Source organism: Sphingobacterium sp. SGL-16, assembly GCF_011043515.1.
In the GTDB taxonomy this organism is placed as follows: Bacteria; Bacteroidota; Bacteroidia; order Sphingobacteriales; family Sphingobacteriaceae; genus Sphingobacterium; species Sphingobacterium litopenaei.
Window position 1 is genome coordinate 1 of sequence record NZ_JAAKGQ010000026.1, and the last position, 52,653, is coordinate 52,653.

At 36.5% G+C, this 52,653-nt stretch carries 47 protein-coding genes; 37 read left to right on the top strand and 10 right to left on the bottom strand.

The features are described 5' to 3' along the window. Positions 1–2 precede the first annotated feature (2 nt). From G5B32_RS09980 to polA, 7 genes are all read right to left on the bottom strand, one after another. A complete protein-coding gene (locus G5B32_RS09980; RefSeq protein WP_165291400.1) occupies positions 3–1,013 on the bottom strand; it encodes an inorganic phosphate transporter in 1,011 nt (336 codons plus the stop codon). A gap of 35 nt (positions 1,014–1,048) precedes the next feature. Continuing rightward, on the bottom strand, positions 1,049–1,696 hold the full coding sequence (locus G5B32_RS09985; RefSeq protein ID WP_165291401.1) for a DUF47 domain-containing protein: 648 nt from the start codon (positions 1,694–1,696) through the stop codon (positions 1,049–1,051). Positions 1,697–1,760: 64 nt separating this feature from the next. After that, a complete protein-coding gene (locus G5B32_RS09990) occupies positions 1,761–2,798 on the bottom strand; it encodes a sensor histidine kinase (RefSeq protein ID WP_165291402.1) in 1,038 nt (345 codons plus the stop codon). Positions 2,799–2,851: 53 nt separating this feature from the next. Further along, positions 2,852–3,505 (bottom strand): phosphatidylserine decarboxylase family protein, encoded by a 654-nt coding sequence (locus tag G5B32_RS09995; RefSeq protein ID WP_165291403.1) that lies wholly within the window; start codon positions 3,503–3,505, stop codon positions 2,852–2,854. Between the two features lie 47 nt (positions 3,506–3,552). Continuing rightward, on the bottom strand, positions 3,553–4,668 hold the full coding sequence (locus G5B32_RS10000) for a toxin-antitoxin system YwqK family antitoxin (RefSeq protein ID WP_165291404.1): 1,116 nt from the start codon (positions 4,666–4,668) through the stop codon (positions 3,553–3,555). Between the two features lie 28 nt (positions 4,669–4,696). Further along, the gene (locus G5B32_RS10005) at positions 4,697–5,797 is read right to left on the bottom strand and encodes a toxin-antitoxin system YwqK family antitoxin (RefSeq protein WP_206366870.1); all 1,101 of its coding nucleotides are present in this window, start codon (positions 5,795–5,797) and stop codon (positions 4,697–4,699) included. A gap of 32 nt (positions 5,798–5,829) precedes the next feature. Beyond that, positions 5,830–8,628 carry a DNA polymerase I gene (gene polA / locus G5B32_RS10010; protein ID WP_165291406.1) on the bottom strand — a complete coding sequence of 933 codons (2,799 nt, stop codon included), beginning with the start codon at positions 8,626–8,628 and terminating at the stop codon, positions 5,830–5,832. 118 nt (positions 8,629–8,746) lie between these two features. Here polA and rsgA point away from each other — a divergent pair, with 118 nt between their 5' ends. The 5 genes from rsgA to G5B32_RS10035 all read left to right on the top strand — a co-directional run bounded on the left by rsgA (position 8,747) and on the right by G5B32_RS10035 (position 16,620). Further along, positions 8,747–9,667, top strand: a complete 921-nt coding sequence (rsgA, locus tag G5B32_RS10015; RefSeq protein WP_165291407.1) for a ribosome small subunit-dependent GTPase A — start codon at positions 8,747–8,749, stop codon at positions 9,665–9,667. Positions 9,668–9,738: 71 nt separating this feature from the next. Next, positions 9,739–11,568, top strand: coding sequence for a hypothetical protein (locus G5B32_RS10020; RefSeq protein WP_165291408.1), 1,830 nt, complete (start codon positions 9,739–9,741; stop codon positions 11,566–11,568). A gap of 37 nt (positions 11,569–11,605) precedes the next feature. Beyond that, the gene (locus G5B32_RS10025; protein WP_206366871.1) at positions 11,606–13,393 is read left to right on the top strand and encodes a TrkH family potassium uptake protein; all 1,788 of its coding nucleotides are present in this window, start codon (positions 11,606–11,608) and stop codon (positions 13,391–13,393) included. 20 nt (positions 13,394–13,413) lie between these two features. Then, complete coding sequence (locus G5B32_RS10030; RefSeq protein ID WP_165291409.1) at positions 13,414–14,079, top strand: potassium channel family protein; 666 nt, start codon at positions 13,414–13,416, stop codon at positions 14,077–14,079. A gap of 78 nt (positions 14,080–14,157) precedes the next feature. After that, entirely contained in the window at positions 14,158–16,620 is a 2,463-nt protein-coding gene (locus tag G5B32_RS10035) for a YfhO family protein (RefSeq protein WP_165291410.1), read from the top strand. A gap of 41 nt (positions 16,621–16,661) precedes the next feature. Here the strand turns inward: G5B32_RS10035 and G5B32_RS10040 are convergent, their stop codons facing one another. Then, positions 16,662–17,258 carry a ribonuclease HII gene (locus tag G5B32_RS10040; RefSeq protein ID WP_165291411.1) on the bottom strand — a complete coding sequence of 199 codons (597 nt, stop codon included), beginning with the start codon at positions 17,256–17,258 and terminating at the stop codon, positions 16,662–16,664. 141 nt (positions 17,259–17,399) lie between these two features. On the opposite strand from G5B32_RS10040, the gene G5B32_RS10045 reads away from it, so the two are divergent. The 4 genes from G5B32_RS10045 to fabD all read left to right on the top strand — a co-directional run bounded on the left by G5B32_RS10045 (position 17,400) and on the right by fabD (position 23,276). Beyond that, entirely contained in the window at positions 17,400–18,155 is a 756-nt protein-coding gene (locus G5B32_RS10045; protein ID WP_165291412.1) for a hypothetical protein, read from the top strand. 58 nt (positions 18,156–18,213) lie between these two features. After that, positions 18,214–20,979, top strand: coding sequence for an outer membrane beta-barrel protein (locus G5B32_RS10050; protein ID WP_240899047.1), 2,766 nt, complete (start codon positions 18,214–18,216; stop codon positions 20,977–20,979). Positions 20,980–21,075: 96 nt separating this feature from the next. Beyond that, positions 21,076–22,311 (top strand): M16 family metallopeptidase, encoded by a 1,236-nt coding sequence (locus tag G5B32_RS10055; RefSeq protein WP_165291414.1) that lies wholly within the window; start codon positions 21,076–21,078, stop codon positions 22,309–22,311. 74 nt (positions 22,312–22,385) lie between these two features. Then, positions 22,386–23,276, top strand: a complete 891-nt coding sequence (gene fabD / locus G5B32_RS10060; protein ID WP_165291415.1) for an ACP S-malonyltransferase — start codon at positions 22,386–22,388, stop codon at positions 23,274–23,276. 54 nt (positions 23,277–23,330) lie between these two features. Here the strand turns inward: fabD and G5B32_RS10065 are convergent, their stop codons facing one another. Next, positions 23,331–24,059, bottom strand: coding sequence for an RDD family protein (locus G5B32_RS10065; RefSeq protein ID WP_165291416.1), 729 nt, complete (start codon positions 24,057–24,059; stop codon positions 23,331–23,333). Positions 24,060–24,091: 32 nt separating this feature from the next. Between G5B32_RS10065 and G5B32_RS10070 the strand changes: the two genes are divergently transcribed. The 6 genes from G5B32_RS10070 to G5B32_RS10095 are packed head-to-tail and all read left to right on the top strand — an operon-like array spanning position 24,092 to position 30,277. Next, positions 24,092–25,057, top strand: coding sequence for a stage II sporulation protein M (locus tag G5B32_RS10070; RefSeq protein ID WP_165291417.1), 966 nt, complete (start codon positions 24,092–24,094; stop codon positions 25,055–25,057). Further along, positions 25,045–25,959 (top strand): ABC transporter permease, encoded by a 915-nt coding sequence (locus G5B32_RS10075; protein ID WP_165291418.1) that lies wholly within the window; start codon positions 25,045–25,047, stop codon positions 25,957–25,959. The genes G5B32_RS10070 and G5B32_RS10075 overlap by 13 nt, the downstream gene beginning before the upstream one ends. Next, on the top strand, positions 25,952–26,749 hold the full coding sequence (locus G5B32_RS10080; RefSeq protein WP_165291419.1) for a hypothetical protein: 798 nt from the start codon (positions 25,952–25,954) through the stop codon (positions 26,747–26,749). Before G5B32_RS10075 ends, G5B32_RS10080 begins: the two co-directional genes overlap by 8 nt. Continuing rightward, on the top strand, positions 26,746–27,951 hold the full coding sequence (locus G5B32_RS10085; protein WP_165291420.1) for a DUF4350 domain-containing protein: 1,206 nt from the start codon (positions 26,746–26,748) through the stop codon (positions 27,949–27,951). Before G5B32_RS10080 ends, G5B32_RS10085 begins: the two co-directional genes overlap by 4 nt. Further along, positions 27,948–28,949 carry an AAA family ATPase gene (locus G5B32_RS10090; RefSeq protein WP_223815313.1) on the top strand — a complete coding sequence of 334 codons (1,002 nt, stop codon included), beginning with the start codon at positions 27,948–27,950 and terminating at the stop codon, positions 28,947–28,949. Before G5B32_RS10085 ends, G5B32_RS10090 begins: the two co-directional genes overlap by 4 nt. After that, a complete protein-coding gene (locus tag G5B32_RS10095) occupies positions 28,949–30,277 on the top strand; it encodes a DUF58 domain-containing protein (protein ID WP_165291421.1) in 1,329 nt (442 codons plus the stop codon). The genes G5B32_RS10090 and G5B32_RS10095 overlap by 1 nt, the downstream gene beginning before the upstream one ends. A gap of 38 nt (positions 30,278–30,315) precedes the next feature. Here G5B32_RS10095 and metK read toward each other — a convergent pair whose 3' ends face one another. Further along, the gene (gene metK / locus G5B32_RS10100) at positions 30,316–31,569 is read right to left on the bottom strand and encodes a methionine adenosyltransferase (RefSeq protein WP_165291422.1); all 1,254 of its coding nucleotides are present in this window, start codon (positions 31,567–31,569) and stop codon (positions 30,316–30,318) included. A 272-nt stretch (positions 31,570–31,841) separates the two neighbouring features. Here metK and G5B32_RS10105 point away from each other — a divergent pair, with 272 nt between their 5' ends. The 22 genes from G5B32_RS10105 to G5B32_RS10210 all read left to right on the top strand — a co-directional run bounded on the left by G5B32_RS10105 (position 31,842) and on the right by G5B32_RS10210 (position 52,607). Further along, on the top strand, positions 31,842–32,720 hold the full coding sequence (locus G5B32_RS10105) for a diacylglycerol/lipid kinase family protein (protein ID WP_165291423.1): 879 nt from the start codon (positions 31,842–31,844) through the stop codon (positions 32,718–32,720). 10 nt (positions 32,721–32,730) lie between these two features. Further along, on the top strand, positions 32,731–33,078 hold the full coding sequence (locus G5B32_RS10110; RefSeq protein ID WP_165291424.1) for a translation initiation factor: 348 nt from the start codon (positions 32,731–32,733) through the stop codon (positions 33,076–33,078). A 404-nt stretch (positions 33,079–33,482) separates the two neighbouring features. Next, a complete protein-coding gene (locus G5B32_RS10115) occupies positions 33,483–34,313 on the top strand; it encodes a MotA/TolQ/ExbB proton channel family protein (RefSeq protein ID WP_165291425.1) in 831 nt (276 codons plus the stop codon). 98 nt (positions 34,314–34,411) lie between these two features. After that, positions 34,412–35,068, top strand: a complete 657-nt coding sequence (locus tag G5B32_RS10120) for an ExbD/TolR family protein (RefSeq protein ID WP_165291426.1) — start codon at positions 34,412–34,414, stop codon at positions 35,066–35,068. A 15-nt stretch (positions 35,069–35,083) separates the two neighbouring features. Then, positions 35,084–35,641 (top strand): ExbD/TolR family protein, encoded by a 558-nt coding sequence (locus tag G5B32_RS10125; protein WP_165291427.1) that lies wholly within the window; start codon positions 35,084–35,086, stop codon positions 35,639–35,641. 32 nt (positions 35,642–35,673) lie between these two features. Continuing rightward, positions 35,674–36,555 (top strand): energy transducer TonB, encoded by an 882-nt coding sequence (locus tag G5B32_RS10130; protein ID WP_165291428.1) that lies wholly within the window; start codon positions 35,674–35,676, stop codon positions 36,553–36,555. A gap of 293 nt (positions 36,556–36,848) precedes the next feature. Beyond that, a complete protein-coding gene (locus G5B32_RS10135) occupies positions 36,849–37,760 on the top strand; it encodes a PstS family phosphate ABC transporter substrate-binding protein (RefSeq protein ID WP_165291429.1) in 912 nt (303 codons plus the stop codon). 26 nt (positions 37,761–37,786) lie between these two features. Continuing rightward, positions 37,787–39,526, top strand: coding sequence for a tetratricopeptide repeat protein (locus G5B32_RS10140; RefSeq protein ID WP_240899048.1), 1,740 nt, complete (start codon positions 37,787–37,789; stop codon positions 39,524–39,526). 104 nt (positions 39,527–39,630) lie between these two features. Further along, complete coding sequence (locus G5B32_RS10145) at positions 39,631–40,011, top strand: NADH-quinone oxidoreductase subunit A (RefSeq protein ID WP_165291430.1); 381 nt, start codon at positions 39,631–39,633, stop codon at positions 40,009–40,011. Between the two features lie 90 nt (positions 40,012–40,101). Continuing rightward, on the top strand, positions 40,102–40,656 hold the full coding sequence (locus G5B32_RS10150; RefSeq protein WP_165291431.1) for an NADH-quinone oxidoreductase subunit B: 555 nt from the start codon (positions 40,102–40,104) through the stop codon (positions 40,654–40,656). After that, positions 40,649–41,152, top strand: coding sequence for an NADH-quinone oxidoreductase subunit C (locus tag G5B32_RS10155; protein WP_165291432.1), 504 nt, complete (start codon positions 40,649–40,651; stop codon positions 41,150–41,152). The genes G5B32_RS10150 and G5B32_RS10155 overlap by 8 nt, the downstream gene beginning before the upstream one ends. Positions 41,153–41,167: 15 nt before the next feature. Continuing rightward, the gene (locus G5B32_RS10160) at positions 41,168–42,403 is read left to right on the top strand and encodes an NADH-quinone oxidoreductase subunit D (protein WP_190301857.1); all 1,236 of its coding nucleotides are present in this window, start codon (positions 41,168–41,170) and stop codon (positions 42,401–42,403) included. Continuing rightward, on the top strand, positions 42,396–42,920 hold the full coding sequence (gene nuoE / locus G5B32_RS10165; RefSeq protein ID WP_165291433.1) for a complex I 24 kDa subunit family protein: 525 nt from the start codon (positions 42,396–42,398) through the stop codon (positions 42,918–42,920). The genes G5B32_RS10160 and nuoE overlap by 8 nt, the downstream gene beginning before the upstream one ends. A 65-nt stretch (positions 42,921–42,985) precedes the next feature. Continuing rightward, complete coding sequence (gene nuoF / locus G5B32_RS10170) at positions 42,986–44,341, top strand: NADH-quinone oxidoreductase subunit NuoF (RefSeq protein ID WP_165291434.1); 1,356 nt, start codon at positions 42,986–42,988, stop codon at positions 44,339–44,341. A 16-nt stretch (positions 44,342–44,357) separates the two neighbouring features. Next, positions 44,358–45,377, top strand: coding sequence for a 2Fe-2S iron-sulfur cluster-binding protein (locus tag G5B32_RS10175; protein WP_410528467.1), 1,020 nt, complete (start codon positions 44,358–44,360; stop codon positions 45,375–45,377). Between the two features lie 6 nt (positions 45,378–45,383). After that, complete coding sequence (nuoH, locus tag G5B32_RS10180; protein ID WP_165291435.1) at positions 45,384–46,424, top strand: NADH-quinone oxidoreductase subunit NuoH; 1,041 nt, start codon at positions 45,384–45,386, stop codon at positions 46,422–46,424. Positions 46,425–46,432: 8 nt separating this feature from the next. Then, positions 46,433–46,951 carry a NuoI/complex I 23 kDa subunit family protein gene (locus G5B32_RS10185; protein WP_165291436.1) on the top strand — a complete coding sequence of 173 codons (519 nt, stop codon included), beginning with the start codon at positions 46,433–46,435 and terminating at the stop codon, positions 46,949–46,951. A 5-nt stretch (positions 46,952–46,956) separates the two neighbouring features. Beyond that, positions 46,957–47,454 carry an NADH-quinone oxidoreductase subunit J gene (locus G5B32_RS10190; RefSeq protein ID WP_165291437.1) on the top strand — a complete coding sequence of 166 codons (498 nt, stop codon included), beginning with the start codon at positions 46,957–46,959 and terminating at the stop codon, positions 47,452–47,454. Next, complete coding sequence (nuoK, locus tag G5B32_RS10195) at positions 47,454–47,783, top strand: NADH-quinone oxidoreductase subunit NuoK (RefSeq protein ID WP_149914787.1); 330 nt, start codon at positions 47,454–47,456, stop codon at positions 47,781–47,783. The genes G5B32_RS10190 and nuoK overlap by 1 nt, the downstream gene beginning before the upstream one ends. 19 nt (positions 47,784–47,802) lie before the next feature. After that, a complete protein-coding gene (nuoL, locus tag G5B32_RS10200; RefSeq protein ID WP_165291438.1) occupies positions 47,803–49,722 on the top strand; it encodes an NADH-quinone oxidoreductase subunit L in 1,920 nt (639 codons plus the stop codon). Between the two features lie 25 nt (positions 49,723–49,747). After that, positions 49,748–51,193, top strand: a complete 1,446-nt coding sequence (locus G5B32_RS10205; RefSeq protein ID WP_165291439.1) for a NuoM family protein — start codon at positions 49,748–49,750, stop codon at positions 51,191–51,193. Positions 51,194–51,221: 28 nt separating this feature from the next. Further along, positions 51,222–52,607, top strand: coding sequence for an NADH-quinone oxidoreductase subunit N (locus tag G5B32_RS10210; RefSeq protein ID WP_165291440.1), 1,386 nt, complete (start codon positions 51,222–51,224; stop codon positions 52,605–52,607). Positions 52,608–52,653: the final 46 nt, after the last annotated feature.

Below are 52,653 nucleotides of genomic sequence, written 5' to 3' on the forward strand. Positions count from 1 at the left end.
TCCTATAATATATAATGTATTATAGCCAAAGTTAATCCTCCTAGAAGGGCACTAACGGGAATAGTCAAAATCCATGCCCATAAAAGGCTGATCGTAACTCCCCATCTAACTGCCGAAACTCTTTTTACAACTCCTACACCAATAATAGATCCCGTGATAGTATGTGTTGTAGAGGCAGGAATACCAAAATGTTCAGTAATCCCTAAAGTAACAGCACCAGCAGTTTCGGCACTTACACCTTCTAATGGCGTTACTTTAGTAATTTTGCTACCCATGGTTTTCACGATTTTCCATCCGCCACTCATTGTACCTAATGCAATTGCAGCATAACAAGATATTGGAATCCATTCTGGCATTTGTTCACCTGATGACGCTGATCCTCCCGCAATCATAGCAACAAAAATTATACCCATTACCTTTTGAGCATCATTTCCACCATGAGCGAAACTTAGACCCGCTGATGAGATTAGTTGAAGAATTTTAAACCATTTTTCAGCCACCCTTGGTCGAGTATTTCTAGCTATGTTAATAATAATTAAGGTAATGATTATCGAAATAGTCATACCGATAACTGGGGCTAACACTATAAAAGATATAATTTTCATAGTTGCACTCACATTAATTGCTTCTATGGGGTTGGCACCAAGAAAGAATGCATATGCCATTCCCGATCCTGCAAAACCACCAATTAACGTGTGGGAAGAACTGGATGGAATACCATAATACCAAGTGAATAGATTCCATGAAATGGCTGCTACCAAGCCAGCAAAAATCACTTCGAGAGTAATATATTCCTCTAATACTGTTTTTGCAATAGTATTGGCAACTTTGTGATCGGTAAAATAAAAGTATGCGGCAAAATTGAATAGAGCAGCCCAAAGTACGGCCATGAAGGGTGTAAGAACTTTGGTAGATACAACAGTAGCAATTGAGTTGGCTGCATCATGAAAACCATTAATGTAATCAAATGCGATTGCCAATACAATGACCACAATTAATAATGTTGATATCATAATATTAATTTAGTAAAGTAGATTAAATAAGCTGATTAGGCATTCTTAACAAGAATACTTTCTAATACATTTGCTACATCTTCACATTTGTCTGTAGCATCTTCCATTGCGGATAGCACTTCTTTGTTTTTAATTAAAGAAATTGCATCAGTTTCGTATTCGAATAAATCCGCAACAGCCTTGTCAAATATATAATCTGCTTTATTTTCTACGCTATTTATACGTACACAAGAGTCTGTAATGTTGCGTATGTTTTTTAAGTCTTTTAATTCATACAAAGCTTTAGCGACATGCTCTGTGGCTTCTAGAATTAAGTCCGTCAATTCAACCATAGGTTCAGTAGGTTTTTCTACTTTGTATAATTGAATGCGATTCGATGCGCCGTGAATAAAGTCCGCGACATCGTCTAATGAGCTTGCTAATGCGTGTATATCTTCTCTATCGAATGGAGTAATAAAATTACGACCTAATTCTAGGTGAATTTGATGTGTTATATTATCGCCCACATGTTCAAGATCTTCTAATCTTTTTGACAACGCTTTTCTTTCTTCAATATTTGTGCTATTCACACATTCTTTTAAAAGCTTAGCCATGTCGATCAAGTTTGCACCTGCTTGTTCGAAAAGAGGGAAAAATTTTTTGTCCTTTGGTACAAAGTACTGGAAAATACTGTTTAGTGACATATAATTATATTTTAGCCAAAAGTATAATGTTAATGTTAAGTTAATGTTAATTCGTAGCAAAAACTTATAAAGCAGATTTTGCTTTTTCGAGAGTGAACCCAAAAGTAGTCCCTATTCCTTCTGTGCTACGTGCATGTACGGTTTGCTGATGGGCCTCAATAATATGTTTTACAATGGAAAGGCCAAGGCCTGATCCACCTATTTCACGGGATCTACTTTTATCTGTTCGGAAGAATCGTTCGAACACCCGTGTCAGGTTCTTTTCTTCAATTCCTTGCCCATTATCAGTAACTTCTATAAGGATTTGGTCCAAAAGGGGGTAGATGTTTATTTTAGTTTTTCCTCCTTCTTTGCCGTATTTGATAGAATTATCTATTAAATTGATTATAACTTGTTGAATACGTTGCCTATCTGCTTTCACAAAAACTGGATGCGTGTTCTTTAAGTCAACAATGATTTCGATATTTTGTTTTTTAGCCTTATCAATTAGGTGATCAACAGTTTCTAATATGAGTTCTACTATGTCAAATTTTTCAATATGAATAGAAATTTGACCCGTTTCAAGCTTAGAAATCTCATCCAAATCATTTATGAGATACGTTAGGCGATCAATATTTTTGGATGCTTTGTTTAAAAAATTGGTTGCCATATCAATATCATCTTCCATCATACCATCTTTAAGTGTCTCAATATAACCTTGAATGGCAAATAACGGAGTCTTAAACTCGTGTGATATGTTAGAAAGAAATTCTCTGCGGAATTTTTCTTGGGCTTTGAGTTGATCTATCTCAGAAGATTTTTGAATGGCCCATTCACGTACTTCTTTTTCAGTGCTCAAAATTGGATCTTCACTCGCGTGCTCTGCCAAAACTACTTTCATGTCTTTGCCGAGCTTCAGGCTTCGAATTAATTTATAAATATTGCTTATTCGATTGTGAATATGATGGTGCAGGATATTGGTAAGTAAAATAAAACTTATGACCATCGACACAAATAAGATCAATAAAGCCTGATGCCATTTCTGTACATAGAAATAGCTTAAACTAGCTAGCGAAAGAGCGATAGCAGCTGAAATGTAAAAAACTAGCAGTCTAAAGTTCATAAAAAAGCTTCATGTTAATGAAGCTAAATTACTTATTTAATGTTAAGATAGTATTAAAAACGAGCAATAACTGTTTTACCACCAACAACCTTTTCCCCGATATTTACAGTTATCTTAGTACCTATTGGCAAAAATACATCTACACGTGAGCCGAATTTTATGAAACCAAATTCTTCTCCCTGTTGTACATTATCTCCTTCTTTTACATACCATACGATTCTACGTGCTAAAGCTCCTGCGATCTGACGAAATAACACCTCAACTTCATTAGGTTTTTTGACTACCACAGTTGTTCTTTCATTTTCAGTGGAAGATTTAGGATGCCAAGCCACTAAAAACTTACCTGGATGATATTTAAAATAAGAGACAATTCCCGAAATTGGATTGCGGTTTACGTGTACGTTGGTAGGAGACATAAAGATTGATACCTGCAATCTTTTATCTTTAAAATATTCCGTTTCTTCTGTCTCTTCTATTACTACAACTTTTCCATCTGCAGGACAGAGGACTGCATTTTCGTCCAATGTGATTAATTTTTTAGGGCTACGAAAAAACTGAACGATGGTGATAAATAAGAATGCTGATAAAAGGTATAGAAACCATTTAACAAATTGATTTGCATCAAAATAATCAGCCGTAGCGTTGATAATAAAAATAAATAGAACAACTAATGCTAAGCTTGTGTATCCTTCTTTATGAAATTTCATTCAATACCTGTTTTGTGCAAATATAAGCAACTGTGTCAAATAATATACTATTGACCTTTTTCTCTTTCTATATTTAAGTATTTTAATATTGCTGTACCCTTTATAATTTGAAAATCTCCGCTTAAAGTGATGTTATCTTTTATCGGCTTCCCTTCTAACATAGAAGGAATAAAATACACTACTGATTCGAACACATCCTGAAGTTTATTTTTTTCACTTCTAGGCCAATCATTCAACTCGGATATGGGCTTTATGGCAGTTGGTGCACCTTTATTTGTAACAGAATATTTGACTTGATAATTAAAACTGGTATCTGGAATCGAAAAACTCTCATCTGCTAGGTAATAATTAAACATTTTGGATAAGAACGTGGTGAATCCACTATACTCATCAAACGTGCAAGGATGTACTACAAAATGTTCAGCTCTGCTAAAAAAATCTGAGGGGACAAGCAAAAAATCATCGTATGGAATAAAATAGTCCACATAATCTGTGTTCCGGCTTATAGATATTCTTTCTCCGTTCTCAAAGATTTCTCTAAATATATTTTCCTCCGTATTTTTTTTAGGGTTTGTGATGAAATTAATATACCAAATTCCGTCAGGTTTGCCGTCGGCCACTTTTCCGTGTCGACGATAAGCAGTAAAGCCATGATCTGTAAACCCTTTAACAGGAAATGTCATTTCATACTGCCCATTTCCATTGGCAACTTTCTGATTGCCATTTTTATCCCAAAAGGATAATATTTTAAAGCCATCTTCTGCCAAGGATAATACAAGTAATGGTTTGCCGTCAGGATAATAATATTTCCATTCCCCTGATTCTTTTCCGTCCACATAATTGGTTTCCCATTTTAATTGGCCATTGAGGTGATAAGCTTTATAAATGCCATGCTTGAGCCCATTTTTATAAGCACCATGTAGTATCAGGCGTCCGCTGGGAAGAAAGTCTTTAAATTCCCCATTAAATTTAAATGATATTGTATCGTATTGAGAAACACGTTCAATAGCTTTAAACTCACAGTCTTTATCCACTAAATAATAATTATCATCATAAAAAAATCTGGTATATCCGTTATTTAAAGATTCCCTATATATTATCTCCTGTGCAAAGGATGTAATAACAAGTAAGAAAAAAGTAAAAAGTAAATAGAGCTTTTTCATGATTATATTTTACTATAAAATCCCCCAGCTATTCTCCGTTTTCTCTTAGAATTTTTAAAGATCCTAGGGTGGCTTTACCATCTCGGATCAAAAAATCACTAATCAAAGTGACTTTATCATCAATGGGCACACCTTGAGAAATAGATGGTATAAAGTATTGAATTTTACTAAATATAGAGATTATATTTTCCTGCACATAATTTGGGACATCATCGGGATAGTTTAAAGTTTCAATTTGAAGTGGAGTACCTTTCGAGTTAATAGTATACTGCACTTTGTATTGTAGAGTCTTACTTAAATTTTCAAACCTTATGGTTCGCAGATGGTGGTTGAATATTCTTGTTATAAAGTGATGAAATCCACTGTATTGGTCGAATGTGCAATTGTGGGGAATAAAAAATTCTGCTCTTGCAAAAATATCTGAAGGAACTATATGAAAATCTTCTAGAGGGATATAATAAGATTGAAGATCTGGATTTAGGACCATGGCAGTCCTCTGGCCTTGCGAAAAGGTTTCTGTAAGCACGGGTAACAATTTCTTTTTTTTGCCCTCAAGATTGAAAGAGGTTGTCCATGTACCGCTAGGTTTACCATTCAAAATCGCTCCCTGAGTATTGTAAGTTGTATAGCCGTGATCTGTAAATCCTATTAATGGAAGGTTTATATCGTATATACCTACTCCATTTTGGATTTTATGTTCGCCTAATGTATTCCAAAAATGTAAAAATTTGAAATCATTATCTTCCAGGGAAATTATTAGCATAGGTTTGCCGTCCGGATAATAATATTTCCAAAGACCAATTTCCGCATTATCTACAAAAGTTGATTCCCATTTGATTTGTCCATTTGGGTGATAGGCTGTGAAGTTTCCATGTTTAAGTCCATCTTTGTAAAAGCCATGGAGAATTAATTTTCCCTTCAAATTGAAATCCTTGAATTCCCCACTAAATTTTTGTGTTATAGTGTCAAATTGTGCTACTCGTTCAATGGCTTTGAATTCGCAGTATTTGTCTACTAAATAATAATTATCATCATAAAAAAATCGTGTATATTCTTTGTTTACAGGCTCACTAAACTGCATTTCTTGTGCTGGCACAAAAAAGGTAATTAAGCAAAGTATAAGTGACACACACAATTTTTTAAACATGGTATGGAATAAAATTAGTGAGCTTCAAGCCAATTTGTGCCTTCACCAATTTCTACTTCAATAGGTACGCGCATTGGGATAGCCGATTTCATTCTTTCTAATATAATATTTTTAAATGAATCTATTTCGTGTTTTGGGACGTCAAAAACCAACTCATCATGTACTTGCATAATCATTTTGCCTGTAAGACCTTGGGTAGTGATGTCATTTTGAATGTTAATCATCGCTACTTTGATCATGTCGGCTGCGGAGCCTTGTATTGGTGCATTAATAGCATTTCGCTCTGCAAAACCTCTTACCGTCATGTTTGCCGAATTGATGTCACGCAAATAACGACGACGTTTCATGATCGTTTCGACATAACCTTTTTCCTTCGCGAATTCTACGGCTTTTGACATATATTGTTTAATGCCTTGGTATTGATTAAAATACTGATCAATAATATCTGCAGCTTCACGACGTGGAATACCTAAACTTTGAGAAAGACCAAAAGCAGATTGTCCATAAATAATTCCGAAATTGACTGCTTTGGCGTTACGTCGCTGATCTGAAGTCACTTCATCCAAGGAGACACCATAGACTTTTGCGGCTGTTGCTTTGTGGATATCGTGACCTAAAGTAAATGCTTCCAGCATATTTTCATCTTGACTTAACTCCGCCATGATGCGCAATTCGATTTGTGAATAATCGGCAGAAAGTAAGACATGATCTGGAGAACGTGGTATAAATGCCTTGCGTACTTCGCGTCCTTTTTCGGTACGAATAGGGATGTTCTGCAAATTAGGATTTGTTGAACTTAATCGCCCAGTTGCCGCTACAGCCTGATTGTAGGAAGTATGAATTAGACCTGTATTCGGATTAATCAATGTCGGAAGGGCATCTACGTAAGTTGATTTTAGTTTTTGGTATTGGCGGAAATCTAAAATATCTTGAACAATATCCGATTTGTGCGCTAAGGCTAACAGGACATCTTCACCAGTTTTGTATTGACCAGTTTTAGTCTTCTTAGCTTTTGGGTCGAGCAGAAGTTTGTCGAATAATACTTCTCCTAGTTGTTTTGGGGAGGCAATATTAAATTTTACTCCTGCTTTTTCGTAAATGTTATTTTCTAATGCTGAGATATCTTTTTCCAAAGATTCCGAAAAAGCTTTGAGCGTATCCACATCGATTTTCACTCCATTTTTCTCAATCTCTGCTAAAGTATACACCAGTGGAAATTCTACTTTTTGTGCTAATTCATCCGTTTTGGTTTCGATCAAAAGAGGAGATAAACGTTGGTACAATTGCCATGTAATATCTGCATCCTCTGAAGCGTATTCTTTGATTTTTTCGATTTCGACATCACGCATGTTCCCTTGGTTTTTACCTTTGCCTCCGATCAACTCGGTGATGGAAACAGGTGTGTAACCTAAATAAGTTTCTGCGAGGATATCCATGCCGTGGCGTGTATCTGGATCAATCAGGTAATGCGCAAGCATGGTGTCAAAAATCTCGCCTTGAACTTTTATTCCATATTTTGCCAATAAAAGAATGTCGTATTTTAAGTTTTGACCTACTTTTTTGATCTTAGGATTTTCTAGAATAGGTTTTAAAATATCAACTATAATTTGAGCTTGTACTGAATCTGCAGGTGTGGGTACATAATAAGCTTTTCCTTCTTCATAAGAAAAAGATAAACCAACAATCTCCGCAGTCAATGCATCCAAGCCAGTGGATTCTGTATCGAAACAAAAGATATTTTGTTTTCCTAGGTCCTCTGCTAAAGCTTGAATGGAAGAAGGCTGATCTACTAAAATATATTCGTGTTTTGTATTATGGATGTTGTTTGCCGCTGAAGCAGGTACTTCAGCTTCCTCTTGCAGAATATTTTCTGGTAGTGGATTAGGTGAAGAAAATAAATCCATTTGCGCAGTAGCAGGTTTATTATTGTCTACTACGGTGAAATCCTCACCAAATACGCGTTTGCCTAACGTTCTAAACTCTAATTCAGCAAATAATGGTTCTAAAATTTCTTTATTAGGGTCAATAATTTGAAGTTTTTCTTCTTCTAATTCTACAGGAACGTCTAATAGTATAGTCGCTAATTTTTTAGAAATAAGACCTTGTTCAGCGTATTTAATTACGTTTTCTTGTTGTTTGCCTTTTAATTTATCTGCATTAGCAATTAATCCTTCGACAGACCCAAATTCTTGAACTAATTTTTTTGCTGTTTTTTCACCAATGCCTGGGATCCCAGGGATATTATCTACAGCATCACCCCATAATCCAAGAATATCTATCACCTGCGATACATCGGTGATCTCCCATTTTTCTAAAATTTCGGGTACGCCAAGTACTTCAGCCCCATTGCCCATGCGAGCTGGTTTGTATATAAAAATATTATCTGAGACCAATTGGCCGAAATCTTTGTCTGGAGTCATACAATACACCGTGAAACCTTCTTGCTCCGCTTTTTTTGCCAATGTCCCGATAATATCATCGGCTTCATAGCCATCTTTGGTAATCAATGGAATGTTAAAACCTTCGATCAGTTTGAACACATAAGGAATGGATTTTGCCAAATCTTCAGGCATTTCCTGACGATGCGCTTTGTATGCTTCGAATTCAATATGGCGATTAGTAGGTGCTGCGGTATCAAATACCACGGCAAGATGCGTAGGTTTTTGATTTCTCAACACATCCAATAATGTATTTGTAAAGCCTAAAATTGCACCTGTATTCAGCCCATATGAAGTCAAACGAGGCACTTTGCTCAGCGCAAAGTAAGCTCTATAAATTAGAGCCATTCCGTCTAGTAGAAATAGTTTTTTCACCTAATATATTTTTATGTGTTCTTACAAAGGTAATAAAATCAATAAGGGTGATATTAACAAATTTTTGCCACTTTTGTAAGATGATCGTACAAATCAAGGTAATAGCGCAATATACAGCATGAGAGGACTAGTTATTAAATCTACTGGTAGTTGGTATCAGGTGCAGGATGAACAAGGAAAGCAGTATGATTGCCGTATTAAAGGGAAATTTAGAACGAAAGGCATCAAGACGACGAATCCAATTGCGGTAGGAGACTGGGTGAATATTGAGTTGGAAATGGATCAAGATACGGCTGTTATTACGGATTTGGAACCTAGAAAGAATTACATTATTCGTAAATCAGTTAACCTTTCTAAGCAAACCCAAATTATTGGGGCTAATCTGGATCAGGCCATTCTAGTGGTTACATTGGCGTCTCCTCCGACATCTTTAGGATTTATTGATCGTTTTTTGGTGACAGCAGAAGCTTATGATATTCCTGCAATTTTGGTTTTTAACAAATTAGATTTGTTTAGCGATGAAGGATTAGAAATCCTAGCGGAATATAAGTCTATATACGAAAATATTGGCTACACTTGTTATGAAGTCTCTGCAGCTAAAGGAATTAATATTGATCAGATTATTAATCTTTTGAAAGATAAAGTAACCTTAGTTTCAGGTCATTCAGGCGTAGGGAAATCAACTTTGATTAATAGTATAGTGCCGAATGCATCATTGAAAACGGGTAATATTTCCGATTGGTCCGATAAAGGAAAGCACACCACAACTTTTGCCGAAATGATTGATTTACCTTTCGGGGGAAAATTAATCGATACGCCAGGTATTCGAGAGCTAGGGATCGTCGATATAGAAAAGAAAGAACTTTCGCATTTCTTCCCTGAAATGCGTGCGTTTTTGAATAAATGCAGATTCAATAATTGTGTGCACATAAATGAACCTGGATGTGTAGTTTTAGAAGCTGTTGAAGAAGGTGCAATTGAACCTTCACGTTACGAAAGCTACATCAGTATGTACAATAACGACGACAACCGAAGCTAAACAGCTAGAGCAACGAAACAAAATGCTTTGAATATTGTTTTTATTTTTAATCAATATTCAAAGCATTTTTTATGAGGCCAGTTTGGAAATGGGTTATTGGGGTAATCGTCACTATCATTGTTGTCCTTGTGTCTGTAATCTGGTATTACAGCCGTAATTGGAAGCCAATCGTAGAAACAAAACTTAAAGAAATAGTCCAAAATTCTACCAATGGTCTTTATTCTCTTCATTATAACGATTTGGATTTAAATATAGGTTTGGGAAATGCAACACTCTATAATGCTGAATTGATTCCTGATTCTGCTATTTATCAGCAGCTCATTCGGACCAAAGAAGCTCCAAATAATCGTTTTCATATTAAGCTAAGTAAGCTGAAAATCCGTCGTTTCAATTTGATGGATGTACTTTCGAATAAAAAACTCAACATTAAGTCTATTTCTTTTGAAGATCCTAGCATTCATTTAATGAGTGAGTATCACGAGTTCAATGATACTGTACGTACAGAGCCCAAAAAGACCTTGTACGAAAGTGTAAAAGAAGTATTTACCTCTATTAATGTACGAGAAATCGATATTGATAATGTAAAATTCAAGTATACTAAGTATGAGGAAGGCAACATGAGCAATTTTAATTTTGAAAAAGTGAAAATTAAAGTTCATGATGTCTTGATTGATGAAACGTCGCTGCGTGACACTTCAAGATTGTACTATACGAAGATGGTGGATGTGGAAATTCCCAATTTTGAGTATGATCTGCCTGATGGATTTTATCGAGCTAAATTTAAAGGGTTAAAAATTAATACGCGCGATCAGAACCTCTTAATGACTGGCGTTGATTTTAGGCCAAAAATGAGTAAGGCTAATTTCTACAAGCATAAAAAGCAAAATGTAACAATGGCCGAACTCAAATTTGACACGTTGCGCGTGGAACGTTTGAATTTTCAAGCTTTAATTGATTATCAGCAGACTATAGCTTGGAAAGTACAGTTGAAAAATGGTTCGGTGGATCTGCACGCTGACAAGCGTTATCCTAAATATCCTATCATTAAAATTGGTCAATCTCCGCACCAAAAATTGTTGAAACTCAAAAAACTCTTGCGCTTAGATACGGTGGTGGTTGATAACGTATCCTTAGTTTACCATGAGATGAGTGGGAAGTATTTTAGAGAAGGCTCCATTAGTTTTAATGGCGTAAATGGATTGATTACGAATGTGACCAATGACATAACAGCTCTTAAAAAAGATAAATTTATGCGAGCTGATCTACGGGCTAAGATTATGAATTCGGGCAATATACATGCAAAATTTGGGTTTGACATGTTGAGTAAAACAGGCTATCATACTTATAGTGGTACGGTAGGAAGCATGAAAGCTACTGCCTTTAATCGCATATTGACTCCTTTATTGAATGTGGAAATTGCTTCAGGCAATATCAAAAAAGTGGCTTTCAACATGGAAGGTACCGACCATAAAAACTGGGGTGATTTTCGATTTGATTATGATGACCTAAAGATCAGCCTACTAAATAAGAAGAAGGATGAAAATGGCGAACAATCCTCTAAAAAGGTCGTTTCTTTCTTGATTAATGAGCTTTTAATCAATGATAGTAATCCCGATAAAAAAGGTGTCTATACAGTCGCTAAGGTAAATTATACACGTGTGCCTGAGCATACTTTTTTCAAAACCTTATGGCAAAGCTTATTGGACGGGATAAAACAATGTGCGGGTATTAGTGAAGAAAGAGAAGCCCGATTGATGGGAGCTGCTGACACAGGGAAAAAGGTGGTGGAGAAAGGAAAGGATATAGTCGAAGGAGCTAAAGAGGTTGGCAAAAAAACAGGCAATTTTATCAAAGGACTTTTCAAGAAAAAAGATAAATCCGAAGAGGATTCTGAACAGTAAGTGCTTATAAAGCGAAGTATATTACTATGTTTGTAAGATGGAATCCATTGCAAGTTTTCTAAAATTTGTTTTCCGCTATCGCAAAGGTATAGTCGACAAGATCATGTTCTATGTAAGTATGATCTGTGCGCTTACCGTTATTGTCCATGTGGGCTACATTACCAACCCTGATGTGGCTATATATACCAAAAAATCTATTTTTTGCATGTTTTATGGATTATTTCTGCTGGAATTAATCCGTACGGGCTCGTCTATTTATGCAAGTAGACGTATCAATGTTTCGCAATATTCTGGTGTTGTCGTGGTCGCTTGTTTGACTTTCATTATGTTGGCGAGATTAAGCGGATGGAGTTTTTTAGCTTACTTCGCAAGGGAAGAATGGATGTATTTTGGGATTGGAGTTATTTTTCTCTCCGAACTCTCTAAAAGCAGTTTATTTTTCGACAATTTCTACTTCAATCCTACCATATTATTTGTTATCAGTTTTATTGGGTTAATCTTGATAGGCACTTTGCTTTTGATGTTGCCAAGAACGACTTTGCATGCGCCATTGAGTTTTATGGATGCCTTATTTATGGCAACAAGTGCTGTCTGCATTACAGGTCTTACCGTTTCGGATATTTCTACAAATTTTTCTTTATTTGGTCAAAGTGTCATTATGGTGCTTATTCAAGTTGGTGGTTTGGGAATCATGACTTTTACAGGTTTTTTTGGATATTTCTTCTCGGGAGGGTTTTCTTTCAAAAATCAATTAATGTTTGGAGAGATTTTAGGCGAGAATAAATTGAATTCTGTGATTTCCACCTTGTTGACCATTATTTCTATTACTTTACTATTCGAATTCATAGGCGCGGCCTTTATTTTCTTTTCATTGGATTCGGCTCATTTTGACAATGTCGGACAACAGGTTTTCTTTTCTGTTTTTCATTCGATTTCCTCTTTTTGTAATTCGGGATTTACAATTCTTCAGGATGGTATTGGAAACATAAACTATAGATTTAATTATGGCTTTCAAATCGTCTTAGCATTGATTTTTGTTTTAGGGGGAATGGGATTCGGAACAGTTTATAATTTCTATACCTATGTCAAATCCCAATTAAAAGCTTTGTTTAGTGCTATCGTAGAAAAAAGACCCTTTAAACATAAAGCGCAGCAATTTTCATTCAATACTAAATTCATCGTGTTGTGTAATATGATTGTTCTCTTTTTAGCAACGGTATCTTATTACTTGATGGAACAAAAATTTACTTTATCCGAGGATAAAAGCGCAGTGGGGGAATGGGTGACTTCATTTTTTATGGCGAATGCATCGCGCTCTGCAGGATTCAATAGCGTGAATATTAGTTTTGTCAATATTCCTACGCTCATCATGATTACAACGCTAATGTGGATTGGTGTAGCGCCAGGCTCGACAGGTGGCGGTGTAAAAGTAACGACTATAGCTTTAGCTTTTATGAATATTATTGCCTTGGCAAGAGGAAAAGATTCAATCGAAATTTTTAGAAGAAAAATCGCTTCTGAGTCCATCAATAAAGCCTTTGCTATCATTATTCTATCGGTGTTGACCATTACATTTTCCTTTATTTTATTGAATGTAACCGATCCAGATAAGGAAATGATTCCCTTGTTATTTGAGTCTGTCTCAGCTTATACGACTTGTGGATTAAGTATGGGCGTAACACAATCTCTAAGTGCAGCAGGCAAATTCATTATCATTGTCACCATGTTTGTCGGCCGTGTCGGTATGCTTACCTTATTGGTTGCATTTATTAAGAATACTAAAAACAAAAGTTATATTTATCCTACTGAAAAGCTAATGTTTTAGCTTTCAAAATTGATTTTAAGATGAAATATATCGTATTAGGGTTGGGGCATTTTGGTCGTTCATTAGCTATACATTTGACTGAATTAGGTCACGAAGTAATAGCAGCGGACAAAAGCATTCAAATTGTCGAGCAATTAAAAGATAAAATCACACATACTGTGTGTCTGGATACTACTGATCGCGAAGCTGTTAGTTCTTTGCCGTTAAAGGACTGTGATGCGCTTGTGGTGGCAATTGGAGAAGATGAAGGCTCTTCCTTGATGACTACTGCTTTGGTCAAACAACTTGGCGTAAAACGTATAATCGGTCGTGTCGTTTCTGATTTACAACGTACTGTAATGGAAGCCATGCAAATCGACGAGTATATTATGCCTGAAGAAGAGGCTGCCGAACGATTAGCTATGCGTTTGGACAATATAGATATTGTCGATTCATTCAAAGTTTCAGATCGTTATTCTATTATCGAAACTAAAGTTCCAAATAAATATGTCGGTATGACATTGCAGGAAGCAAATCTGACAAACAAATATAAAGTGATCGTGCTGACTACCGTCAAAGTCTCCGATGGCCTGCACAAAGAAGCTTCGGGTATTGCTAAATCGGATACAGTACTACGTGAAAATGACTTGTTAGTTCTTTTCGGAGAATTGTCCGATATTAAAAAGTTGATTGAAAAAGGAAATTAATATAGAACACAGCGTAATTATTAAAATCAATTCTATATTTTTGGACTTTGACATAAAAAAATAACCGCTAAATTATTCATGAAAAATTGGTTTAAGCAAAATTCCTCACACTTAATCGTTATTGCAATATTTTTTGCATTGGTGTTTTTCTACTTTTCGCCAGTATGGCAAGGAAAGGCACTTTCACAACATGACGTAGTGCAAGCTATGGGAAGCCAGAAAGAGCTTTTTGATTTTAAAGCTCAGGATGGAAAAGCTCCACAATGGACAAATTCTATGTTTGGCGGTATGCCAACATTTCAAATCTGGTATCACCATACTTATAATGTTGCCACATACATCAGCAATGGCATTAAAGCTATATTCCCATTACCTGCGGATATTATTTTAATTTATTTACTAGGCGGCTATTTCTTGTTAAGTGTATTGCGTATCAAACCATGGTTAGCTGCTGTAGGAGCGATTGCTATTACCTTTTCATCTTATAATTTCATTTATATCGAAGCGGGACACGTTAATAAAGCCTATGCAATTGCCTATTTAGCTCCGATTATTGGTGCGGTTATCATGTGTTATCGCGGTAATAAGTTTTGGGGTTCGATATTGCTAGCCTTATTCTTGGCATTAGAAATCCGAACCAATCACGTTCAGATGACCTATTACTTGTTTATTGCATTATTAGTATACGTTGGATTTGAATTTTATTACGCAATTCGCGATAAAAAATTGCCAGAATTTGCAAAAAATACGGCTGTTCAGGTAGGAGCTGTGTTAGTCGCTGTTGCTGTTAATGCAACTGTTTTATTCCCAACTTACGAATACAGTAAATTAACTACACGTGGCAAAGCCAATATTTCTAAAACGGAGGATGGCGGCACTACTGGAGGTTTGGATAAAGAATATGCCTACGCTTGGAGCCAAGGAATTGGAGAGAATTTAACTTTTATTATTCCTAATGCGTACGGTGGTAAATCAAATGGCGTATTGGACGAAAAATCTAATTCGTACAAATACTTGACAAGCATAGGTGTCCCAGCAAATCAAGCTTTACCATTTACACAATATTTACCCACATATTGGGGAGAAAAATCATTTACTTCAGGTCCGTGGTACTTTGGAGTAGGCGTTTTTGCTCTGTTTATTTTAGGGTTATTTATTGTAAAGGATAGACTTAAATGGTGGATTCTGGCGGCTACAGTTTTAACTTTACTATTGTCATTTGGTAAGCATTTTACACTAATCTCTGATTTGTTCTTCGATTATTTCCCGATGTACAACAAGTTCAGAGCTGTGGAGTCCATCTTAATTATTCCATCTATTTTAATTCCATTATTAGCGGTTTTAGCAGTTCATGAGCTTATTACACGGAAGGATGAAATCGTAGATTTGGACAAAAAAGTTCTTTACAGTTTTGGTGCTGTAGCTGCGATTTGTTTGATTGTTGCAGTAATGCCAAGTATTTTGGATTTAAAAAATTCAGAACATCAAAATTTCGTAGCAATGCTTGGTCAGCAAACTGGTGATGCAGGTATGGCGAATCAATTGGCGGATGCCTTAGTAAAAGATAGAGCGGATTTGGCTTCAGCTGATGCATGGCGATCGTTCTTTATTGTGGTTCTTGTCTTTGCTCTTGTCTTTGCTTTCATCAAGAAAAAATTATCTTCTACTGCTTTAATTGTAGTAATTGGTGTAGTTACTTTGGTTGATTTATGGACTGTAGATAAGCGTTATTTAAATAATGATACTTTCGTTGATAAGTCTTCGTTAAATAGACCTATTGAAGAGAGAGAAGTAGATCAATTAGTTAAAATTGATAAAGATCCAAGCTACCGTGTGTTGGATTTAACAACTAATCCTTTCTCAGATGCCAAAGCTTCTTATTTCCACAAAAGTTTAGGTGGTTATCACGCAGCTAAGTTGATGCGTTTCCAAGAAATATTAGAGCACCAGTTTAATGGAGCAATTAATGAAGATGTGTTGGATATGTTTAATGTGCGTTATCTGATTACAAAAGATCCTCAGAATAATGTAGATCGTATTCAAAGACGCTCCACAGCAGCTGGTAATGCTTGGTTTGTAGATAAAGTAACTTTTGTAAAAGATAACAATCAGGAGATGCAAGCGATCAATAGCTTTGATCCTTCGAAAGAAGCTTTTGTACACGAAGAATTCAAAAGCAAAATTGATGAGAAGCGTCTTCGCTTAGCGAATAATGCTACAATCAAATTGACTTCGTATCACCCAGACAAAATGGAATATGAATACTCAGCACCGAATGATGTGTTTGCGGTATTCTCAGAAGTATACTACGATAAAGGTTGGAAAGCATATGTTGATGGGGAAGAAGTTCCAATTTTGAGAGCAGATTATATTCTTCGTGCGTTGCAATTACCAGGAGGAAATCACAAAGTAGAATTTGTATTTGATCCTCCAATAGTGAAAGTAAGCAATATTATTTCCTTAATTGGATCGATTGTTCTCGTATTAGGCTTAGCAGCGGGAATATTCTTAACTTATAGAAAGAAACAAAAAACAGCATAAAAATTAAGGGCTTTTCATTCGAAAAGCCCTTAATTTTTATATTAAAATAATGTGAGTTGTGGTTTGCTTACTGTAAATGTTTTACGGTGATGCGGTGTAAAACCTAATTCCAGGACAGTATTTCGATGTTTTACCGTTGGATAGCCTTTATTTGTTGCCCAATCGTAACGTGGAAATTCCTTTCCTAGTTCTGTCATATAATCATCCCGATAAGTCTTTGCTAAAATAGAAGCAGCAGCAATTGAAAGGTATTTGCCATCTCCTTTGATAATGCACTGATGTGCAACATTTGGATAAGGAATGAACCTATTACCATCGATCAATAATAGTTCAGGTCGTATATGCAGGGCATCTAGTGCTAAATGCATTGCTTTGTAAGAAGCATTATGAATATTGATTTTATCAATTTCTTGAGGACTCACAGGTTTGACAGCAAAAGCCAAAGCATCACGTTCAATAATTGGACGAAGTTCCATTCTTTTTTTCTCCGAAAGCTTCTTGGAATCATTTAAGATAGGATTATAATATCCTTTTGGGAATATAACGGCGGCTGCAAAAACAGGTCCTGCCAAACACCCTCTTCCCGCTTCATCGCAACCGGCTTCGATTAAATCTTCTTGAAAATGTGATAGTAACATGCTTAGATAATATGTAACTTCTCTGTGATATGTGAAAAAATTGTATAGGATACAATAAGTTATTCTTTTTTTTGTATCGCATTTTAAACCATCCCTTTTTGATGGTGTCTAAAGCAAATGTAACAATAAGTAGGAAAATTGATGAACAAACTAACTTTTCTTCTGATATGTTTTTTACTGCCAATTATATCATTTGCACAGAAAAACAAAAAAGTCAACTATTCTTTCGCAAGAACTAACGACCTAACCATTGATGCAAATGTAGAAGATTGGGGCGGCAATTTGAACGCAGTAGCCGATGATTTTTGGTCATTTGGGATAACTGAACAAAACAATGAATTGATTGTTGCTATTGTTGTCAAAGATCTTCAGTTACAAAGAGAAGCTTTTCGTGGCGGGCTTTTTGTAGACATCAGTTACGATGAGAAAAAGAAAGATGGAGCGAGGTTAAATTTTCCTTATTGGGATAGAGAGCGTAAACGCGCTATTGCCAACGATGAGGAAATGGATCAAAAAAAATTTGAACAAGAGCTCTTGAATAATGTTAATGGTTATTATTTAACAGGTTTTGGAAGAGTAAGAGATGGAGTTCTAGCATTAGACAATGACTACGGAATACAAGCAAAAGTACAAGTGGACAGTAATAAATGTTTAGTTTATGAGGCGAAGATTCCGTTGGATTTAGTTGGAGTGAAATCGAATCAAATAGCTGTTCATTTGGGAATTAACACGCAATTTGCTATGCTTAAAAAAGCAGCAGAGAATGCAAGAAAGAGAAATAATAATATGTATTCGCCTTATGGTTATGGGATGATGGGGCGACCGATGATGCAAAATACACTTAAAAATCCGTATAAGGGAGATACTGAAATTTGGGTTATTGATACGATAAAATAGAAATAAGTTACACACATTAAATATGAGGTTTTATAGCGCTTTAATAGCTGTATTTTTTATGAGTTTGAGCCTAAGCTCACAGGCTCAGTCCAACAAAATTGTGCAAGGATTGTTGCGTGATTCATTATCAAGAATTGTATCAGGAGCTACTGTTCAATTCATATCTGCGACAGATACGTTAAGTACAAGTTCTTCGGTTGGAGGTATCTACACTTTCAACAATGTGAAAGCAGATAATTTTAAAATCAAAATCGCAAGTTTAGGATTCGAACCATTCGAAAAAGAGTATACTTTCCCTGCGGGAGAATCTCGTATGTTGGTTCCTACTATCCAATTGACACCAGTAGCGAATATGATCGAAGAAGTCGTAGTAGCGGGTGTGGTTACTGTTCAAGTAAAAGGTGATACAGTAGAATATGCAATGAAGGACCTTAAATTAAGAGAAGGATCTGTTGCTGAAGATGCTTTGAAAAAATTGCAAGGTGTTGATGTCGATAAGGACGGTAATGTGACTGCTCAAGGAGAGCAAGTAACACGTGTTCGTATCAACGGTAAAGATTTCTTTGGTGGTGATGTCAAAACAGCTACTCAAAATTTACCTGCGAACATCATTGAAAAAATGCAAATTGTAGACGACTACGGTGATATGGCTAATATCACAGGTAATAAATCAGGAGAGTCTACAAAAGTTTTGAATATCCAAATTGATCCTCAATATAATAAAGGATATATGTCGACAATACGTGTAGGTGGTGGTACTGAAGAACGTTACCAAGCTACAGGTATGTGGATGGGATTACAAGATAAAACACAAGTTTCTGTTTTGGGTAACCTTAATAATATGAACGCACCATTGTTTGACTTTAATTCTATGGGCGGTGGAGCTCGTGGACGTCAAGGTGGAGGCGGAGGTCGTCAAGGCGGAGGAATGTTTGGCGGTTCTGAAGGTATTACGAATGTTGGTTCTATAGGGGTTAATATACGTCATGATTTCTCTGACAAATTGAAAGCTTATGGTTCTTATTCTTTTGGTAGAGACGATAATAATACATTAAGTAATTCTTATACAAACCGTTTAGCAGAAGCTATTGAAGAAGATTCGGATAAAGAAAACAATAGCATTAGAGCAAATCACCGATTTGAAGGTAATTTAGAATGGAATATTACAGATAGAGATTATATTAAAATTTCCCCTCAATTAGGTTTTGGAAATAATAATATTGACAATCTTGATCAAGTAAGACAATTGATTGGTGGAGATTTTAGTAATTATCAAGTAACTAACGAAATTAATGAATCTACTGCTCCTCGTTATAATTTTTCGGGATTATATAATCGTAAGTTGAACGATAAGGGAAGAAACTTATTCTTCAATTTTAACTATGACAATGCTGTAACAGAAACTGAATATAATCGTGAATTGGAACGTTGGTTGACAGATCCTAATAATTTAAATCTTCCAGCTGCGGACGTTTTTGAAAAAACTTATCGTGAAGTAAGCAATAAGAGTTGGAATGCAGGAGCTTCTGTTTCTTATACAGAGCCCTTAACAGAGAAAAGTAAAATCGAATTAACTTACGATTGGAATAATAATGATTATGACAATCATAATAAGCAAGATTTATTAGCTTCTGAAGGAAGTTCTGCATCAGGAATATTGAATTATAATTATGATTACGATTATGCTTTCACCACGCATCGTGTAGGCGCAAGCTATATGTATGATGGAGAGAAATTTAAATATTCGTTGGGTGCTTCACTTCAACCATCTACTTTGAAAGGTGATGCTTTCAATGGGTCGACAACAGAACTAATAAATCGTAAAAACTTAAACTTTATTCCGATTGCTCGTTTTGAATACAAATTCTCAAGACAATCTAATATTACTTTACAATATTCAGGTAGATCTAACGAGCCTTCAGTGACTCAAATATTACCTTTTGAAGTGTCAACAAGTGAAACTTATACAACGATAGGTAATCCTGAGTTGGATCCAGAGTTCAGACACTCTATGAATTTAAGATACCGTTCGGGAGATTTCCAAAAAGGAACAAATTTCTTTGCGATGGTACGAGCTGAGTTAACAAATGATAAGATTGTTTCTTACAACAAGACCACGACACAAGCGGGATTAGGTGCAATTCAAGAAGTAGGATATCAAAACGAATCAGAACCAGTTTATTCTATCAACTCTTTCTATCACTATGGAAAATCATTGAAAGAAAAAACATATAATTTAATGTATGGTGGAGGTATCTCTTATAATAAGGGTATTGTTTATCAAAATTCTGAATTAACGAATTTTGAGTTCAAGAAAAATATTACCGATAATATTGGAATCAATCAAATGCTATTCTTTAGATATAATCCATCTGAGAATTTAGAGATTAATCCTGGGGTACGTTACAACTATACGATTACAAATTCTTCGTTGATTGATTTAAATAATCGTAATACGTCAAAAATTACACCTAACATAATCGGTTCAGTTAATATTACCCCAACTACTATTTTTGGGTTAGATCTTTCAAAAGAGTTTAATAAGGGATATTCTTCAAATGTAAATCCATTTATTATCAACACCTATATTGAACAACGTTTACTAAAAGGTCAACGTGGTACTATTCGTTTACAAGGTTTTGACTTATTAAATGAGCAAACAAATGTAAACCGTACTGTAGGTGAAATCTTGACAGACAGTCGTACAAATCGTTTGGCTAGATACTTTATGTTGACATTTACGTTCAAGTTGCAAAAATTCTCTGGAGTAAATCCTTTCCAACAGGAGCAAGGTCCAGGTGGCATGCGTCGTCCAAGAATGTAATTTGAAAATACTATAAACGAAACGGCTGTAAGAACTTACAGCCGTTTTTGTTTTTATTGTGTAGTTTTGCAATCAATTTAAATAATAGATAACTAAATGAAAGAATACAATCTTATCCAATTGGATAATGGTATCAGAATATTGTTGCATTACCAAAATTCACCCATCACTCATACATGCATGATCGTCAATGCGGGAGCTCGTGACGAACAGGAAGGGAAATATGGTGTTGCACATTTTATCGAACATTTATTATTTAAACGTACAGAGCGCCGTTCCACCAACCAAATTTTGAATCGTCTAGAGCAAGTAGGTGGGGATTTAAATGCGTACACTACTAAAGAATATACTTGTCTACACGCTTCATTTTTGAATCCACATTTAGAGCGTGCTTTGGATCTTTTTGAAGATGTATTGTTTCATTCTACCTTTCCTGCGAACGAAATCGAGAAAGAAAAAGGTGTTATTTTGGATGAAATGGCATCATACTTGGATAGTCCTGAAGAATCCATTATGGATGATTTTGAGGATTTATTATTCAAAGGAACAGGATTAGGACATAATATTCTAGGTTTGGAAGATGATCTCAAGGCCTTGCAAAAGGAGGATATCTTAGATTTTATGCAGCGCAATTACGATACACATGAAATCGTTATCGCAATTGGAGGTAATTATTCATTAGCTCAAGTAGAACGTATTGGGAATAAGATCTTTGGAAAGATAAAATCCAATAGCCGTACCCGACAAGATAAGGTTACTTTTGAAAATATTGGACAACAAATCGTAATCGATAAACCAATTAATCAAGCGCACTACATGTTAGGTATCAAAACCTTCGGTATTTTTGATGAACGAAAAACAGCTATGCTGTTATTGAATAATATGTTGGGTGGATTTGGAATGAGTTCGATATTAAATCTTGGTATACGTGAAAAATACGGTATTGCATATACGATTGAATCCAATTTCACGATGTATACAGATTGCGGACACTTCAATATTTATTTGGGTACGGATGAAGAAAAATTGAAAAAGGCCGTTTCTTTAGTATTCAAAGAATTAAATAAACTCAAACATGGACCGATTTCAGCTTACCAATTAAAACAAGCAAAGCAAAAATTCAAAGGTCAAATCGCGTTGGCGGAAGAAAATCGTATGAGTATGATTATTGCGGAAGCAAAAAATATCATTGATTACGGTAAAATCATTCCTCTACAAGAGGTTTTTGATAAAATTGAGGAGGTGACTGAAAATGATATTTTAGCACTTTCTACGGAATTCTTTGACGAGTCTAAATTGACTTCCTTGAGCTTTGTGCCAGAGGAAGAATAGCATTTGCACAATATTGTTATATTTGCCCAATATTTTCCATTTGATAATAACCTTTAACAAGAAAATAAGTCGTCATGAAAACAGCTTACATTTTCCCAGGTCAGGGCGCTCAATTCGTAGGAATGGGTCAAGACTTGTACAATCTTAACGAAGAGACGAAAGCTTTATTTGAGAAAGCTAACGATATTTTAGGTTTTCGTATTACAGATATCATGTTCAATGGTACAGACGAAGATCTTAAACAAACAAACGTAACACAACCTGCTATTTTCTTGCACTCCGTGATTTTAGCAAAAGCATTAGGGGATAAATTCCAACCTTCTATGGTGGCAGGTCACTCTCTAGGTGAATTCTCAGCTTTAGTATCAGCAGGAGCTTTATCTTTCGAAGATGGCTTAAAATTAGTTTCTCAACGTGCGAATGCGATGCAAAAAGCATGTGAATTGCAACCATCTACGATGGCAGCGATTTTAGGTTTGGATGATGAAACCGTTGAAAAAGTTTGTGCACAAGTAGAAGATGTAGTGGTAGCAGCGAACTACAATTGTCCTGGTCAGTTGGTGATATCTGGCTCTATCGAAGGTGTAGATAAAGCTTGTGCTTTATTAACGGAAGCTGGCGCAAAACGTGCTTTAAAATTAAATGTAGGTGGTGCTTTTCACTCACCATTAATGGAACCAGCTAAAGTTGAATTGCAAGCAGCGATCGAGGCGACAAACATTCAATCGCCTATTTGTCCAATTTATCAAAATGTGGATGCTAAAGCATACACAGATCCGCAAGAAATCAAGGCTAATTTAATCGCGCAATTAACTGGCGCTGTACGTTGGACTCAAACCGTTCAAAATATGTTAGCTGACGGTGCAGAAGCATTCGTAGAAGTTGGTCCAGGAAATGTGTTGCAAGGTTTAGTGAAAAAAGTAGATAGACAAGCGCAAACATCTTCTGCTTCTATTGCAGAATAATGACATTATATTACTAAAATAGAAAATGCGACTCAAAAGGTCGCATTTTCTATTTTAATTGTCTTTGAAAGAGTAATAATGATCTTGAATTACTTGAGCCACAAATTTCTCGGGCAGTTCTTCACTTTTTTTTCCAATCATTAATTCCACCTGCGCAGCTAATGCTTTGATGATTTCATAATTTTTGCGACGATAGCCGGTATTGTAAATATCTTTTATCTCATTAATCTCCTCGTCGGAAATTTTATACACCTCAGGATATACGATTTGATGTTCGCTCGCGAGTTCCTCAAAAACAGTTTGCTTCAAATTAAGCGTTTCTTTGAGACTTATTACAGTGGTGTCAGCAGCAATATCACCCAATCGCTGGCCTTTTTGTGAAAGAATAATAGAGGTCAATCCAACACCACCCATACTTAAGAATATATCGACTGCATTTGCCACCCAACGGATAAAGTATTGATAGAAAGTAGCGCGTGTGCCATCTATTTTAACCACTTTCAGTTTCATAATTCTTTTTCCCAAAGTCTGACCGTTTAGCAACATCTCACAACCAATAGTGTAAAAAAAGACTGGTAAATAAACCAAGGAATAGATGCCGTATAAAGCCCATTTGTCTAAACCATCTAAAATATTAGTTGACCTTAAGAATAGTACAACCGAAAATATATACAATAGCATTACACCATAGTCTAATGCAAAAGCTATAATACGCGTACCAACAGGAGCTAGCTTGTATTCGAAATTTACGTTTTGCGGTGTGTTTATTAATAGCTTATTCATATATTTGGTTAACGTCAATTTTAACTTAAAGTATGCGAGAGGCTTCCTTTATAGAACGAAATAAAGAAAAATGGTTGTTAATTGAAAATAATTTACTCAATATTGTAAATGTTGACCCTGATATTTTGGCCTCAAATTATATAGAACTGACTAACGATTTAGCTTACGCACAGACTTTCTATCCCCAAAGTAAAACCAAAGATTATTTGAACGAATTGTCCATTCGTGCACATCAATTAATTTATAAAGACCAAAAATCTTCCAGCAACAAATTAAGTCATTTTTTCACTTACGAGATATTTGAATCTATTTGGAAGATTCGAAAGCAATTAGTGTACTCTTTGCTGATTTTTCTGTTGGCAAATGTTATTGGATTTATTTCGGCACATTATGAAGAGAGTTTCTTGAAATTTATCATGGGTTCGCATTATGTGGATATGACAGTACAAAATATCAAAGAAGGAAATCCAGCTGGCGTGTATCAACAAGGGTCGAATTGGGGAGGGGCACTGGCTATCACGATTAATAATGTGCAAGTTGCTTTCTTTGCATTTATTTATGGTATTTTTTTCAGCCTAGGCACAGGGTATATTCTGATGATGAATGGTATTATGGTCGGAACCTTTCATTATCTTTTCTTTAAATATAATGTCCTGAGCGAAGCAATGACAGCTATTTGGATACATGGTACCATTGAGCTTTCTGTGATTGTCATTGCCGGAGGATGTGGGCTGGCAATGGGCAACAGTATTCTTTTTCCAAAATCATATACTAGACTAGAATCTTTCAAACGTACGGTAAAGCATGCAGCGAAAGTACTAATTAGCACTATACCTTTCTTTATAATGGCAGGTACACTCGAAGGATATGTAACTCGATATTATCAAGTGTCTGTATGGATGTGCTTAATTATCATCGCGATTTCTTTGCTATCCATTGTGTATGTATATATCGTAAAACCTAAACAAATGGCTTTAAAATACGGATGGGACAAATAGACTTCGAATTTAAGCGTGAGCGAAAGTTGGGAGAATTTGTTCAGGATTTTATCAACTTATTAAAAGTAATAAATCGACATTTAGTATCGGTCTTGTTTAAATTACTGATTGTGCCGATTTGTATTGTCGTGTTGATAGGGTATTATCTGACGACCCAAATGCGATTCAATGCCAATTTCTCCAACGTAGACTACTTTAATATCGGCGCTAGCTTTGTCAGTTTAGGGCTTTTGGTCCTTTTGATATCCATTTTTGCTTTTGGATTTACAATAGAATATTTTATTCTTCTACGTAATCGTAAGCAAATCGATTTTGGTTCAAAGGAAGTGTGGCTGCAATTTCGCACAAGCATAGCCTATTATCTTCGATTCTTTTTGGCAATGCTTGTGGTAGGGGTGTTGATAGCTTTGCCTGTTGCCATTGCTGCACTTTTATCAGCTTTTATTCCTATTGTAGGAACATTTGCTACAGGGATTTTATTTTCTATGATTGGCATGTGGTTTTTTACTGCTTTTATGCTTTACCGAGAAGATTACTATGACCTTATTGATTGTTTCGGAGGAGCTTTTACGTTGCTCCGTACTAAAATCTTTGAATACGGTACAGCCTCTTATATTGTTTCCTTTATCTTTCAAGCCTTATTAAGTATCATTACAATCATTCCCTTTGTGATTATTTTTGTCATTAGTTATAATGCTATTGGCTTCAACAATGATTTCTTTGAATCCGAATGGGGACGTGGCATAGCGACTTTTGGAAGTCTTGTAGTAGTCCTTTTATTCATTGTGTACTATATGCTCTCTGTGATTAGTTACGGCATTATTTACGAAACGGCAAAGGAGCTTAAGTTTGGGGAAGATGTATTTGCACGTATAGAAAAGTTGGGAGGCAAAGATGTATAAATTCTTGTTTTGTTTATTCTTCGTGTTAATCACTCTTTCGTCTTATTCCATTCAGCAGGATTCTACAACAGCTATTATAGAAGGAGTAGAGCCTGAACAAAATACACCTAAATATGAATATTGGAAAAAAGATTATTATCATAATATTCCCAAAGTTGAGTCATTAAGTGTTGCCAATGGACAGAGTTTTGAGGAGATGATAGGCAGTTATCAAAGCAAAGAGTTCGAATATATAGAAAGCATATCGGACAAGTTGAGTGTATGGTCTTCGATAAAAGAGTGGATTAATAAGTTCTTTAGCGATTTATTCCCAGATGTCAACGTGAGTCCTGCACAATGGTTCTATGACTTATTGGGCGTCTTGGGGGTGGTATTGGTCGTATTTCTGCTGTACAAATTATTCTTCTCGGGAAAGCAGTTTATTATCAATCCCAAAGAAAATCTGCTGGAGGACGAGCAGACTGTTGAATTTGTAGAAAAAAATCTGTTGGAAATTGATATCAATAATTACATAAATAATGCTGTACTATCGAATAATTACGCTTTAGCGATTCGCTATCAGCAGCTTTTGAATATACAGCTTTTGGCAAAGAAAAATATCATAGTTTGGGATCAAAGCAAAACAAATCTGGAACTAACGGATGAAATTGAGCAGAGCGAGTTGAAAAATGATTTCAAAAAATGTTCTGCTTTATTCGACTATGTGTGGTTTGGTGAATTTACCATCACTGCAGCAAAATTTGAGGAGATTACGAACCAATTTAAGGCATTTCAAAGGAGGTGGTCATGAAAAGAAGTTCTTGGTTAGGAATTTTACTTTTGCTGATGGTCTTTTTGGGAATTGCTCTCATAGATTCGAGTGCCAAAAAACCGATTGATTGGAGTGAAACTTATCTATTTAGGGATAAAATTCCTTTTGGGACATATGTGTTTAGAGAAGAGATACCGAACATTTTAGGAACGGATCGTACGTATACCAATTTTGGTGAATCCACATGTGAATTGCTGTCCAATTTTGATTCATTAGCATTCACTCAACGCGCTATTATTGACATTAGTGAGTTTCATAGCATCTATGAGCATGATACAAAGAGTCTTCTCAGCTATGTCGAAAATGGAGGTGAAGTGTTTCTCTCCGGTAAATCTATTACCGATGAATTTTTGGACACGCTTGGATTATATTTTGAACTCCTAGACTATGCAAAGTTTAGACCTACTCCACGGTCAGTGTATTACACCTTAGGTCAAGATACGGCTCGACTGTATCTGGATAAAGTGACTAATATGCCTGTGTTTTCTAAACTTAACCCAGATAATACCACTGTTTTAGGCTATTTGAATGCAAGAGGAAGAGCACTGCCAAATTTTATCAAAGTATCACATGGCAAAGGCTCCATCTATTTACACCTGCTTCCTGCGGTTTTTGGGAACTATTATATGTTGCAAGAGAAAAGCTACAATTATGTGACTAAAGCACTTAACATTATAAAGAGTAAAGAAATATGGTTGTCCGATTACGCCTATAATTGGACGCAACCTAGGACGCCTTTGCGAGTCATACTTCAACAGCCTGGGTTTAGGCAAGCGTGGTATTTATTATTGTTTGGTCTGGTCATGTTAATGATTTTCAAATCCAAAAGAGAACAACGTGCAGTTCCTGTTATTACCCCTGAGCCAAATAAGTCAAAGGAATTTGCACAGACAATAGGTAATTTGTATTACGAAAATGGAGATCCAGGTAATATCATTCAGAAGAAAATTGAATATTTTCTTTTTGATGTTCGGAACAATTATCAATTGGATACTTTAAAGCTAGATGACGAACGTTTTATAAAGCAGTTGTCTTCAAAGTCAACCGTAGATTTGGAAGAAACCAAATCGCTTTTGCAGCTCATTGGGCATTATAAAAATAAAAAGCAGGCATCACTCGCGGATGTTAAATTAGTAAATCAAAAAATTGAAGATTTTAAACAAAAAGCCAATTTCATATGATGGAACAAGAAAATTTGGAAAGATATCAACCTGATTTTGAGAATAGAATAGACCTAAGCGTATTGCAAAGTAAATTTGAAGCGGTACGTGATGAAGTCAAAAAAGTCATCATTGGACAAGATAAAGTAATAAATATGCTTCTGCTGGCGATATTGGCTGGCGGACATTCTCTGATTGAAGGTTTGCCTGGCGTTGCTAAAACTTTGACCGCTAAATTGATTGCAAAATCCATTCGCAGCATTTTCAAGCGGATTCAATTTACACCAGATTTAATGCCTTCGGATGTTACAGGTTCTACGATTTTGGATTTAAAATCTAATGAATTTGAGTTCCGCAAGGGGCCTATTTTTGGTAATGTTATCTTGATTGATGAAATCAACCGTGCTCCCGCGAAGACTCAATCTTCGCTGTTTGAATGTATGAGCGAGCGACAGGTGACGGTGGATGGAAAGACCTATCCGATGGCTAGTCCTTTTATTGTCTTTGCTACGCAAAATCCTATCGAACACGAAGGAACATATCGTTTGCCAGAAGCACAATTGGACCGTTTTTTGTTTAAAATCGATGTCAACTATCCCGATTTTAATCAGGAATTAATAATCTTAAAAGAACATCACGAACAAAAAGCTCAAAACAAAGAGGCCTTAGTTCAAGAAGTGATTTCGGTAGATGAAATTATCCATTTCCAGCATTTGGTTAAATTGGTTTTCGTTCATGAAGATTTATTGAAATATATCGCACAGATAATATTGCAAACACGCACGAATCCCTATTTGTCCTTAGGTGCCTCGCCGCGTGCTTCCATCGCTATCTTAGAAGCTTCGAAAGCTTCGGCTGCCCTGCAAGGTCGTGATTTTGTAACGCCTGAAGATGTTAAATATGTAGCCGATTCTATTCTATCGCATCGTATTCAGTTAACACCAGAGAAGGAAATGGAAGGCTTTACACCTACTTATATCGTACAGCAGATTGTTGAAAGTGTAGAAATTCCAAGATAATGAAGTATTTACGGAGGCTGTATATCAAAAATAGGTTCTTTTATGTGTTGCTAGGTTTGGCGGCGTGTTTTGCGCTTTCTTTCTACCTAGAGCCTCTACGTATAATTACTACTATTTTACTGTGGATTTTTATAGGAGTTTGCTTTTGGGATTTGTTGATGTTAAATCTTCCGAAGCATCAGCTTATGATTAAACGTCAATATCCTGATAAATTATCAAATGGTGACCAAAATCCCTTCGTCATAAGTTTGAGAAGTGCTTTTCCGACGAATATAAAAGCTCGTGTACTGGAAGAAATACCGATTCAGCTTCAGGTCCGAGCGAATGAATTTGAAGTAGAGCTTTTGCCTCGCAAAGAGACACAAATTGAGTACACACTAAATCCCAAAAAGAGAGGTGTTTATGCTTTTGGGAAATGTAATGTGCTGGTCAGTCATTTGGGATTGTTCGAACGAAAGTTTGCCTTGGATGAGCCATTAGAAATTCCATGCTATCCTTCTTTTATTCAGATGCGCAAATATCAGCTTTTGGCAACCACGGATAGATTGGTCGAAATGGGGGTGAAGCGTATTCGTAGAATCGGAAGCACAATGGAATTTGACCATATCCGAGAATATGTGAAAGGAGATGAATATAAACATATGAACTGGAAAGCATCGGCGAAGCACAATCGCCTGATGGTGAATCAATTTCAGGAAGAGAAATCGCAACCTATATATTCCTTTATCGATATAGGTCGCGTCATGCGTATGCCTTTCAATGAAATGACATTATTGGATTATGCGATTAATTCGACCTTAGTATTATCCAATGCCGCCATATTAAAACAGGATAGAGCTGGGATGTTGACGTTTGGTCGTAAAGTAGAAAATCATATTCCTCCTGAAAAAAATAATAAGCAAATGAAGCTCATCTCAGATAAGTTGTATGGAATCACCACCAACTTTGAAGAATCTGAGTTTGGAAATCTATATGCTTTTATGCGACGTCATGTCAATAAGCGTTCGTTGCTATTTTTGTATAGTAATTTCGAAACCTTAGATGCTTTGAATAGACAAATGTCTTATTTGCGCATGATGGCAAAAAGCCACATCGTCGTTGTGGTTGTATTCAAAAATACGGAATTAATTGAAATGGCTAAAGAGAAAGCCCGAACTTCAGTTGAAATCTATAATAAGATTATAGCAGAAAAGTTTGTCTACGACAAGAGCTTGATAATTCAAGAACTAAATCGAAATGGCTTGCAAACGATTTATACAGCACCAGAAGATTTAAGCATAAAATCGATAAATAAGTATCTGGAAATAAAAGCGAGAGGATTGATATAAAAATAAAAAGGCGGAATTCAAAAATTCCGCCTTTGCTATTAAATATAGAAAGCTTCTTTGATTTTATCGACGTAGTCTAATTTTTCCCAAGTGAATAATTCCACGTCAAGAGTTTTAGTTTCGCCATTTGAATTTTCAAAAGTCTTTGTTACGACTTTGTTTGTTCTACCCATGTGACCGTAAGCTGCGGTTTCTGAATAGATCGGGTTGCGAAGACCTAAACGAGTTTCAATGCCGTAAGGTGTCATATCAAACAATTCGGCGATTTTTTGAGCGATTTCACCATCGGTAGCATTTACTTTGCTCGTACCATATGTATTTACATAGATACCCATTGGATCTTTCACGCCGATAGCGTAAGAGATTTGAACCAAAATTTCGTCAGCAACACCAGCAGCTACTAGGTTTTTAGCGATATGACGTGTAGCGTAAGCTGCTGAACGGTCTACTTTCGATGGATCTTTTCCGGAGAAAGCACCACCACCATGCGCACCTTTACCACCATAAGTATCTACGATGATTTTACGACCTGTCAAACCCGTATCACCGTGAGGGCCACCAATTACGAATTTACCTGTAGGGTTGATATGGAATTTGATATTGTCTGTGAATAAAGCTTGCAATTCTGGTTTCAATTGCGCTTTCACACGAGGGATCAAGATATTCTTAATGTCTTCTGTGATTTTTACCAACATATTCGGCTCTGTATCGAACTCATCGTGCTGCGTTGAAATTACGATAGTATCGATACGTTGCGGTTTGTGGTCATCACTATATTCTAATGTTACTTGTGACTTAGCGTCTGGACGTAAATACTTAATTTCATTATTTTCACGTCTCAAAGCGGCTAATTCATATAATAAGCGGTGTGAAAGGTCTAATGCCAATGGCATATAGTTTTCTGTCTCGTTACTTGCATAGCCAAACATAATGCCTTGATCACCCGCACCTTGTTCTTGCTTGCTTTTACGGTCTACACCTTGATTAATATCAGCAGATTGTTCATGGATAGCAGATAATACACCACATGAATTTGCCTCAAACATATATTCTGACTTTGTGTAGCCAATCTTCTCGATTACTGAACGCGTGATTTTCTGTACGTCAAGATAAATTTTTGATTTAACTTCACCAGCTAATACTACTTGTCCTGTTGTAACTAAAGTTTCGATTGCTACACGCGAATCTTCGTCCCAAGCTAAGAAATTGTCAATTAATGCATCTGAAATTTGATCGGCAATTTTGTCAGGATGGCCTTCCGATACGGATTCGGATGTAAATAAGTATGCCATATTTGTTTTTTTGTTTTTAACACTAATAAATAGGAGGTGCTATCGAAAAGATAGAAGTGGAAAAACGTAATGAATGAATGGTTTTTAGCACTTTTTTTTCGTGGTTGCAATCTCCCTTTTTACTTAAGATTTGTAAAATGCAAATCAGTCCACATTTATTATTTGGTCGCAAAGTTACAACACTTTTATTATTATCCCAAAATTTGATCTGGATTATATTAATTTTTACTCCTATTGAAAATTAGGCTATATTTACTCAGTTGATTTTAGTTATGCAAGAACAGAAAAAGATACTTTTCGTTATTAATCCTATATCGGGAGGCAAGAAGAAAACTGCTTTTAACAAAAAGGTTTTGGAGGTGTTGGATATGCAAAAGTTTAAGCCGACTTTTCAGCAAACTACCAGACCAAACCATGCTTATGAATTAGGGAAAATGGCTATCGAAGAGGGTTACGACGCTGTCGTCGCTGTTGGCGGAGATGGAACCATTAATGAATTAGGATCTGCCTTAGTAGGAAGTGGAATTCCGATGGGAATCATACCAGAGGGGTCAGGAAATGGCCTTGCACTTTATTTAGGTGTCCCAATGAATGAAACCTCCGCAATTAATCGTCTTAATCGTTTCGAAACAGTTGATGTGGATTGTGGTATTATTAATGAAAAACCTTTTTTTAATATAGCGGGATTAGGCTTTGATGCTACTGTATCGGATCGATTTGCCAACGACTCCATTCGAGGACCTATAGGTTATTTGCGTTCGGTCATTAATGTAATAAGTAAATACAAACCGTGTAAATATGAATTGACTATAGACGGGAAACTGTATGAACGAGAAGCTTTTATGATTTCTGTGGCTAATTCGCCACAATATGGAAACAATGCTTACATCGCACCAAATGCATCTGTAAATGATGGAGTTTTGGATGTGTGTATCGTTCATAAATTTCCGCTGTATATTCTACCCATGATGGTGTTTCACTTGTTCAATCGTTCGGCAGATCAATCAGAATATGTGGAGATTATTCCAGGAAAGGACATAAATATTAAAAGACTGGATGCTGGACCAATTCATGTGGATGGTGAGCCAGTCAATATGGCGAATGATTTAAACATAATAGTAAAACCAAAAGCATTGAAAATAATTTGCTAAAATTAAAAATATGGCTAAGCAGAAAAAACAAAGATTTGAAGGTATAGTCTTCTCTACGGATTCAAATTTTGAATATGAATTCGATTCGCATGAGACTGTAGAAACTTTACCTCCTAATAGACAGAAACTAAAAGTGTTATTAGATAAAAAATCACGAAAAGGCAAAGTTGTTACAATCGTAGAAGGATTTGTGGGGGATGATGACGATTTGCAAACACTAGCTAAAACATTAAAGCAGAAATGTGGAGTGGGTGGAAGTGCCAAAGATGGAGAGATTTTAATACAGGGAGATTTTAAGCAAAAGATATACGATTTATTAAAAAGTCTTGAATATCAGGTTAAAATAGTAGGTGGGTAATAATAAAATGACTTATTATTCGTTTAGATTAGGATAACTACATTTTCAAAATCTTTTGCTTAGTCTAGAGCTGATGAAATTCAAAAGTAAGTGTTTGGTTACTTATTTTTCAAGGTTAGCCAGTCATTAATTTGGATATGCAAAAAAAAATAGTTTTTATTGCATAATATTCTGTAGATGGATATTGATTTTTTAATCACGCATAAGAATAGGATTGCCGCGATGATCGTTCTTATCGTTATCCATAAAAAAGAATGATAAAAAAGGATTGAAAAATTTGAATTTTATATCAAAATAGTATATTTGTTTTGACAATGGTCAGAATGATGTCAATAATTTTGCATTATTTTAATAGAATTAAACATAATAATTAAACAACAGTAAAAATCTAAAACTTAGTAAAAATGGCAAACGCACCAAAAACTACTAGCCCAGCAAAACAAGAAAGTGGCAATTCAGGTAATTTATTTGCGAGTTTAGCAATCGTTATTTGTTTAGTAATCGGTTACATCGTTTACAAATTTGTAATGGGTAACCCTTCAAACTTCATCGACAACAACCCTGAAAATCAACCACTACCAGGTAATTATTTAGGTATGGTTTACCATGCAGGTGCTATCGTACCAGTCCTTCTTGGCTTATTCTTAATGGTATGGGTTTTCTCAATCGAACGTTTCATCGTAATTGGTAAAGCTTCAGGTACTGGTAATGTTGGTAACTTTGTAAGAAAAGTACAATCTTTATTAAAAACTGGTAGCATCGATACTGCTATCGCGGAATGTGACAAACAAAAAGGTTCTGTTGCAAATGTAATCAAAGCTGGTTTATTGAAATACAAAGATGTAGAAGCTAACCCAGGTTTAGACGCTGAAAAATCAGCTTTAGCTATCCAAAAAGAAATCGAAGAAACTACAGCATTAGAAATGCCAATGTTAGAGAAAAACTTAAACGTATTAGCTACATTAGTTTCTATCGGTACATTAACAGGTCTATTAGGTACAGTAACTGGTATGATCAAGGCCTTCTCAGCATTAGCAACAGGTGGTGCTCCAGATTCAGCTAAATTAGCGAACGGTATCTCTGAGGCCCTTATCAATACAGCTACAGGTATCGCTACTTCAACTTTCGCGATCATCATGTACAATATCTTGACTGCTAAAATTGACAAATTAACTTATTCTATCGACGAGGCTGGTTTCTCAATCGTACAAACTTACGCTGCGAACCACAAATAAGATGTTTTAAAAATTATTTCAACTTTTTTATGGAAAGTGAGATAATAAAGCATCATTAAGTAAACGAATAGAGTTGTTAATTTATAAAAGTAAAAGAAATGGGTAAAGCAAAAGTAAAAAGAGCCAGTACATCGATCGATATGACGGCGATGTGTGACGTATCTTTCTTGCTTCTAACATTCTTCGTTCTTACAGCAACTGCTAGACAGCCAGAGACTTTAACAGTTGATACGGCTCCTTCATACTCTCAAGCTAAATTACCTGATGGTAACTTGGCAATCATTACAGTAGGTGATGAAGGTAAAGTGTTCTTCAAAATGAGTGACCCTAATGTACGTGTAGAAGCACTTCAACGTATGGCAGGTATCTACGGAATCGAATTCACTCCAGAAGAATACGCTAAATTCAAAAACTTGGAAGACTTTGGTGTCTCTATGAAAACAATGAAAACATTGTTAGCAGCAGAGTCAGCTGATAGAACAGCAGAAAAGCAAAAAGGTATCCCTGTAGACTCTACACAAAATACTTCCAACGAATTATTTTCGTGGGTAAAACAGGCACGTTTGGCTTCAGCTAAGATTTTAAAAGATAAAGCAATTGAGGATGGCAAAGATCCTGATGACATCGAATTGATGACAGTTGCTATCAAATCGGACGCTGATGAGAAGTTTCCAAACTTGAATTTAATAATTGAGACATTACGTAATCAGAAACAAAATAAGTTCAGTTTCGTGACTGGTCTTAAAGCTGATTAATAATAAGAAATTTAAATGGCAGAATTAAATCAAGACTCCGGTAAACAAGGTAAAGGAGGAAAGGTAAGATCTAAGAAAAATGGTGGTAAGGTCGATCTTACAGCCATGGTAGACTTGGCATTCTTATTGATTACTTTCTTTATGTTAACAACATCCTTGAATAAACCACAAGCAATGGACGTTGCGATGCCTGACAAAAACGTTGAAACTGATAAACAAACAGATGTTGACGTGGATGAGCACCGTAGTGTTACATTGGTACTAGGATCAAATGATAAACTAGTATGGTACCAAGGTGATGTTAAGAAACCTCTTCAGGGTCCTACAGTAATTGATTATAGCGCAGAAGGATTACGTGCAACATTAATGAAAATGCAGAAACTTGTTCCACAACAAGCAGGTGGCAAAGACATTATCGTAGTAATCCGTCCAAGTGAAAAATCAGTTACACGCAACATTATTGATGCGTTGGATGAAATGAAGATTGTAGACATTAAACGTTACATGATATCTAACCGTATCATGGGCGACGAAATTGAGCTATTGAAAAAAGAAAATCTTTACAACGACTAGTCGTATAGAGAGTTTCATTAAAAAATAATATTATGTTTGAAAAACTAAATATATTTAAAAGTGAGTGGCTTGATGTTGTCTTCGAAAACAGGAATAAAGCTTATGGAGCCTACCAGCTTCGTAAACTTGGCCCTAAAGCAACTAACACTGCGTTAGCTATCGTGGCTGCAGTTGTGGGTGTTTTTAGTGCTACCCAAGTGTTCGATTTGAATCCTTTCAAAGGAAATGATGCTCCAAAAGAGGAAGTAGCATTTACAGAAGAGGTGACATTAGAAGATTTGGCGGAACAACTTCCTGAAGAAGAAGAAAAACCACCAGTACAAGAGGAAGCACCTAAAATTGCTGAATCTAAGCCTGCTCTAGATGTTGTTGCTCTTCCAGAGATTAAGCCAGTTCCTAAAGAAAAGGCGGTTCAAGAAGAAGTAGCGACAGTGGAAGAAGCTACAGATAAGAAAAAACTTATCGGTCCAGTAGCTATGAAAGGTATGAAAGGTGGTAGTATCACAACTGAAGGTAAATGGGGTACAAAAGATGTAGCAGGTGCTGCAACTGGTAGTACTAAAGGTGTAGAAGGAGGAACTGGTGACGGAGAGCAAATCTTCCAATCTGTGGAAATTCAACCTGAGCCACCAGGTGGTTTGAATGCTTTTCGTAAATGGATCGGTGATAATTATCAATATCCACAAGCTGCTATCGATGCGGGTGTGAAAGGTACTGTGCAAGTTACTTTCGTCGTGGAGAAAGATGGTTCTTTGACAGATATCAAAGTAGCACGTGATTTATCATACGGAACAGGACAAGCTGCGATCAACGTATTGAAAAAGGCTAAAAAATGGAGCCCAGGTATCCAAAATGGTCGTCCAGTTCGTGTAGCTTATTCACTGCCTATTCGTTTGGACTTAACAAATATGTAATGAGTTATAATTCAGAAATGAATGATAATAACAAATTTAGACAGAAATCGCCAACAAAGCGATTTCTGTCTATTTTAGGCCTATGCATGTTTTTTTTCTATTTCGTGTTGGGCTTGTTAATTATCTTTTGGAAAGATTTTCCAATTGAGATAGATAAAACGTATAAAAATATGTTTGGTATTTTGCTAATTGTCTATTCATTTATGCGATTTGCGAGATTATGGCAAAACAATTTTATACGTTAAATAATGTTAAGGATTAATCTTTTTATTCTTAAGTAAATCATATTGGTAATGAATTTGTTCAATAAGATTATATATGTGTTTTTAAGTTTTCTTTTCTTTATCTCCTGTAATGAGAAGAGTGGGGAAAAGAAAAATAAAAAGGATGACATATTATCTGGAGAAATAACGGTATTAGTGGATGAAACCTTAATGCCAATTGTCGAAGAACAAAAAGAGGTCTTTGAAAGTTCTTATTACAACGCGAAGATAAATCTAGTGGCTAAACCCGAGATTCAATCTATTAATGAATTGATAAAAGGAGAAGCTGCCATGATAATATTATCTAGAGAATTGAATGAAGAAGAAAAGAAATCCTTTGAGCAACGATCTATCAAGCCTCGAATCTATCAATTTGCATATGATGCTGTAGCTTTAGTAGCTAATGTAAATAGAGATTCTACAATCAAAACGGAGACAATTCTAGATTTGATGAGAGGCAAATCGGTTGATGGGACTAAATTGATTATTGATAATCCGAATTCAAGTCTCGTACGATATTTTCGTGAAGTAGGCAAAATAGATAAAATTGCAAACAATTTTATTGAAGTTAAGGGGGAAGCAAACTCAATTTTGAATGAAGTGGCTGACGGATCTTCAAATATTGGATTAATTAGTTATAATCAATATTTATCTTTAGAAAGACACTTTACAAAAAAAGATAAAATTCGTATCTTGAGCGTGCTAAACGACACATTACAGTCGCCTACGTATGTTAAACCTACTCAAGCCTCACTTTCTACAGGAGAATATCCTTTGAGAAGAGAGGTTAAAGTATTAAACTATCAACCAAATTTAGGGTTGGGAATGGGGTTTTCAGCATTTTTGACAGGAGATCGTGGTCAGCGTATAGTATTAAAATCAGGTTTATTACCTGCTAAAATGCCAGGAAGAGAAATTATAATTAGAGATAACATAAATTAGTTAAATAACTAAGAAACATAAATAGAATGATGACAAAGAGCAAATTGTTTTTGAGTTTATTAGCGGCAGGAGCTATTGTAAGTACTGCTAGTGCTCAAAGTTTAAAAGATGCGCAAGCAGCGATTGATGCAGAGCAATATGATAAAGCGAAAGGCATCTTACAGAATTTGGTAACAAAAAAACCTAAAGATGGTGCTAACTACTTTTATTTAGGTCAAGTATACCTTGCAAATGATAAATTAGATTCAGCGGCTTGGGCTTTTAATAACGGTGTAACTAATGCACCCAAAGAAACGTTAAATACTGTAGGTCTAGGTATTGTAGACTTACAAAAAAATAATATATCAGCTGCTGAACAAAAATTTACACAAGCAACTTCTGCGTTAGGTAAAAAGGATTATTTACCGTTATACTATATTGGTAAAGCTTATGTAGAAGCTCCAAAACCTGATTATGCTAAAGCGGTAGACTATTTATCGCAAGCGAAAGCTAAGAATGCGAAAGATGCATTGGTGCCAGTTTCATTAGGTGATGCTTATTTAGGATTAGGTGAAAATAGCCAATCTTATATCAGTTACCGAGATGCGTTAAATATTGATCCAAACTTGGTGAAAGCAAAGGTACAACAAGCATTGATTACTCGCCGTGCATTTGCATTTGATGCGGCATTAGAGTCTTATAATTCTATCGCTGCTGAGTACCCAACTTATGGACCAGTATACCGTGAAATTGCAGAGACTGAATTGCAAATTGCAAAACGTATGCCTGATAATACAGATGAAGAAAAAGCAGCGTACGAAGCACAAGTTGCAAAAGCAGTAGATAGCTATAAAAAATATTTGGAAGTGACTGGCGATAAATCATCGGATGCATTAGTACGTTACGCTGACTTCTTGGTATATGGTCAAAAATATGATGAATTGAAAACTGTAGCTCAACAATTGGAAAATGTACCAGGAGTGGATGCAAAAGTTTATCGTTACTTAGGTTTGATCGCTATTAACCAAGATAAAGATGCAGCTAAAGCGGTAGGTTACTTTGATAAGTTATTCGCAAATGCTGAAGAAAGTCGTTTAATCGCAATCGACTACTTATTTAGTGGTTTTGCAAATATTGAAGCTGGTGATAAAAATAAAGGTTTACAGTACTTAGGGAAAGCTTTAGAATTAGATAAGGAATTAATCAACGAAGTTGATGGTTATGGTAGAAATGCTTTCAACGCTGAAAAATTTGATGCTGCTGCAGCTATCTTCAACGTTCCTGCTTCTCAAAAAGGTGAACCTTGGTACTATGAAGCAAATTATTTAGTAGGTGATGCAAACTTCCGTGCGGGTAATCAGAAAAAAGAAGCAGGCGAAGATGCAACTCAAGAATTTAATGATGCTATTAAATCTTTAAATATTGTTATCCAATCAACAGATTCTGCTGCTGCGGATTTCAAAATTCCAGCATTATACATCAAAGGTTACAGTAATTATAATTTAGATGTAATTGATCCAGAGCAACCAGAATTACATAAAGGTTTATACTTAGCAGATTTCAATGAGTTAGCAAAAATTCTTACAGACAAACAAGCTGCGGGAACACAGTTAACAGAAGATGAAGTTGTTAAATTAACGGACGTGTATAATGTAATTGGTTACTACTACATCTTAAAAGAGGATTACAAAAAAGCAGCTGACTTATTTAAGAAAGCTTCTACTTTGACTCCTGGTGATGAAGTATCTACTCAATACTTGGAAGCATTAAAAGATTATATTAAATAGATTTTTTAAAAATCTTTTCAAAAGGGGAAACTGAATTCAGTTTCCCCTTTTATTTTTTGATAAAAGTTATATATTTGCTATCAACTGAGAACTAAACTTATATTATGGAAAATTTACAAGGTCAGAATTTGCCAGTAGATTATTTGCCCATTCTAATTCAACTTTTTGTTGCGGCGGGCTTTGGCGTAACTACTATTATCGGAACTCACCTTTTAGGACCAAAAGTTAGAACTGAAAATAAGCTTACAGCATTTGAATCGGGAGTAGAGGTAATAGGTAATGCTAGACAACCTTTTTCCATTAAATATTTCTTAGTAGCGATACTATTTGTAATCTTCGACGTGGAGGTTATTTTTATGTATCCATGGGCAGTAAATTTTAGAGAATTTGGATTTGATGGTCTTATTGAGATGTTTATTTTCATGGGATTATTGCTTTTAGGTTTCATCTATGTGATTAAGAAAAAAGCACTTAACTGGGATTAAGAACCATTCTAAATAACATTCCTTTATTCAATTTAAGGAATAAAAACATTAAATTGAACCTGTATAAACCGAGAAAGAATAAACTGTATTATGAGCAAGGTCACCTTAGCTGAGGCGCCTCCAGGTGTGGAAGGAGCCGGTTTTTTTGCCACTACTTTGGATAAAGCGATTGGATTAGCTCGAGCTAACTCATTATGGCCCTTACCTTTTGCCACTTCATGCTGTGGTATCGAATTTATGGCTACGATGGGTTCTACATATGATTTAGCACGTTTTGGAGCAGAACGCCCAAGTTTTTCTCCTCGTCAAGCAGATATGCTTTTGGTGATGGGTACTATAGCAAAAAAGATGGCGCCCGTATTAAAACAGGTTTATATTCAAATGGCGGAACCACGTTGGGTGATAGCGGTAGGTGCTTGTGCCTCGAGTGGAGGAATTTTCGACACATATTCCGTGTTGCAAGGAATAGATGAGATCATACCGGTAGATGTATATGTGCCAGGTTGCCCTCCGAGACCAGAAGCGATATTGGATGGGGTGCTGAAGTTGCAGGACATCGTGAAAAATGAATCGCTAAATAGACGCAACACACCAGAATACAAAGCATTGTTGGAGAAATACGGAATCGAGACGAACAATGGATAAGTTAACTAATCAATATATAATAGAAAGTTTAAGTGAGAAATTTGGTGAAGCAGTACAGATAATAGGAGAGCCTCACGGTCTTTTAACATTATCGACTTCGGCAGATCAGATTATTGAAGTTCTTACCTATCTCAAAAATAGTGAATCATTACGATTTAATTATCTGACAGATATTACTGGCGTGCATTATCCAAATCAGGAGAAGGAATTTGCTGTAGTTTACCATCTTCACAATCTTTTTCAGAATTTCCGCGTACGTATCAAGGTGTTTTTGGATGGCACAAATCCGACAATTCCTACGACGACAAATTTATGGAAGGGAGCAAATTGGATGGAGCGTGAGACTTATGATTTCTATGGGATTATATTCGAAGGTCATCCTGACTTACGTCGTATTTTGAATATGGACGCTTTGGAAGTGTTCCCGATGCGTAAGGAACATCCCTTGGAGGACCCAAACCGTGTAGATAAGAAAGATTTTTATTTTGGCCGATAACTTGAATTTACGTAGATGAGCAATCCTATAACCAAAATAACACACAATAAACCTGTCTTTGAAGACAACGATCCACAAGACGAATTAATTACCCTCAATATTGGACCAACGCACCCTGCAACGCATGGTGTATTTCAAAATGTGGTACAGATTGACGGAGAGCGAATCGTCAGCGGTGTTTCAACAATAGGTTATATACACCGCGCATTTGAAAAAATTGCGGAACGTCGTCCTTTTTATCAAATTACCCCTTTAACTGATCGTCTTAACTATTGTTCATCGCCTATCAATAATATGGGCTGGCACATGACGGTAGAAAAGCTTTTAGGAATTGAAATACCTAAAAGGGTTCAATATATGCGCGTAATTGTGATGGAATTGGCACGTATAGCAGATCATATTATTTGTAACGGTATTTTGGGTGTGGATACAGGGGCCTTCTCGGGTTTCTTGTATGTGATGCAGGAGCGTGAATTCATCTACGAAATCTATGAGGAAATCTGTGGTGCTCGTTTGACAACAAATATCGGTCGTATTGGCGGATTTGAGCGTGATTTCAACGAGATTACCTTTAAGAAAATAGAAGAATTTTTAGAACGATATCCTCCAGTATTGAGAGAATTTGAAGAGTTATTTGTTCGTAATAGAATATTTATAGAGCGTACTGCGGGAGTAGCAGCCGTTACACCTGAAGAAGCTTTGGAGTATAGTTGGTCTGGTCCGATTCTTCGTGCAACTGGTGTAGACTATGATGTACGTGTAGTTTCTCCTTATTGTTCTTATGAAGAATTTGATTTTGAAGTTCCGGTAGGAACAAATGGCGATGTATATGATCGTTTTATGGTGCGAAATGCTGAAATGTGGCAATCATTAAGCATTATTCGTCAGGCTTTGGATAAAATTAAGAAAGAACCAGCTGGCGTATTCCATGCGGATGTGCCGGAATTTTATCTGCCACCAAAAGAACAGGTTTACAATAATATGGAGGCACTTATTTACCATTTCAAAATTGTAATGGGCGAATGGGAAACTCCTCAATCCGAAGTGTATCATTCCGTAGAAGGTGCAAATGGGGAATTGGGTTTTTACTTGATTCACGATGGCGGTCGTACGCCGTACAGACTTCATTTTAGAAGGCCTTCATTTATCAATTATCAAATGTTTGCTCCTATGAGTGCGGGCATGTTGATTTCGGATGCAATTATAAACATGAGTAGTTTAAACGTAATAGCAGGAGAATTAGATGCTTAGTGTACAAGAGAACCTTCCCGTTGAATTTTCTGAACAACTCTTAGCCAAATTTGCTGAGGTTGTGAGTCGCTATCCTGCAGGTAAACAAAAGTCGGCTTTGTTGCCTATTCTACACTTAGTGCAGGCTGAGTATGGGTGGTTGAGCACGGATGCTATGGACAAAGTAGCGGCTTATTTGCAAATCAAGCCTATTGAGGTGTACGAAGTAGCGACTTTCTATACCATGTATTTCTTGAAACCTCAAGGAAAGTATGCTTTAGAGGTTTGTCGCACAGGACCTTGTTGTTTGGTAGGGGCTGAACGTATAATGAGGCATATTGAACAACGATTGGGAGTGAAAGAAGGTGAAGTTACTCCTGATGGCTTGTTTTCTTGGCGAGGCGTAGAATGTTTGGCTGCTTGTGGTTTTGGTCCAGTGTTGCAAATTGGTCCAGAATATACTTTTTATGAGAATTTAACGGAAGAAAGTGTCGATGCTTTGATTGATACTTTAAAAAATAAGGGTTTGGGACAATAGATTTGAGTAGGGAGCATTGAGGCTGAAGTCTAATCTCTCATATCTCATATCTCATATCTAAAACAATGGGACGTAAACTATTATTAGAACATATCAATGAACCGGGAATAAACACTTTTGCCGTATATCGTCAAAAGGGGGGATACCGTGCTGTAGAAAAGGCTTTGAAAACGATGTCTCCTGATGATGTAGTCGAGGAAGTGAAAAAGTCGGGCTTACGTGGTCGTGGTGGAGCAGGTTTCCCTACGGGAATGAAATGGAGCTTTTTGGCGAAGCCAGAAGGTGTGCCACGTTATTTGGTGTGTAATGGTGACGAATCGGAGCCAGGCACATTCAAAGACCGTTATTTGATGACGCATATTCCGCACGCTTTGGTCGAAGGAATGATTGTGTCGAGTTATGCTCTAGGCGCGAATACCTCGTATATCTATGTACGTGGGGAGATGATGCCACAAATTCGCATTCTAGAAAACGCTATTGCGGAAGCAAAAGCGGCGGGTTTTTTGGGCAATAATATTTTAGGTACAGGATATAATCTTGAAATATATGTACAACCAGGTGGTGGCGCTTATATCTGTGGTGAAGAAACAGCCTTGTTGGAATCACTAGAAGGAAAGCGTGGTAATCCACGTATTAAGCCTCCATTCCCCGCGATCGCGGGTTTGTATGGTTGTCCTACAGTCGTAAACAATGTAGAATCTATTGCTGCGACAGTTCCGATTATTAATGATGGCGGTGAAGAATATGCTAAAATCGGTATTGAGCGCAGTACAGGCACGAAATTGATTTCGGCTTCGGGTAATATCAATAAGCCTGGTGTGTATGAAATTGAATTGGGAGTTCCTGTAGAAGAATTTATCTATTCGGATGAATACTGTGGCGGTATTGCTAATGGCAAAAAACTGAAAGCTTTAGTCGCAGGAGGTTCTTCGGTACCTATTTTACCAGCAAATTTAATTACAAAAACAGCCACTGGAAATCCTCGCTTGATGACTTACGAGTCCTTAGCTGATGGAGGATTTCAGACTGGTTCAATGATGGGTTCTGGCGGTTTTATAGTTTTTGATGAAGACCAATGTATCGTTCGCAATACTTGGAATTTTGCCCGATTCTATCATCATGAAAGTTGTGGACAATGTTCGCCTTGTCGTGAAGGAACGGGCTGGATGGAAAAAGTATTGCACAAAATAGAGCTTGGTCATGGCTCCATGGAAGATATAGACCTTTTATGGGATATTCAACGCAAAATTGAAGGAAATACAATTTGTCCTTTGGGTGATGCGGCAGCATGGCCTGTTGCGGCAGCGATTCGTCACTTTCGGGATGAATTTGAATGGCATGTGTTGAATCCTCAAGAGTCACAAACTAGAAATTATGGTTTGGCACATTATGCTGACCCTTTAGAACCTGTAGTTCAATAGATATTTAGAAGCAGATATGATGGCAGACGAAGTAGTAAATTTTAAAGTCACGATAGATGGTATTCCGGTGGAAGTAGCTCCGGGAACAACGATATTAAATGCTGCGCGTCAGATTGGTGGGGATATTGTGCCACCAGCGATGTGTTATTATTCTAAGCTGGAAGGTTCGGGCGGAAAATGCCGTACTTGTCTGGTAAAGGTTTCTAAAGGTTCGGAGAAAGACCCTCGTCCCATGCCAAAGCTTGTGGCTTCGTGCCGAACGACGGTGATGGATGGTATGGAGGTGCAAAATATTACTTCTCCAGAAGTGGTAGAAGCTCGCAAAGGCGTGGTGGAGATTTTGTTGATCAACCATCCGTTAGATTGCCCGATTTGTGACCAAGCTGGTGAATGTAAATTGCAGGATTTAGGCTACGAACATGGTTCGGAAAGTACACGTTATGAATTCGAGCGTCGTACATTCGAGCGTATAGACTTAGGCGATAAGATTCAGTTGCATATGAATCGTTGTATTCTATGTTACCGTTGTGTCTATGTTGCTAACCAATTGACGGAAGAGCGTGAGCATGGTATCTTGTATAGAGGTGACCATTCTGAGATTTCTACGCATATCGAAAAAGCATTGGATCATGATTTCATCGGAAATGTTATTGACGTATGTCCTGTAGGAGCTTTAACAGATAAAACTTTCCGTTTCAAAAATCGTGTTTGGTTTACAAAACCTATAGATGCGCACCGTGATTGCCCGACATGTTCGGGTAAAGTGACGCTATGGTACAAAGGAGAAGAAGTGTTGCGTGTTACGGGTCGTAAGGATGATTTTGGCGAGGTAGAAGATTTCATATGTAATACGTGTCGTTTTGATACCAAAAAAACATCAGATTGGGTGTTGGAACATCCGACAGATGTGGAGAAAGAATCCGTTATTGGTGCAAACCATTACGAATCCTTTAATCTCCCTCCTGTGATTAAAGAGAATGAGAAATTACAACTTGCGAATGCGGAGCAATTGCAAAGAGCAGAACGTTTAAAATAATATTCGATGGAAGTCGCTTTTATATTAGAGAAATTTATACTTGTGGTGATTGTCTTCACTGTTACTTTGGTGATAGCGATGTACTCTACACTGGCCGAGCGCAAGATTGCGGGTTTTATGCAAGACCGTTATGGTCCGGATAGAGCGGGTCTTTTCGGGATTTTACAACCTCTTTGTGATGGTGGTAAATTCTTTTTCAAAGAAGAAATTATTCCGGCAGGAGCGCATAAGACTTTGTTTATTTTAGGGCCTGTAATTGCGATTATCACAGCTTGTATCAGTTCGGCGGTGATTCCATGGGGACAAAATCTAGTTATTGATGGCAAAATCATCACGTTGCAAGTTGCTGATGTGAACATTGGTGTATTATACGTTTTTGGTGTAATAGCATTAGGCGTTTACGGTATTATGCTTGGTGGTTGGGCTTCAAACAACAAATTCTCCTTAATGGGAGCGATTCGTGCTGCCTCACAAAGTATTTCGTACGAAATCGGAATGGGTTTGTCTTTAATCGCTCTATTGATGGTGACAGGTTCGTTGCAATTAGGCGAAATTGTGGCGCAACAATCAGGTTTTGTAAACTGGAATATTTGGGTTCAGCCTTTAGGATTTTTGATTTTCATTACTTGTGCTTTTGCAGAATGTAATCGTGTGCCTTTTGACTTGCCCGAATGTGAAACCGAATTAGTAGGTGGATATCATACCGAATATTCTTCGATGAAATTGGGATTATACATGTTCTCGGAATACATCAATATGTTTGTTTCATCAGCTCTGATGTCGGCATTGTATTTCGGCGGGTATAATTTTCCATTCATGTATGATTTGGGCTTGTCCGAAAACTGGATAACTATTATAGGCGTACTTGTCTTTTTCTTAAAAATATTTGGTTTCATTTTCTTCTTCATGTGGATTCGTTGGACATTGCCACGCTTCCGTTATGACCAATTGATGAACTTGGGCTGGAAAATTTTGATTCCATTGGCTATAGCCAATATTGTATTGACAGGTGTAATAACATTAATTAAGGATACTTACTTTCAATAAGTCGGGATATGCAATCATTAACTAACCGAAAAAAAGTCATCGAGCAAAAGCCAATGAACATATGGGAACGTATGTACCTGCCGGCTATTGTGAAAGGGCTTTCTATTACTATACGACATTTTTTCAAGAAAATTCCTACTGTAAAATATCCTGAGGAAATTAGACCTTATTCAAAAAATTTCAGAGGACAACACTCGTTAAAACGTGATGAACAAGGAAGAGAGCGTTGTACGGCTTGTGGTCTTTGTGCGTTATCTTGTCCTGCTGAGGCGATTACGATGACAGCTGCGGAGCGTAAAAATGATGAAAAGCATTTGTACAGAGAGGAAAAGTACGCAGCGGTATACGAAATCAATATGTTGCGTTGTATTTTCTGTGGATTGTGCGAAGAAGCTTGTCCGAAGGAAGCCATTTATTTGGATGGTCCACACGTGACAGCAGAGTATTTGCGCAAGGATTTTATCTATGGTAAAGATAAATTGGTGGAGCCGAAATTTGATATTACGAAACTTAATGTAAACGGATAAGCATAATGGGTATATTTTATTTTGTAGCATTTTTGTCCATTTTCTTTGCGTTGATGACCATCTTCACAAAGAATCCAGTACATAGCGTGCTGTATCTAGTCATTACGTTTTTTACGTTTACAGTTCATTACATTTTGTTGAATGCACAGTTTTTGGCTGTTGTGAATTTCATCGTGTACATGGGTGCGATTATGGTTTTATTCCTGTTCGTTCTGATGCTTTTGAATCTTAATAAGGATACGGAACCAATGAAATCCACCTTGGTGAAAACTATAGGTGCTATTGCGGGGATGTGTTTGTTAGCGACTTTCTTAGGTGCTTTCCGTGTATTAGACGGGCAAGAAGAAAACGTGACAGGTAATACGGACGTAGGTTTAGTAAAAAATCTAGGTAAAGTTTTGTTTGATGAATTTTTATTGCCATTCGAATTGTCTTCAATCCTGTTGTTGACAGCAATGGTAGGAGCCATTTTATTAGCTAAAAAAGAAACAAAAGAAGGATAATGGGAGATATTATTCAAAATATACAAGGCATTCCATTAAATCATTATTTGATTTTCTGTAGTGTGATATTTGCCATCGGCGTTATAGGTGTGTTGATCCGTCGTAATGTGATTATCATTATGATGTCTATAGAGCTGATGCTAAATTCTGTAAACCTATTGTTGGCGGCATTTTCGGCTTATTATGGCGATGCGAGTGGACAGGTTTTTGTGTTTTTCGTTATGGCTTTGGCAGCAGCGGAAGTTGCGGTAGGTTTAGCCATTGTGATTATGGTCTACAGAAATACGAAATCTGTGGATATTGAGTCGTTGAGTAAATTACGTTGGTAAACGAGTAAAACCTAAATATATGATGGAACTAATCTGGCTGATACCGTTGATACCTTTGTTAGGTTTTATAATTAATGGACTAGGACAGTATAATTTTTCGAAATTCGTAATAGGATTGATAGGATGCGGTACCGTTTTGTGTTCTTTCTTGTTAAGTTGTTCGTTATTTGGCCAAGTGTTAAATGCGCGAAATGCAGGAGAAGATGCTGCAACGGTTTACCATTTATTTGATTGGTTGACCGTTGGAGATTTCAATTTGAAATTTTCATTTCTATTAGACCCTCTAAGCTCTATTATGTTGCTTATTGTTACAGGAATTGGATTTTTGATTCATTTGTATTCGTATTGTTATATGCACTCTGATGAATCCTTTGGAAGATTCTTTGCCTATCTAAATCTATTTATCTTCTTCATGTTGTTGTTGGTCTTAGGATCCAACTATTTAATCATGTTCATTGGATGGGAAGGAGTAGGATTATGTTCGTATTTGTTGATCGGGTTTTGGTACAAAAACTCTTCCTACGCAAGTGCAGCTAAAAAGGCTTTTGTGATGAACAGAATAGGAGATTTAGGATTTTTAATTGCTGTCTTTGCTATTATCGCAACTTTTGGAACGGTAGAATATGCAGAGGTATTTAGTAAGGCTTCAGAATTTCCTCTAGGCGATGCAACTTTATTGTTAATTACATTATTGTTATTTATCGCAGCTACTGGTAAATCTGCACAAATTCCATTATTCACGTGGTTGCCAGATGCGATGGCAGGTCCAACTCCTGTGTCCGCATTGATTCACGCGGCTACAATGGTAACAGCAGGAATTTATATGATTATTCGTTCGAATATTTTGTTTACACTATCTCCTCTTACTTTACAAATTATTGCGGTTATTGGCGTTGCAACAGCATTGGTAGCTGCATTTATTGCGGTAACGCAAAACGATATAAAGAAAGTATTGGCTTATTCAACAGTTTCCCAATTAGGTTATATGTTTTTAGGGCTAGGAGTAGGGGCTTATACAGCTGCTTTCTTCCATGTATTGACCCACGCTTTTTTTAAAGCATTACTGTTTTTAGGAGCAGGTTCAGTTATTCATGGTATGCATCATGAGCAGGACATGCGTAAAATGGGCGGATTGAAAAAATACATGCCTATTACATATGCAACGATGTTAATAGGTACAATCGCGATAGCAGGTATTCCTCCATTCTCAGGCTTTTTCTCTAAAGATGAAATTTTGGCCTTTTCATTTGAATCCAATCCAATTCTTTGGGGCTTAGGCTTTGTTGGAGCAATATTCACGGCTTACTATATGTTTAGAATGTTGTTTTTAACGTTCTTCGGTAAATTTAGAGGAACGGAAGAGCAAGCACATCATTTGCATGAGTCACCTGTACAAATGACTTTGCCGTTGATTGTTTTGGCTGTTCTTTCAGTAGTAGGTGGTGTTATCAATTTGCCTTCGGCATTAGGTGGGGGACATTGGTTGGCAAACTTCTTAAGTCCAATTTTTACTTATACGAATGCTAGACTTCCAGAGGTTCATTTGGAACATTCTACAGAATATATTTTGATGGCGGTTTCGGCTTTAGCGGCTATTATTATGGCTGTCGTTGCCTATCAAAAATATGTGAAGAAATCAGATGTTCCTCAAGAGGATGGTATGGAGCAGGGTGCCTTATACAATCTTTCATATAACAAATTGTATTTCGATGAACTGTATAATGCTTTGTTTGTAAAACCGCTTAATAGCTTATCTAAAATCTTATATAAAATTGTGGATAAGGGAACTATTGATGGTATCGTAAATGGTGTTGCGGATTTGATAAATGCCTCCGGTCGTGGTATTCGCCAATTACAAAGCGGTTATGTCGGGTTTTATATCATCATGATGGTATTGGGTGCAGCTGCTATTTTGCTGTATGGTCTTTTAAATATTTAAATAGATTTGAAATAGAAGATAATCAATGAATAACCTTTTTATACTGCTATTACTACCTGTTGCAAGTGCTATATTGTTAGCGTTCGCAAAATCTTCTTCGATGGCGAAGTGGCTTGCACTTGTATTGTCTTTGGTTCAAGTTGTATTGACAATACCATTCTTGTGCACCTTTGTACCTGACGCTTCTATTCAATTTGAGCAATCATTCGATTGGATTTCAAGTCTGAATATCCGTTTTCATGTAGGATTAGACGGCATTAGTTTACCGTTGGTGTTATTGACGAACGGTTTATTTCCACTCATCATTCTTTCGACCTTTACCAAAGATTATAGACATAGTTTTTATGCACTTGCTAGCTTTATGCAGGCAGGTTTGTTGTTGGTATTCACTGCTTTAGATGCTTTTACATTCTATGTAGGATGGGAAGCGGCATTAATTCCAATTTATTTTATTTGTGCACTTTGGGGTGATGGGGATAGAATAAAAGTAAATTTAAAATTCTTCATTTATACATTCTTTGGAAGTTTATTGATGTTGATTGCCATCCTTTATTTAGGACAGCAAACTCCAAATAAAGATTTTGAATGGACTTCATTTGTTGCTTTGGATTTGAGCGACTATGCACAACGTTGGTTATTTTGGGCTTTCTTTGTTGCTTTTGCGATTAAAATTCCAGTATTTCCATTCCACACATGGCAACCAGATACGTATACCAATGCACCTACGGCAGGAACAATGCTGTTGGCTGGCATTATGTTGAAGATGGGTACTTATGGGGTTATTCGCTGGCTTATACCTGTTATTCCTTTCGGTACAAGTGCGTACGGTTCTGTTGCATTGGTGCTTTGTATCATTGGAATTGTATATGCCTCGCTAATTGCGTTCAAACAAAAAGATACTAAACGCCTTATTGCTTATTCATCTATTGCGCACGTGGGTTTGATTACAGCAGGTATATTTGCATGGAATCAAGAAGGTTTGCAAGGTGCAATTATGCAAATGGTGAATCATGGCATTAGTGTGGTGGGGATATTTCTAGTATTAGATCTTATCAAATCCCGCACGGGTACTAATCGTTTGGATGAGTTGGGCGGTCTTGCCTATAAAATGCCTGTATTAGCTACGCTTTTCATTATTCTAATGATGGGTGCTGTCGGTCTGCCATTGACCAATGGTTTTATCGGCGAGTTTTTATTATTAAAATCACTATATAGTGTTGGAATTTGGTATGCTGCCTTTGCTGGATTGACATTGATTTTTGGTGCGGTATATATGTTGCGGTTATTTCAAAAAACTATGCTAGGCGCCTTGGATTCGAAATACGTAAAAGTCACAGATGCTTCTAAAACCGAAGTGTTTGTTTTGGTCATTCTTTGTCTGTTTGTGGTGTTGCTAGGTGTGTTGCCAAATGGACTATTGAAATTGTCAGAAGCATCGGTAACGCAATTAATTCAATCAGTTAAATTTTAAAATAAGTCAAAATTACACAATCATATTTATGGGAGCGATTATTACACTGTCTCTGTTGGGAATTCTGGTTTTATATTTAGGCTTATATAAAGCAAAGTCCTTATTGTTGCCTGTATCCTTACTGGGTTTAGTGGCAGCATTAGGTTTTGAAATAGTAGCTTGGAATAATGGAACTGCACCGATCTACAACGGTATGGTTTTGTTTGACAATTTTGCTTTAGCTTTTTCAGCCGTATGTATTGTCATCACTGGCCTTGTACTTTTATTGTCTAAAGAATATTTCAGTGCTATAAGTAAGAATGTAGCGGAATATTATTGTTTGATTTTATTCTCGCTTACAGGTGCCTTGATGGTTTGTGCTTATCACAATTTTGCGATGCTGTTTATTGGTATTGAAGTCATGTCGGTAGCATTATATATTTTGGTAGGTATTCGTAAAACCGATTTTGCATCGAACGAAGCTGCCTTGAAATATTTCTTGATGGGCGCTTTCTCTACTGGATTTTTATTATTCGGTATAACATTATTATACGGAGCTACAGGCACATTTGATATTACAGGAGTTAAAAATTATTTGGTTTCGAATCCAACAGCGGTATCCCCATTGTTTTATGGTGGAATCCTATTGTTATTGGTTGGCTTGCTTTTCAAAGTGGGAGCTGCTCCCTTCCATTTCTGGACACCAGATGTATACGATGGCGCACCTATATTGATTACAACTTATATGAGTACTGTGGTGAAAGTGGCTTCGTTTGCCGGTTTTATCAAACTGTTTAGTTACGTTTTCTCTCCATTACAAGATTTTTGGACACCAATATTACTCGTCGTGATCGTTATTACTTTATTCCTGGGTAATATAACCGCTCTCATGCAAACAAGCTTTAAACGTATGTTGGCGTATTCGAGTATTTCGCATGCTGGATATATGCTCTTTGCAATTATATCGTTAGGAGCGAATGCGAATTCAAGCATATTGACTTATGGTTTAGCGTATTCATTAGCTTCGGTAGCCGCATTCGCGGGACTGATTTTAGTGAAGCGAAATCACGGTTCTGACCAGTTTGTTGCTTTTGATGGCTTAGGAAAAACTAATCCGTTATTGGCTTTAGTCATAACTGTTGCTATGTTATCTCTAGCTGGTATCCCGTTGACGGCAGGTTTTATAGGGAAGTTTATGTTATTCCGAAGTGCTATGGCGGATTATCATTTTATATTGTTAATATTAGCTGTAGTTAATGCCGCGATTGGTATTTATTACTATTTGCGCGTAGTGGTTCGTATGTATTTTTATCCAAGCAATACTGGCGATGATAAACTTGCAGTGCCAATTAGTTTTAATGTAGTTTTGATTATCACTCTTTTGCTTACGGTGCTAATAGGGGTATATCCGAATTGTTTAATATCCTTATTGTAAGAAATAACCATTTTTTCTGCTAAGCTCTTCTTTTTTGAAGAGCTTT

What these genes read in the sequence shown, in the direction of transcription:
- G5B32_RS09980 (WP_165291400.1), bottom strand. Translation starts at nt 1,013, where the DNA reads ATGATATCAACATTATTAATTGTGGTCATTGTATTGGCAATCGCATTT.
- G5B32_RS09985 (WP_165291401.1), bottom strand. Translation starts at nt 1,696, where the DNA reads ATGTCACTAAACAGTATTTTCCAGTACTTTGTACCAAAGGACAAAAAA.
- G5B32_RS09990 (WP_165291402.1), bottom strand. Translation starts at nt 2,798, where the DNA reads ATGAACTTTAGACTGCTAGTTTTTTACATTTCAGCTGCTATCGCTCTT.
- G5B32_RS09995 (WP_165291403.1), bottom strand. Translation starts at nt 3,505, where the DNA reads ATGAAATTTCATAAAGAAGGATACACAAGCTTAGCATTAGTTGTTCTA.
- G5B32_RS10000 (WP_165291404.1), bottom strand. Translation starts at nt 4,668, where the DNA reads ATGAAAAAGCTCTATTTACTTTTTACTTTTTTCTTACTTGTTATTACA.
- rsgA (WP_165291407.1), top strand. Translation starts at nt 8,747, where the DNA reads ATGAGAGGACTAGTTATTAAATCTACTGGTAGTTGGTATCAGGTGCAG.
- G5B32_RS10020 (WP_165291408.1), top strand. Translation starts at nt 9,739, where the DNA reads ATGAGGCCAGTTTGGAAATGGGTTATTGGGGTAATCGTCACTATCATT.
- G5B32_RS10025 (WP_206366871.1), top strand. Translation starts at nt 11,606, where the DNA reads ATGGAATCCATTGCAAGTTTTCTAAAATTTGTTTTCCGCTATCGCAAA.
- G5B32_RS10030 (WP_165291409.1), top strand. Translation starts at nt 13,414, where the DNA reads ATGAAATATATCGTATTAGGGTTGGGGCATTTTGGTCGTTCATTAGCT.
- G5B32_RS10035 (WP_165291410.1), top strand. Translation starts at nt 14,158, where the DNA reads ATGAAAAATTGGTTTAAGCAAAATTCCTCACACTTAATCGTTATTGCA.
- G5B32_RS10040 (WP_165291411.1), bottom strand. Translation starts at nt 17,258, where the DNA reads ATGTTACTATCACATTTTCAAGAAGATTTAATCGAAGCCGGTTGCGAT.
- G5B32_RS10045 (WP_165291412.1), top strand. Translation starts at nt 17,400, where the DNA reads ATGAACAAACTAACTTTTCTTCTGATATGTTTTTTACTGCCAATTATA.
- G5B32_RS10050 (WP_240899047.1), top strand. Translation starts at nt 18,214, where the DNA reads ATGAGTTTGAGCCTAAGCTCACAGGCTCAGTCCAACAAAATTGTGCAA.
- G5B32_RS10055 (WP_165291414.1), top strand. Translation starts at nt 21,076, where the DNA reads ATGAAAGAATACAATCTTATCCAATTGGATAATGGTATCAGAATATTG.
- fabD (WP_165291415.1), top strand. Translation starts at nt 22,386, where the DNA reads ATGAAAACAGCTTACATTTTCCCAGGTCAGGGCGCTCAATTCGTAGGA.
- G5B32_RS10065 (WP_165291416.1), bottom strand. Translation starts at nt 24,059, where the DNA reads ATGAATAAGCTATTAATAAACACACCGCAAAACGTAAATTTCGAATAC.
- G5B32_RS10070 (WP_165291417.1), top strand. Translation starts at nt 24,092, where the DNA reads ATGCGAGAGGCTTCCTTTATAGAACGAAATAAAGAAAAATGGTTGTTA.
- G5B32_RS10075 (WP_165291418.1), top strand. Translation starts at nt 25,045, where the DNA reads ATGGGACAAATAGACTTCGAATTTAAGCGTGAGCGAAAGTTGGGAGAA.
- G5B32_RS10080 (WP_165291419.1), top strand. Translation starts at nt 25,952, where the DNA reads ATGTATAAATTCTTGTTTTGTTTATTCTTCGTGTTAATCACTCTTTCG.
- G5B32_RS10085 (WP_165291420.1), top strand. Translation starts at nt 26,746, where the DNA reads ATGAAAAGAAGTTCTTGGTTAGGAATTTTACTTTTGCTGATGGTCTTT.
- G5B32_RS10090 (WP_223815313.1), top strand. Translation starts at nt 27,948, where the DNA reads ATGATGGAACAAGAAAATTTGGAAAGATATCAACCTGATTTTGAGAAT.
- G5B32_RS10095 (WP_165291421.1), top strand. Translation starts at nt 28,949, where the DNA reads ATGAAGTATTTACGGAGGCTGTATATCAAAAATAGGTTCTTTTATGTG.
- metK (WP_165291422.1), bottom strand. Translation starts at nt 31,569, where the DNA reads ATGGCATACTTATTTACATCCGAATCCGTATCGGAAGGCCATCCTGAC.
- G5B32_RS10105 (WP_165291423.1), top strand. Translation starts at nt 31,842, where the DNA reads ATGCAAGAACAGAAAAAGATACTTTTCGTTATTAATCCTATATCGGGA.
- G5B32_RS10110 (WP_165291424.1), top strand. Translation starts at nt 32,731, where the DNA reads ATGGCTAAGCAGAAAAAACAAAGATTTGAAGGTATAGTCTTCTCTACG.
- G5B32_RS10115 (WP_165291425.1), top strand. Translation starts at nt 33,483, where the DNA reads ATGGCAAACGCACCAAAAACTACTAGCCCAGCAAAACAAGAAAGTGGC.
- G5B32_RS10120 (WP_165291426.1), top strand. Translation starts at nt 34,412, where the DNA reads ATGGGTAAAGCAAAAGTAAAAAGAGCCAGTACATCGATCGATATGACG.
- G5B32_RS10125 (WP_165291427.1), top strand. Translation starts at nt 35,084, where the DNA reads ATGGCAGAATTAAATCAAGACTCCGGTAAACAAGGTAAAGGAGGAAAG.
- G5B32_RS10130 (WP_165291428.1), top strand. Translation starts at nt 35,674, where the DNA reads ATGTTTGAAAAACTAAATATATTTAAAAGTGAGTGGCTTGATGTTGTC.
- G5B32_RS10135 (WP_165291429.1), top strand. Translation starts at nt 36,849, where the DNA reads ATGAATTTGTTCAATAAGATTATATATGTGTTTTTAAGTTTTCTTTTC.
- G5B32_RS10140 (WP_240899048.1), top strand. Translation starts at nt 37,787, where the DNA reads ATGATGACAAAGAGCAAATTGTTTTTGAGTTTATTAGCGGCAGGAGCT.
- G5B32_RS10145 (WP_165291430.1), top strand. Translation starts at nt 39,631, where the DNA reads ATGGAAAATTTACAAGGTCAGAATTTGCCAGTAGATTATTTGCCCATT.
- G5B32_RS10150 (WP_165291431.1), top strand. Translation starts at nt 40,102, where the DNA reads ATGAGCAAGGTCACCTTAGCTGAGGCGCCTCCAGGTGTGGAAGGAGCC.
- G5B32_RS10155 (WP_165291432.1), top strand. Translation starts at nt 40,649, where the DNA reads ATGGATAAGTTAACTAATCAATATATAATAGAAAGTTTAAGTGAGAAA.
- G5B32_RS10160 (WP_190301857.1), top strand. Translation starts at nt 41,168, where the DNA reads ATGAGCAATCCTATAACCAAAATAACACACAATAAACCTGTCTTTGAA.
- nuoE (WP_165291433.1), top strand. Translation starts at nt 42,396, where the DNA reads ATGCTTAGTGTACAAGAGAACCTTCCCGTTGAATTTTCTGAACAACTC.
- nuoF (WP_165291434.1), top strand. Translation starts at nt 42,986, where the DNA reads ATGGGACGTAAACTATTATTAGAACATATCAATGAACCGGGAATAAAC.
- G5B32_RS10175 (WP_410528467.1), top strand. Translation starts at nt 44,358, where the DNA reads ATGATGGCAGACGAAGTAGTAAATTTTAAAGTCACGATAGATGGTATT.
- nuoH (WP_165291435.1), top strand. Translation starts at nt 45,384, where the DNA reads ATGGAAGTCGCTTTTATATTAGAGAAATTTATACTTGTGGTGATTGTC.
- G5B32_RS10185 (WP_165291436.1), top strand. Translation starts at nt 46,433, where the DNA reads ATGCAATCATTAACTAACCGAAAAAAAGTCATCGAGCAAAAGCCAATG.
- G5B32_RS10190 (WP_165291437.1), top strand. Translation starts at nt 46,957, where the DNA reads ATGGGTATATTTTATTTTGTAGCATTTTTGTCCATTTTCTTTGCGTTG.
- nuoK (WP_149914787.1), top strand. Translation starts at nt 47,454, where the DNA reads ATGGGAGATATTATTCAAAATATACAAGGCATTCCATTAAATCATTAT.
- nuoL (WP_165291438.1), top strand. Translation starts at nt 47,803, where the DNA reads ATGATGGAACTAATCTGGCTGATACCGTTGATACCTTTGTTAGGTTTT.
- G5B32_RS10205 (WP_165291439.1), top strand. Translation starts at nt 49,748, where the DNA reads ATGAATAACCTTTTTATACTGCTATTACTACCTGTTGCAAGTGCTATA.
- G5B32_RS10210 (WP_165291440.1), top strand. Translation starts at nt 51,222, where the DNA reads ATGGGAGCGATTATTACACTGTCTCTGTTGGGAATTCTGGTTTTATAT.